This window comes from Streptomyces malaysiensis subsp. samsunensis, assembly GCF_024519315.1.
In the GTDB taxonomy this organism is placed as follows: domain Bacteria; phylum Actinomycetota; class Actinomycetes; order Streptomycetales; family Streptomycetaceae; genus Streptomyces; species Streptomyces malaysiensis.
Genome location: NZ_JANIIC010000062.1, coordinates 1 through 55,089 on the forward strand (window position 1 = coordinate 1; position 55,089 = coordinate 55,089).

The 55,089-nt window shown below is 71.0% G+C and carries 57 protein-coding genes and 2 riboswitches (2 of these 59 cut by a window edge); of the genes, 31 read left to right on the plus strand and 26 right to left on the minus strand.

Features of this window, described 5'->3' with window-relative positions:
* Nucleotides 1–148: 148 nt before the first annotated feature.
* The 10 genes from clsA (at nt 149) to NQU54_RS38120 (ending at nt 10,997) form a co-directional block, all read left to right on the plus strand.
* Entirely contained in the window at nt 149–757 is a 609-nt protein-coding gene (clsA, locus tag NQU54_RS38075; RefSeq protein ID WP_069873684.1) for a cardiolipin synthase ClsA, read from the plus strand.
* Between the two features lie 113 nt (nt 758–870).
* Complete coding sequence (locus tag NQU54_RS38080) at nt 871–3,366, plus strand: mannose-1-phosphate guanyltransferase (RefSeq protein WP_257634980.1); 2,496 nt, start codon at nt 871–873, stop codon at nt 3,364–3,366.
* Between the two features lie 116 nt (nt 3,367–3,482).
* Nucleotides 3,483–4,403: a DUF881 domain-containing protein gene (locus NQU54_RS38085; RefSeq protein WP_069873688.1), complete on the plus strand. Its 921-nt coding sequence runs from the start codon at nt 3,483–3,485 to the stop codon at nt 4,401–4,403.
* Complete coding sequence (locus NQU54_RS38090) at nt 4,400–4,732, plus strand: small basic family protein (RefSeq protein ID WP_069873690.1); 333 nt, start codon at nt 4,400–4,402, stop codon at nt 4,730–4,732. Before NQU54_RS38085 ends, NQU54_RS38090 begins: the two co-directional genes overlap by 4 nt.
* 419 nt (nt 4,733–5,151) lie before the next feature.
* Nucleotides 5,152–6,195, plus strand: coding sequence for a DUF881 domain-containing protein (locus NQU54_RS38095; RefSeq protein WP_257635022.1), 1,044 nt, complete (start codon nt 5,152–5,154; stop codon nt 6,193–6,195).
* Between the two features lie 130 nt (nt 6,196–6,325).
* Entirely contained in the window at nt 6,326–7,156 is an 831-nt protein-coding gene (locus NQU54_RS38100; RefSeq protein WP_180990574.1) for an FHA domain-containing protein, read from the plus strand.
* Nucleotides 7,157–7,174: 18 nt separating this feature from the next.
* Nucleotides 7,175–7,927, plus strand: a complete 753-nt coding sequence (gene ftsR, locus NQU54_RS38105) for a transcriptional regulator FtsR (protein ID WP_257634981.1) — start codon at nt 7,175–7,177, stop codon at nt 7,925–7,927.
* Nucleotides 7,928–7,979: 52 nt separating this feature from the next.
* A complete protein-coding gene (locus NQU54_RS38110; protein ID WP_014058684.1) occupies nt 7,980–8,453 on the plus strand; it encodes a bifunctional nuclease family protein in 474 nt (157 codons plus the stop codon).
* Between the two features lie 167 nt (nt 8,454–8,620).
* Entirely contained in the window at nt 8,621–9,247 is a 627-nt protein-coding gene (locus NQU54_RS38115; RefSeq protein WP_257634982.1) for a MerR family transcriptional regulator, read from the plus strand.
* Nucleotides 9,248–9,395: 148 nt separating this feature from the next.
* The gene (locus tag NQU54_RS38120) at nt 9,396–10,997 is read left to right on the plus strand and encodes a DNA polymerase IV (protein ID WP_257634983.1); all 1,602 of its coding nucleotides are present in this window, start codon (nt 9,396–9,398) and stop codon (nt 10,995–10,997) included.
* Here the strand turns inward: NQU54_RS38120 and NQU54_RS38125 are convergent.
* Nucleotides 10,973–11,290, minus strand: a complete 318-nt coding sequence (locus NQU54_RS38125; protein WP_069873699.1) for a PRC-barrel domain-containing protein — start codon at nt 11,288–11,290, stop codon at nt 10,973–10,975. The genes NQU54_RS38120 and NQU54_RS38125 overlap by 25 nt on opposite strands.
* A gap of 135 nt (nt 11,291–11,425) precedes the next feature.
* Nucleotides 11,426–11,523: riboswitch (glycine riboswitch) on the plus strand.
* Nucleotide 11,524: 1 nt separating this feature from the next.
* Nucleotides 11,525–11,649, plus strand: a riboswitch (glycine riboswitch).
* 65 nt (nt 11,650–11,714) lie between these two features.
* On the opposite strand from NQU54_RS38125, the gene gcvP reads away from it, so the two are divergent.
* Nucleotides 11,715–14,630, plus strand: coding sequence for an aminomethyl-transferring glycine dehydrogenase (gcvP, locus tag NQU54_RS38130; RefSeq protein ID WP_257634984.1), 2,916 nt, complete (start codon nt 11,715–11,717; stop codon nt 14,628–14,630).
* Nucleotides 14,631–14,919: 289 nt separating this feature from the next.
* On the opposite strand, the gene NQU54_RS38135 is transcribed toward gcvP, so the two are convergent.
* Complete coding sequence (locus NQU54_RS38135) at nt 14,920–15,126, minus strand: DUF5999 family protein (protein WP_030824078.1); 207 nt, start codon at nt 15,124–15,126, stop codon at nt 14,920–14,922.
* Between the two features lie 266 nt (nt 15,127–15,392).
* Entirely contained in the window at nt 15,393–15,980 is a 588-nt protein-coding gene (locus NQU54_RS38140; RefSeq protein WP_069873706.1) for a hypothetical protein, read from the minus strand.
* 448 nt (nt 15,981–16,428) lie between these two features.
* Here NQU54_RS38140 and NQU54_RS38145 point away from each other — a divergent pair, with 448 nt between their 5' ends.
* Both NQU54_RS38145 and NQU54_RS38150 read left to right on the plus strand, forming a co-directional pair.
* A complete protein-coding gene (locus NQU54_RS38145; protein ID WP_069873708.1) occupies nt 16,429–17,931 on the plus strand; it encodes a glutamate-cysteine ligase family protein in 1,503 nt (500 codons plus the stop codon).
* A 163-nt stretch (nt 17,932–18,094) separates the two neighbouring features.
* Complete coding sequence (locus NQU54_RS38150) at nt 18,095–18,835, plus strand: CPBP family intramembrane glutamic endopeptidase (protein ID WP_208973379.1); 741 nt, start codon at nt 18,095–18,097, stop codon at nt 18,833–18,835.
* A gap of 101 nt (nt 18,836–18,936) precedes the next feature.
* Here the strand turns inward: NQU54_RS38150 and NQU54_RS38155 are convergent, their stop codons facing one another.
* Entirely contained in the window at nt 18,937–19,761 is an 825-nt protein-coding gene (locus NQU54_RS38155; protein WP_257634985.1) for a PhzF family phenazine biosynthesis protein, read from the minus strand.
* Between the two features lie 165 nt (nt 19,762–19,926).
* Here NQU54_RS38155 and NQU54_RS38160 point away from each other — a divergent pair, with 165 nt between their 5' ends.
* The gene (locus tag NQU54_RS38160) at nt 19,927–20,610 is read left to right on the plus strand and encodes a PadR family transcriptional regulator (protein ID WP_257634986.1); all 684 of its coding nucleotides are present in this window, start codon (nt 19,927–19,929) and stop codon (nt 20,608–20,610) included.
* A 54-nt stretch (nt 20,611–20,664) separates the two neighbouring features.
* Here the strand turns inward: NQU54_RS38160 and NQU54_RS38165 are convergent, their stop codons facing one another.
* Nucleotides 20,665–21,093, minus strand: a complete 429-nt coding sequence (locus tag NQU54_RS38165; protein ID WP_069873716.1) for a type II toxin-antitoxin system Rv0910 family toxin — start codon at nt 21,091–21,093, stop codon at nt 20,665–20,667.
* A 226-nt stretch (nt 21,094–21,319) separates the two neighbouring features.
* Between NQU54_RS38165 and NQU54_RS38170 the strand changes: the two genes are divergently transcribed.
* The gene (locus NQU54_RS38170; protein WP_257634987.1) at nt 21,320–21,841 is read left to right on the plus strand and encodes a Clp protease N-terminal domain-containing protein; all 522 of its coding nucleotides are present in this window, start codon (nt 21,320–21,322) and stop codon (nt 21,839–21,841) included.
* Nucleotides 21,842–21,872: 31 nt separating this feature from the next.
* A complete protein-coding gene (locus NQU54_RS38175; protein WP_257634988.1) occupies nt 21,873–22,862 on the plus strand; it encodes an EamA family transporter in 990 nt (329 codons plus the stop codon).
* Between the two features lie 124 nt (nt 22,863–22,986).
* On the opposite strand, the gene NQU54_RS38180 is transcribed toward NQU54_RS38175, so the two are convergent.
* Complete coding sequence (locus NQU54_RS38180; RefSeq protein ID WP_257634989.1) at nt 22,987–23,688, minus strand: pyridoxamine 5'-phosphate oxidase family protein; 702 nt, start codon at nt 23,686–23,688, stop codon at nt 22,987–22,989.
* Nucleotides 23,689–23,724: 36 nt separating this feature from the next.
* On the opposite strand from NQU54_RS38180, the gene NQU54_RS38185 reads away from it, so the two are divergent.
* A complete protein-coding gene (locus NQU54_RS38185; RefSeq protein WP_257634990.1) occupies nt 23,725–25,053 on the plus strand; it encodes an aminotransferase class I/II-fold pyridoxal phosphate-dependent enzyme in 1,329 nt (442 codons plus the stop codon).
* Nucleotides 25,054–25,245: 192 nt separating this feature from the next.
* On the opposite strand, the gene NQU54_RS38190 is transcribed toward NQU54_RS38185, so the two are convergent.
* The gene (locus NQU54_RS38190; RefSeq protein ID WP_257634991.1) at nt 25,246–26,265 is read right to left on the minus strand and encodes a DMT family transporter; all 1,020 of its coding nucleotides are present in this window, start codon (nt 26,263–26,265) and stop codon (nt 25,246–25,248) included.
* A gap of 73 nt (nt 26,266–26,338) precedes the next feature.
* Here NQU54_RS38190 and NQU54_RS38195 point away from each other — a divergent pair, with 73 nt between their 5' ends.
* On the plus strand, nt 26,339–27,247 hold the full coding sequence (locus NQU54_RS38195; protein ID WP_257634992.1) for a LysR family transcriptional regulator: 909 nt from the start codon (nt 26,339–26,341) through the stop codon (nt 27,245–27,247).
* Nucleotides 27,248–27,295: 48 nt separating this feature from the next.
* Here NQU54_RS38195 and NQU54_RS38200 read toward each other — a convergent pair whose 3' ends face one another.
* Nucleotides 27,296–27,763, minus strand: coding sequence for a pyridoxamine 5'-phosphate oxidase family protein (locus NQU54_RS38200; protein WP_257634993.1), 468 nt, complete (start codon nt 27,761–27,763; stop codon nt 27,296–27,298).
* Between the two features lie 57 nt (nt 27,764–27,820).
* On the opposite strand from NQU54_RS38200, the gene NQU54_RS38205 reads away from it, so the two are divergent.
* The gene (locus tag NQU54_RS38205; RefSeq protein WP_257634994.1) at nt 27,821–28,525 is read left to right on the plus strand and encodes an isochorismatase family protein; all 705 of its coding nucleotides are present in this window, start codon (nt 27,821–27,823) and stop codon (nt 28,523–28,525) included.
* Here the strand turns inward: NQU54_RS38205 and NQU54_RS38210 are convergent.
* Nucleotides 28,491–28,991 carry a Rieske (2Fe-2S) protein gene (locus tag NQU54_RS38210; RefSeq protein ID WP_257634995.1) on the minus strand — a complete coding sequence of 167 codons (501 nt, stop codon included), beginning with the start codon at nt 28,989–28,991 and terminating at the stop codon, nt 28,491–28,493. The genes NQU54_RS38205 and NQU54_RS38210 overlap by 35 nt on opposite strands.
* Before the next feature lie 146 nt (nt 28,992–29,137).
* Between NQU54_RS38210 and NQU54_RS38215 the strand changes: the two genes are divergently transcribed.
* From NQU54_RS38215 to ung, 6 genes are all read left to right on the plus strand, one after another.
* Nucleotides 29,138–30,757, plus strand: a complete 1,620-nt coding sequence (locus NQU54_RS38215) for an ATP-binding cassette domain-containing protein (RefSeq protein WP_257634996.1) — start codon at nt 29,138–29,140, stop codon at nt 30,755–30,757.
* A 176-nt stretch (nt 30,758–30,933) separates the two neighbouring features.
* Nucleotides 30,934–31,758 (plus strand): HipA family kinase, encoded by an 825-nt coding sequence (locus tag NQU54_RS38220; protein WP_079256508.1) that lies wholly within the window; start codon nt 30,934–30,936, stop codon nt 31,756–31,758.
* Nucleotides 31,755–32,150: a DUF3037 domain-containing protein gene (locus NQU54_RS38225; protein ID WP_069873740.1), complete on the plus strand. Its 396-nt coding sequence runs from the start codon at nt 31,755–31,757 to the stop codon at nt 32,148–32,150. Before NQU54_RS38220 ends, NQU54_RS38225 begins: the two co-directional genes overlap by 4 nt.
* 179 nt (nt 32,151–32,329) lie before the next feature.
* A complete protein-coding gene (gene fabG / locus NQU54_RS38230) occupies nt 32,330–33,091 on the plus strand; it encodes a 3-oxoacyl-ACP reductase FabG (RefSeq protein WP_257634997.1) in 762 nt (253 codons plus the stop codon).
* Nucleotides 33,092–33,110: 19 nt separating this feature from the next.
* Nucleotides 33,111–33,872, plus strand: coding sequence for an SDR family oxidoreductase (locus tag NQU54_RS38235; protein WP_257634998.1), 762 nt, complete (start codon nt 33,111–33,113; stop codon nt 33,870–33,872).
* Nucleotides 33,873–34,004: 132 nt separating this feature from the next.
* Nucleotides 34,005–34,685 (plus strand): uracil-DNA glycosylase, encoded by a 681-nt coding sequence (gene ung, locus NQU54_RS38240; RefSeq protein ID WP_069873746.1) that lies wholly within the window; start codon nt 34,005–34,007, stop codon nt 34,683–34,685.
* Nucleotides 34,686–34,703: 18 nt separating this feature from the next.
* Here ung and NQU54_RS38245 read toward each other — a convergent pair whose 3' ends face one another.
* Entirely contained in the window at nt 34,704–35,108 is a 405-nt protein-coding gene (locus NQU54_RS38245) for a DUF3224 domain-containing protein (protein WP_257634999.1), read from the minus strand.
* 95 nt (nt 35,109–35,203) lie between these two features.
* Here NQU54_RS38245 and NQU54_RS38250 point away from each other — a divergent pair, with 95 nt between their 5' ends.
* Complete coding sequence (locus tag NQU54_RS38250) at nt 35,204–36,253, plus strand: helix-turn-helix transcriptional regulator (RefSeq protein WP_502362212.1); 1,050 nt, start codon at nt 35,204–35,206, stop codon at nt 36,251–36,253.
* Nucleotides 36,254–36,279: 26 nt separating this feature from the next.
* Nucleotides 36,280–36,744: a hypothetical protein gene (locus tag NQU54_RS38255; protein ID WP_069873752.1), complete on the plus strand. Its 465-nt coding sequence runs from the start codon at nt 36,280–36,282 to the stop codon at nt 36,742–36,744.
* Nucleotides 36,745–36,939: 195 nt separating this feature from the next.
* Here the strand turns inward: NQU54_RS38255 and NQU54_RS38260 are convergent, their stop codons facing one another.
* Nucleotides 36,940–37,692: an SDR family oxidoreductase gene (locus NQU54_RS38260; protein WP_257635001.1), complete on the minus strand. Its 753-nt coding sequence runs from the start codon at nt 37,690–37,692 to the stop codon at nt 36,940–36,942.
* 119 nt (nt 37,693–37,811) lie between these two features.
* Between NQU54_RS38260 and NQU54_RS38265 the strand changes: the two genes are divergently transcribed.
* Both NQU54_RS38265 and NQU54_RS38270 read left to right on the plus strand, forming a co-directional pair.
* Nucleotides 37,812–38,741, plus strand: a complete 930-nt coding sequence (locus NQU54_RS38265) for an AraC family transcriptional regulator (protein WP_257635002.1) — start codon at nt 37,812–37,814, stop codon at nt 38,739–38,741.
* 153 nt (nt 38,742–38,894) lie between these two features.
* Nucleotides 38,895–39,335, plus strand: a complete 441-nt coding sequence (locus NQU54_RS38270; RefSeq protein ID WP_257635003.1) for a VOC family protein — start codon at nt 38,895–38,897, stop codon at nt 39,333–39,335.
* Between the two features lie 53 nt (nt 39,336–39,388).
* Here the strand turns inward: NQU54_RS38270 and NQU54_RS38275 are convergent, their stop codons facing one another.
* From NQU54_RS38275 to NQU54_RS38340, 14 genes are all read right to left on the minus strand, one after another.
* Nucleotides 39,389–39,868, minus strand: coding sequence for a MarR family winged helix-turn-helix transcriptional regulator (locus NQU54_RS38275; protein WP_069873754.1), 480 nt, complete (start codon nt 39,866–39,868; stop codon nt 39,389–39,391).
* Nucleotides 39,869–39,949: 81 nt separating this feature from the next.
* Nucleotides 39,950–40,120: a hypothetical protein gene (locus tag NQU54_RS38280; RefSeq protein WP_257635004.1), complete on the minus strand. Its 171-nt coding sequence runs from the start codon at nt 40,118–40,120 to the stop codon at nt 39,950–39,952.
* Nucleotides 40,121–40,132: 12 nt separating this feature from the next.
* Entirely contained in the window at nt 40,133–40,930 is a 798-nt protein-coding gene (locus NQU54_RS38285; protein WP_306279481.1) for a maleate cis-trans isomerase family protein, read from the minus strand.
* Nucleotides 40,931–41,013: 83 nt separating this feature from the next.
* Entirely contained in the window at nt 41,014–41,904 is an 891-nt protein-coding gene (locus NQU54_RS38290; protein ID WP_257635005.1) for an alpha/beta fold hydrolase, read from the minus strand.
* The gene (locus NQU54_RS38295; RefSeq protein WP_257635006.1) at nt 41,901–42,608 is read right to left on the minus strand and encodes an isochorismatase family protein; all 708 of its coding nucleotides are present in this window, start codon (nt 42,606–42,608) and stop codon (nt 41,901–41,903) included. The genes NQU54_RS38290 and NQU54_RS38295 overlap by 4 nt, the downstream gene beginning before the upstream one ends.
* Nucleotides 42,605–43,246 carry an SRPBCC family protein gene (locus tag NQU54_RS38300; RefSeq protein ID WP_257635007.1) on the minus strand — a complete coding sequence of 214 codons (642 nt, stop codon included), beginning with the start codon at nt 43,244–43,246 and terminating at the stop codon, nt 42,605–42,607. The genes NQU54_RS38295 and NQU54_RS38300 overlap by 4 nt, the downstream gene beginning before the upstream one ends.
* The gene (locus NQU54_RS38305) at nt 43,237–43,776 is read right to left on the minus strand and encodes a (2Fe-2S)-binding protein (protein ID WP_257635008.1); all 540 of its coding nucleotides are present in this window, start codon (nt 43,774–43,776) and stop codon (nt 43,237–43,239) included. The genes NQU54_RS38300 and NQU54_RS38305 overlap by 10 nt, the downstream gene beginning before the upstream one ends.
* A complete protein-coding gene (locus NQU54_RS38310) occupies nt 43,773–46,145 on the minus strand; it encodes a xanthine dehydrogenase family protein molybdopterin-binding subunit (RefSeq protein WP_257635009.1) in 2,373 nt (790 codons plus the stop codon). The genes NQU54_RS38305 and NQU54_RS38310 overlap by 4 nt, the downstream gene beginning before the upstream one ends.
* The gene (locus NQU54_RS38315) at nt 46,142–46,990 is read right to left on the minus strand and encodes an FAD binding domain-containing protein (RefSeq protein WP_257635010.1); all 849 of its coding nucleotides are present in this window, start codon (nt 46,988–46,990) and stop codon (nt 46,142–46,144) included. Before NQU54_RS38315 ends, NQU54_RS38310 begins: the two co-directional genes overlap by 4 nt.
* 58 nt (nt 46,991–47,048) lie before the next feature.
* Nucleotides 47,049–48,452 carry an MFS transporter gene (locus NQU54_RS38320; RefSeq protein ID WP_257635011.1) on the minus strand — a complete coding sequence of 468 codons (1,404 nt, stop codon included), beginning with the start codon at nt 48,450–48,452 and terminating at the stop codon, nt 47,049–47,051.
* A gap of 137 nt (nt 48,453–48,589) precedes the next feature.
* Complete coding sequence (locus NQU54_RS38325) at nt 48,590–49,861, minus strand: FAD-dependent oxidoreductase (protein ID WP_257635012.1); 1,272 nt, start codon at nt 49,859–49,861, stop codon at nt 48,590–48,592.
* A gap of 31 nt (nt 49,862–49,892) precedes the next feature.
* Nucleotides 49,893–50,924, minus strand: coding sequence for a 2,5-dihydroxypyridine 5,6-dioxygenase NicX family protein (locus NQU54_RS38330; RefSeq protein ID WP_257635013.1), 1,032 nt, complete (start codon nt 50,922–50,924; stop codon nt 49,893–49,895).
* Nucleotides 50,925–51,525: 601 nt separating this feature from the next.
* Nucleotides 51,526–52,032, minus strand: coding sequence for a DinB family protein (locus NQU54_RS38335; RefSeq protein ID WP_257635014.1), 507 nt, complete (start codon nt 52,030–52,032; stop codon nt 51,526–51,528).
* 163 nt (nt 52,033–52,195) lie between these two features.
* Complete coding sequence (locus tag NQU54_RS38340; RefSeq protein ID WP_257635015.1) at nt 52,196–52,867, minus strand: TetR/AcrR family transcriptional regulator; 672 nt, start codon at nt 52,865–52,867, stop codon at nt 52,196–52,198.
* Nucleotides 52,868–52,952: 85 nt separating this feature from the next.
* Between NQU54_RS38340 and NQU54_RS38345 the strand changes: the two genes are divergently transcribed.
* Together NQU54_RS38345 and NQU54_RS38350 are read left to right on the plus strand one after the other, a co-directional pair.
* A complete protein-coding gene (locus NQU54_RS38345; RefSeq protein ID WP_257635016.1) occupies nt 52,953–54,152 on the plus strand; it encodes an FAD-dependent monooxygenase in 1,200 nt (399 codons plus the stop codon).
* A gap of 22 nt (nt 54,153–54,174) precedes the next feature.
* Nucleotides 54,175–55,089 carry the 5' portion of a Gfo/Idh/MocA family protein gene (locus NQU54_RS38350; protein WP_257635017.1) on the plus strand. 27 nt of this gene lie beyond the right edge of the window, so the window shows 915 of its 942 coding nt (coding positions 1–915); it begins with the start codon at nt 54,175–54,177; its stop codon lies off the right edge, out of view.
* On the minus strand, nt 55,052–55,089 hold the end of the coding sequence (gene lnt / locus NQU54_RS38355) for an apolipoprotein N-acyltransferase (RefSeq protein ID WP_257635024.1). The gene runs 1,462 nt beyond the window's last position; 38 of the gene's 1,500 nt are visible here — the last part of the coding sequence; the start codon falls outside the window, past its right edge; it ends in the stop codon at nt 55,052–55,054. The genes NQU54_RS38350 and lnt overlap by 65 nt on opposite strands.

Genomic DNA, 55,089 nt, shown 5'->3' on the forward strand with positions numbered 1-55,089 from the left:
ATTCTTCAAAAAGACCCTGATGGGAAGTGAACTTCCCATCAGGGTCTTTTTCATGCCCATGTCTGGTACGCCCCGGTGCCGGAGCTGTCCGGGCCTACCGGTAGAGTCATGGAGCATCATCGGCCTGTTTCTCACGGGAGGCTCCCGGGTGGAGGTACAGGAGACACGAGTTCAGACGGACCGTGTGCTCACCATCCCGAACATCCTCAGCGCTGCGCGCCTCGTCGGCGTGCCGCTTTTCCTGTGGCTGATCCTCCGGCCCGAGTTCGGCGGGCCCAAGAGCGACGGCTGGGCACTGCTGGTCCTGGCGCTCAGTGGCGTCAGTGACTATCTCGACGGGAAGCTGGCTCGTCGCTGGAACCAGATCAGCAGCCTTGGCCGGTTTCTCGATCCGGCGGCCGACCGTCTCTACATACTGTCTACACTTGTCGGTCTCACCTGGCGCGAGATCCTGCCCCTCTGGCTGACCGCGGTCCTTCTCGTGCGAGAGCTGGTCCTGCTTGTGATGGTGGGCGTCCTCCGGCGCCATGGCTATCCGCCGCCGCAGGTGAACTTCCTCGGCAAGGCGGCTACCTTCAACCTGATGTATGCTTTCCCGTTGCTCCTTCTGAGTGAGGGAAGTGGCTGGCTTCACACGACCGCCGCCATTTTCGGATGGGCGTTCGCCGGATGGGGTACAACACTCTATTGGTGGGCAGGAGTCCTCTACGTGGTTCAGGTCCGCCGACTTGTCAGGGCGGACACCGCGGCCGACTGAGCTCGCCGTAGCGGCGTCCATAGAGGCCGGGGCCCGTAGCGCGGTAGGTGTAAGGGCCATCGGGCGTGCACGGTCGGCATGACCGTCGTCTCTTCAAGGAGGACGCTTCCGACATGAAGGCCGTCGTGATGGCAGGGGGCGAGGGGACTCGTCTGCGCCCCATGACCTCGACCATGCCCAAACCGCTACTGCCCGTGGCCAACCGGCCGATCATGGAGCATGTGCTCCGGCTGCTCAAGCGGCATGGTCTCAGCGAGACCGTGGTGACAGTCCAGTTCCTCGCGTCCCTGGTCAAGAACTACTTCGGTGACGGCGAGGAGCTCGGCATGGAGCTCACGTACGCGAATGAGGAGAAGCCACTCGGCACCGCCGGTAGCGTCAAGAACGCGGAGGAAGCACTCAAGGACGACACCTTCCTGGTGATCTCCGGTGATGCCCTGACGGATTTCGACCTCACGGATCTGATCAATTTCCATAAGGAAAAGGGCGCCCTTGTCACTGTCTGTCTGACGCGCGTTCCCAACCCCCTCGAATTCGGTATCACCATCGTCGACGAGGCGGGAAAGGTCGAGCGCTTCCTGGAGAAGCCCACCTGGGGCCAGGTCTTCTCCGATACGGTCAACACCGGCATCTACGTCATGGAGCCGGAGGTCTTCGACTATGTCGAGCCCGATGTGCCGGTCGACTGGTCCGGAGATGTCTTCCCTCAGCTGATGAAGGAGGGCAAGCCCATCTTCGGCTATATCGCCGAGGGCTACTGGGAGGACGTCGGCACCCATGAGAGCTATGTGAAGGCCCAGGCCGACGTTCTCGAGGGCAAGGTCGACGTCGAGCTCGACGGATTCGAGATCTCCCCCGGCGTATGGGTCGCCGAAGGGGCGGATGTGCATCCGGAGGCCGTGCTCCGCGGTCCGCTCTACATCGGCGACTACGCCAAGGTGGAGGACGGTGCCGAGATCCGCGAGCACACCGTCGTCGGCTCCAATGTCGTGGTGAAGAGCGGCGCCTTTCTGCACAAGGCCGTGGTGCACGACAACGTGTACGTCGGCCAGCAGAGCAATCTGCGCGGCTGTGTCATCGGCAAGAACACCGACATCATGCGCGCGGCGCGTATCGAGGACGGGGCCGTCATCGGCGATGAGTGCCTGATCGGTGAGGAATCGATTGTCCAGGGCAATGTCCGGGTCTATCCGTTCAAGACCATCGAGGCGGGCGCGTTCGTCAACACCTCGGTGATCTGGGAGTCCCGGGGGCAGGCTCATCTGTTCGGCGCCCGGGGCGTCTCCGGCATCCTCAATGTGGAGATCACCCCGGAGCTCGCGGTGCGCCTCGCCGGGGCGTATGCGACGACCCTCAAGAAGGGCTCCACGGTCACCACGGCGCGTGACCACTCCAGGGGCGCGCGGGCGCTCAAACGGGCGATGATCTCCGCCCTCCAGACCAGCGCCATCGACGTACGGGACCTGGAGAACGTACCGCTGCCGGTGGCCCGGCAGCAGACCGCGCGCGGCAGCGCCGGCGGCTTTATGATCCGGACCTCTCCCGGGGTGCCCGACTCGGTCGACATCATGTTCTTCGACGAGCGGGGCGCCGATCTCTCGGCGGGCGGTCAGCGCAAGCTGGACCGGGTCTACGCCCGGCAGGAGTACCGCAGGGCCTTCCCGGGCGAGATCGGTGACCTCAGCTTCCCGTCGAGCGTCTTCGACTCGTACACGGGCTCGCTGCTGCGCGCCGTGGACATCAGCGGCATCGCCGAATCCGGTCTCAAGGTCGTCGTGGACGCCGCCAATGGAAGCGCCGGGCTGGTGCTCCCGAGCCTGCTGGGCCGGCTCGGGGTGGACGCGCTGACCATCAACCCCGGTCTGGACGAGTCGCGTCCGACGGAGACGGCCGATGGCCGCCGGTCGGGGCTGGCCCGGCTCGGCGAGATCGTCGCCTCGGCGCGGGCGGCGTTCGGGGTGCGGTTCGACCCGGTCGGTGAGCGGTTCTCGCTCGTCGACGAGCGGGGGCGGATCGTGGAGGACGACCGGACGCTGCTGGTGATGCTGGACCTGGTCGCCGCGGAGCGGCGCAGCGGGCGGGTGGCGCTTCCGGTGACCACGACCCGTATCGCCGAGCAGGTGGCGGCGTATCACGGCACACAGGTGGAGTGGACGACCACCGCGGCGGACGATCTGACCCGGGTGGCCCGGTCGGAGTCCACCATCTTCGGGGGCGATGGCCGCGGTGGCTTCATCATCCCCGAGTCCACCAGCGTCTTCGACGGTACGGCCGCGTTCGTCCGGCTGATCGGGCTGGTGGCGCGCACTCAGCTGACCCTGAGTCAGATCGATGCGAGGATTCCGCGGGCGCATGTCCAACGGCGTGATCTGGCCACCCCCTGGGCGGTCAAGGGCCTGGTCATGCGGCATGTCGTGGAGGCGGCGAGCGACCGTTCCGTGGACACCACGGACGGGGTGCGGGTCGTGGAGGCCGACGGGCGGTGGGTCATGGTGCTGCCCGACCCGGCCGAGGCGGTCACCCATCTGTGGGCGGAGGGTCCGGACGAGGCGTCCGCGCAGGCCCTGCTGGACGAGTGGTCGAGCGTCGTGGACAGCGCGGGGCGCTGACAGCGGGGCCGTTCGCCCACGTCTGAGCGCGTCGGGCCGCCGCCCCGAGGTCCCGGATCCGGCACGCCGGAGGGGCCATTCGGTGGCGGCGGCCCCCACGTGCGACGATGTGCGGCATGTCGCAGCAGCCCCCCGTTCGGAGCACAGCATCGTCGCGCCCACGCCTCGACGCGTCCATGTCGCTGCTGACCAATGTGATGGACCACAGCCTCGACGACGGTTACGCCGAGGCCGCGGCGCGGCGCGGGGAGACCGGTCGCTCGCGTCTACCGCGCACCGTGCGGGCCAAATTGGGGCTGGCTCTCGGTCTTGTCCTGGTCGCGGTCGTCATCACCGTGGGCGCCGCCGAGGCGCGGATATCCGCGCCGACGCTGGCCAAGGAGCGGGGAGAACTGATCGACCGCATCGAGACGGGGAACTCGAACGCGGACAAGCTCGCCAGGAACGTGGACAAGCTCCGTGGCGAGGTCGGGGAGAAGCAGCGGCAGGCGCTGGAGAAGGACGGCGGGGCCAAGGCCGATCTGGTGGCGCTGCTCGCGGGGGCCAACGAGGTGACGGGCCCCGGGGTGAAACTGGTGGTCGACGACGCCAAGGACGCGACCGGCAGCGGCGGGGGACCACGGGAGAGCGCCGACTTCTCCGATACCGGCCGGGTGCGCGACCACGATATGCAGCGGGTCGTCAACGGTCTGTGGGAGTCGGGGGCGGAGGCCGTCTCGATCAACGGACAGCGGCTGACGGCGCTCTCGGCGATCAGGGCCGCGGGAGACGCCATACTGGTCGACAACAAGCCGCTGGCGCCGCCGTATACGGTGCTCGCGGTGGGGGACGGGCAGCGGCTGAGCACCGCTTTCCAGAACAGCGCGGACGGTCAGTACCTGCATGTGCTTCAGCAGAACTATGACATCCGCACGAGCATCTCCGCCCAGGACTCGCTCCGGCTTCCGGCCGCGCCGAGCCTGATCGTACGTACCGCGGAACCGATAGCCGGTGGGCCCGGCAAGGGTGACGCCGACACAGGGAAGGGCACATCGTGATCGCCGTATTGGGGCTCATCGTGGGAGTCGTGGTGGGACTTGTGGTCCGACCCGTGGTGCCGACGATGGTCGAGCCCTATCTGCCGATCGCCGTCGTGGCGGCACTCGACGCGGTCTTCGGAGGCTTCCGGGCGATGCTGGACGGGATCTTCGACGACAAGGTCTTCGTCGTATCGTTCCTGTCCAATGTGGTGGTGGCCGCACTGATCGTCTTCCTCGGTGACAAGCTGGGCGTCGGTGCCCAGCTGTCGACGGGAGTCGTGGTCGTGCTCGGTATCCGGATCTTCTCCAACGCGGCCGCGATCCGCCGCCATGTGTTCCGGGCGTGAGGCCGATGACGACCGACGACACCCCTGAGAAGCCCGAGAAGCCACAGCCGGCCGAAAATCGTGGGCAGGCCGAAACGCCGCGACAGGTGGCCGAAACGCCGCGACTCGCCGAGCGGGACGCCAAGGCCGAGCGGCCCGTGAGGCCCGAGCACCCGCCGAAGGCTGAGCAGCCCCAGCCCGCGAAGACCGAGAAGGCCGCTGAGCGGCCGCCGCGGTCGCCCGAGCCGCCGCGACGGCCGGAGGCGCCCGAGAGGCCCGCGCGCTCCGGAGAGCCGCGCGAGCGGGCGGAGCCCCAGCGGCCGTCGGCGGCCGGACCGCCACGCCAGGGCGCTGCCTCCGAACCGCCACGGCAGGGCGCTGCCTCCGGGCCGCTGCGGCCGGGCGCCGCGCCGCCCGCCCGGAGGCCCGAGCGCCGTGACATGCCGCTCCGCCGTGACACGCCCGAGCGTCGCGACACGCCGGAGCGCCGTGACGCACCGAAGCGCCGTGACTCGCCGGAGCGGCCGGGCAGGCCCGCCGCGCCCGGGCCGGGCGGTTTCAAGGACCTCGCCCTCAGGAAGCCCCTGCCCAAGGCCGTGCTGCCCGAGGCCCTGCCGCCCCAGGCCCAGGGCCGTCCCGTCAGGCCGGGGGCGCCCACCGCGGGCGGCGGGGCCACCGGGCCCGCCGACGGGTCCCGGAGCGGCCCCGGAGAGCCTGTGGGGCCCGCTCCCGGCCCCGGAGCCGGTCAGGGGCCGGAGGAGGCCCTGAGCGGCCGCCAGCGACTGGTGAAGGGCGTATGGCCGCCGCGGCTGACCCGTGCGCAGCTGATCGTCGCCCTGCTGCTCTTCGGTCTCGGCCTGGGCCTGGCCATCCAGGTGCGTTCGACCAACGAGAACAGCGTGTTGCGCGGCGCCCGGCAGGAGGACCTGGTCCGGATCCTCGACGAGCTGGACTCCCGCACCCAGCGGCTCCAGGACGAGAAGCGCCGCCTGGAGAACCAGCGCACCGAGCTGGAGAACAGCTCGGACCAGGCCGAGGAGGCCCGCAAGCAGACGCTCCAGAAGGAGCAGCAGCTGGGCGTGCTCGCCGGTACGGTGGCAGCGCAGGGCCCCGGCATCACCATCACCATCGACGACTCCCGGGGCTCCGTGGAGTCGGACATGCTGCTCGACACGGTCCAGGAGCTGCGCGCGGCGGGCGCCGAGGCGATTCAGATCGGCACGGTGCGCGTGGTCGCCGGCACCTACTTCTCGGACAGCGGCGGCGCGATCCGGATCGATGGACGGAAAGTGACGCGACCGTATGTTGTGAAGGTGATCGGCAAGCCGGAAGATCTGGAGCCGGCGCTGAACATCCCGGGCGGCGTGGTGCAGAGCCTGGAGAAGGAGCAGGCCACTGTGTCCGTGCGGCGGGAGAAGAAGATCGTTGTGGATGCCTTGCGATCGGCGAAGCGGCCTGACTACGCTCGGTCGTCATCACGGTGAGGCGGTTCGAAATGGGGGTCTCTCGGGGAGACCATGTGGACGCGGGGGGTCGACGCACCGGAAGATCCGCGCGTGATGGAAACTGTCTGGTGGTCGCGGACGTTGTGAGGATGTCCGGACCGTCTGGTGTGTGCATCGAGGGTTTGTCCTGCCCCACGGGCGGGTCTGTTTCAGTCAAGGGGAATCGCCCGTGAAGTTGTTCGGGAAGTTGTTCGGCAAGAGTGCCCGCCAGGATGGCGGCAGCAGCACCGCTCGCCACCGCGCCTCACGAGGCGCGGAGGAGAGCGGAGGGGGCACCGGGGAGCGTCCGCTGTTCCGGGACCAGGTCGGCGGACAGGGCGCGTCTGTTGACCCCTCCGCGGCCGGGCCCATAGGTTCCGAGGAGCCATCGGCCGCTCGGAGTGGTGGAGGGTTCGGCTTGCCGGTCTGTCAGCGGTGTGGCCACCGGAACGCGGAGGCCAGCCGGTTCTGCTCCAACTGCGGTGCCCCGCTGCGTGGCGGTGCCGCGCCCTCCGAGCGTGCCTCGGAGACCACCTCCACCATTTCGATCTCGGGTCTCGAGGCGTACGACTCCGAGGTGACCGGGCAGACGCCGCTGCCGTCGCTCAGCCCGGAGGCGCAGGCCGCCGTCGAGGCGCTGCCGCTGGGATCGGCGCTGCTGGTGGTCCGCCGCGGGCCGAACTCGGGCAGCCGCTTCCTGCTGGACAGTGATGTCACCACGGCGGGCCGCCACCCGCAGAGCGACATCTTCCTGGACGATGTGACGGTCTCCCGCCGCCATGTGGAGTTCCAGCGCGGTCAGGACGGCAGCTTCACCGTCGCGGACGTCGGCAGCCTCAACGGGACGTACGTCAACCGGGAGCAGATCGACGCGCCGGTCGTCCTGGCCAGCGGCGACGAGGTGCAGATCGGTAAGTACCGGCTGGTCTTCTACCCGAGCCAGCGGGGCGTCGGCATCTGACCCGTCCAGGGGAGGTCCATGCTTCAGACACCGTCGGGCGGTGCCGATACCGGCACCGCCCCCGCGGACGGCCGCTCGATGAGCATCGGCACCGTGCTGAATCTGTTGCGGGACGAGTTCCCCGAGGTCACCATCTCCAAGATCCGCTTCTTGGAGTCGGAGGGGCTGGTGGAGCCGCGGCGCACACCGTCCGGCTATCGCAAATTCAGCCAGCGGGATGTGGTGCGGCTCGGCCATATCCTCCGGATGCAGCGTGACCACTACCTGCCGCTCAAGGTCATCCGGGAGCATCTGGACGCCCTGGAGCGCGGGGAACCGTTGCAGCTTCCTGCCGCTTCGCAGGGAGCCCGGCAGCCGGGGTCGCTCGACGGCGGCGCCGAGGCGGCTCCGGACGGCCCCACGGCCGCCCGGGTCGGCCGTGCAGAGCTGCTGGCAACGGCCGAGGTCAGCGAGGTGGAGCTGGCCGAATGGGAGTCGTACGGGCTGCTCGCGCCGAGCGCGGACGGCGGCTACGACATCGAGGCGGTGACCGTCGCCCGGCTCATCGCCGAACTCGGTCGTTTCGGCCTGGAACCACGTCATCTGCGAATCATGAAGGCTTCCGCCGAGCGCGAGGCCGGAATGGTCGAGCAGGTGGTCGCACCGCTGCGGCTGCATAGAAACCCGCAGACCAGAGCGCATGCGGAGGCCAGTGCGCGGGAGCTCGCCACGCTCTCCGTACAGCTGCACGCGGCCCTGGTGCGGTCGGCTCTGAGGGCCCAGGAGCGGTGACCGGCCGGGCCCCGACTATCCAAACCGGCCGGGCACGTCCTAGGGTTGCTGTGTGAACGAGCTCGACGTCGTGGGTGTCCGGGTGGAAATGCCCTCCAACCAACCGATCGTGCTCCTGCGTGAAGTGGGAGGCGACCGCTACCTCCCCATCTGGATCGGACCAGGTGAGGCGACCGCGATCGCCTTCGCTCAGCAGGGCATGGCTCCGGCGCGCCCGCTGACCCATGACCTTTTCAAAGACGTACTCGAAGCGGTCGGCCAGCAGCTCACGGAGGTCCGGATCACGGATCTGCGCGAGGGGGTCTTCTACGCGGAGCTGGTCTTCGCCAGCGGTGTGGAGGTCAGTGCCCGGCCGTCCGACGCCATAGCGCTCGCGCTGCGCACTGGAACGCCGATCTACGGCAGCGACGGCGTGCTGGACGACGCCGGTATCGCGATCCCGGACGAGCAGGAGGACGAGGTGGAGAAGTTCCGCGAGTTCCTCGACCAGATCTCGCCCGAGGACTTCGGAACCAGCAGCCAGTAGACGGTATGCCGGTCCTCGCTCGCGCATTCGAGTAGCCTTTCCCGGACGAGGGACACGGGAAACCACCCTTAGGGTGATTATCACTCGGCGTGCCGAGTGTGGCGATCGTTGACGCACCCCGGGTGACTGCCTACCTTCAAGATGGCAGGTCGAGGACGGAGGTCGGCGTGAGAAGCACCGGCGACGGCACGGCGGCCGGCGGTCCGTACACGCTCCAGGGGAGCGCACCGGCCGATCCGGCAGTGAAGGCTCGGGTCGCGGCACAGGCCGCACCGCCGCATGAGCCCGCCGCGGGGGGGACGGAGCGGGTCGGATACCGCGGACCCACCGCATGCGCGGCCGCGGGCATCACCTACCGCCAGCTGGACTACTGGGCCCGCACCGGGCTGGTGGAACCCAGCGTCCGGCCGGCCTACGGCTCGGGCAGCCAGCGGCTCTACAGCTTCCGGGACGTGGTCGTCCTCAAGATCGTGAAGCGGCTGCTGGACACCGGCGTGTCGCTCCAGAACATCCGGGCGGCGGTGGCGCATCTGCGCTCCAGGGAGCTCGACGACCTGGCCCAGATGACACTCATGAGCGACGGCGCGACCGTCTACGAGTGCACCTCGCCCGATGAGGTCGTGGACCTCCTCCAGGGCGGCCAGGGCGTCTTCGGGATCGCCGTGGGCGTCGTCTGGCGGGATGTGGAGAGCGCGCTCTCCCAGCTGCACGGCGAGCGGGTGGACACCGGGGAGACGCTGATCCGGCCCAACCCCACCGATGAGCTCGCGGCGCGCCGCAACAGGGCCGGTTGAGCAGTCCGTTCGGCCTTCCGCTTCGTCCCTTCGCCGTGCCCCTCGCGTTCTCGCCCAGCACCCCTAAGAGGCGCCGATCGGCGCTTCCGGGCCCCGTCCCCGGCCCTCGGGCCGCCCATTGTCGGTGGTGTGCGGCAGCATCGGAGATGTGAGGGGTGCGCCGACGATTCTCCATCTGGACATGGACGCCTTCTACGCTTCGGCGGAGCAGGCGGCCAAGCCCAGCCTGCGTGGTAAGCCGGTGATCGTGGGGGGCCTGGGGCCGCGTGGCGTGGTCGCCACGGCCTCCTACGAGGCCCGGGTGTTCGGGGTGCACTCGGCCATGGCGATGGCCCAGGCCCGCCGCCTGTGTCCGAACGCGGCGTTCCTCATCCCCCGCTTCGCCCTCTACCGCAAGGTGAGCGACTCGGTCATGCGCCTGCTGCACACGCTGTCGCCCCTGGTGGAGCCGCTGAGCCTGGACGAGGCGTTCGTCGATCTGGAGGCGGGCGGCACCGAGGCCACCGTGGAGGCGGCGCGCGCCGTGGGGGAGCGGCTGCGGGCCGACATCAGGGCGGTCACCGGGCTGACCGGATCCGTGGGGCTCGCCGGGTCCAAGATGCTCGCCAAGATCGGCTCGGAGCAGGCCAAGCCGGACGGTCTGGTGATCATCGAGCCCGGGACGGAGCGCGATCTGCTCGGCCCCATGTCGGTCCGTACGCTCCCGGGCGTGGGCCCCGCCACGGCGGAGACGCTGCGCCGGGCCGGGATCCACACCGTGGCCGAGACCCGGGAGGCGGGCGAGGCCGAGCTGGTGCGGCTGCTGGGCCGGGCCCACGGCACCTCGCTGTTCCTGATGGCCGAGGGCCGGGACGAGCGGCCCGTCGTCGCCGAGCGGGACGCCAAGTCCATCTCGGTCGAGGACACCTTCGACGTCGACGTCACCGACCGCACCCGGGTGCAGTTGGAGATCGCGCGGCTCGCCGACCGCTGTGTGCGGCGGCTGCGCGAGGCGGGCCGCTCGGGGCGGACGGTCGTGATCAAGGTGCGGCGGTACGACTTCTCCACGCTCACCCGTTCGGAGACCCTGCGCGGGCCGACCGACGATCCGGGGGTGGTGCGGGAGGCCGCGGCGCGGCTGATCGACAGCGTCGACACCACGGCGGGTGTGCGGCTGCTGGGCGTCGGCGTCAGCGGTCTGGCGGACTACACCCAGGAGGATCTCTTCGCCCAGGCAGCCCAGGCAGCCAAGGCAGCCAAGGCAGCCAAGGCAGCCAAGGCAGCCAAGGCAGCCAAGGCAGCCCAAGCCGCTCACGAGGCTCTGGAGGACGCGGGGCACCCGCCGGGCCCCGAGAGACCAGAACCCGTGGGAGAGCGCGCGGAAGAGGCGTCTGAGGGCGCTGGGAAGCCACGGCACTGGCTGCCGGGCACCGATGTGCGGCACACCGACTACGGGGCGGGCTGGGTGCAGGGCAGTGGGGTGGGCCGGGTGACCGTGCGCTTCGAGGAGCCGTGGTCGCGGCCGGGGCGGGTACGGACGTTCGCCGTGGACGACCCGGCGCTTGAACCGTCCGAACCGCTGCCGTTGCTGCGGCCGGACGCGGGGCCGGGCCCGGCGCCCCAGGGGGAGGCCGCGAGCTCGGACGGGACCACGGATCCGGCGGAAGGCATGGGCCGGGACCCGCGGGAGGCCGAAGGCCCTGACGGGTCGGCGGGTGCCGGTGGTGGGCCCGGTCAGGGGCAGGGTCAGCCGGTGACGTCCAGGCCGTAGTGGTGGTAGAGCTGGAGTTCCTGCTCGGGGGAGAGGTGGCGCCCGACCCCGAAGTCCGGGGCGTCCTTGATCAGCGCCCGTTCGTACGGCACCCGCAGGGTGTCGCCGACGACCTCGCTCGGTTCGAGCGGTACGAAGACGTCCCGGCTGAACAGCCCGGTGCGTACCGCCGCCCATTCGGGCTCGCCGGTCGCGTCGTCGAGATAGACCTCGTCCACGGTGCCGATCTTGGCGCCCTCGCGGTCGAATGCCTTGCGGCCGATCAGGGTCCGCGGGTCGATATCGGTCTGCACGGTCTCTCCCACAGGTGGCAAGCAGGTGGCAAGTGGCCATTGATACCTACAAAAAGCCACATCGCCGCGCTCGGCCACTCGAACACCGGCGGCCGTCCCCCGCGGCAGAACCGCTGATACGCTGACTGTGACTGTGAACCCCGTGCGGGAGAGTCCTCCGCCGACGCTGTCGGAGGCGCCGAAGGAGCAAACCCTCCCCGGAATCTCTCAGGCACACGTACCGTGCGGGTGAGGTCACTCTGGAAAGCAGGGTGGGCCACGGGCGAGCAGAGCTCCGGGACCCCTCCTCACCGACGGTGAAAACCGGTCAGGCGGTATGTGGGCCGGTGAAGCTCTCAGGTTGAGATGACAGAGGGGGAGGCCGTCCGGGCACCCGCGCCGTGGTGCCCCTCGTCGGTCGTTACAGACCAGGAGGCCCCCGCAGATGACCGCCCATCGCATCGCACTCTCCGACTTGGAACGCGGTACTCCGTTCGAGCAGCGCCATATCGGCCCGGACGGCGAGGCCCAGGCCAAGATGCTCGCCCAGGTCGGCTTCGGCTCGCTGGACGAGCTCACCGAGGCCGCCGTACCGGACGTCATCAAGAGCACCGAGGCGCTGAACGCCCTGCCTCCGGCCCGCAGCGAACCGGAGGTCCTCGCCGAGCTGCGCGGACTCGCCGACCGCAACCAGGTGCTGCCGTCGATGATCGGCCTCGGCTACTACGGCACCCACACCCCGCCGGTGATCCTGCGCAATGTGCTGGAGAACCCCGCCTGGTACACCGCTTACACGCCCTACCAGCCGGAGATCTCCCAGGGCCGGCTCGAGGCGCTGCTCAACTTCCAGACCGTCGTCGCCGATCTGACCGGGCTGCCCACGGCCGGTTCCTCGCTGCTGGACGAGGCCACCGCGGCCGCCGAGGCGATGGCGCTTTCGCGGCGTGTCGGCAAGGGCAAGGAGGGCGTCTTCCTGGTCGACGCCGACTGTCTGCCGCAGACCGTCGCGGTCATCAGGACCCGCGCCGAGCCGACCGGGGTCGAGGTCGTCGTCGCCGACCTGGCCGAGGGTATTCCGGAGGAGATCGCCGAGCGCGGGATCTTCGGTGTGCTGGTGCAGTACCCGGGCGCCTCCGGCGCGGTGCGCGATCCGCGCCCGGTCATCGAGCGCGCCCATGAGCTCGGCGCCGTCGTCACCGTCGCCGCCGATCTGCTCGCGCTCACCCTGCTCACCTCGCCCGGTGAGCTGGGCGCGGACATCGCGGTGGGCAGCAGCCAGCGGTTCGGCGTCCCGATGGGCTTCGGCGGACCGCACGCCGGCTTCATGTCGGTGCGCGACGCCTACGCGCGCAACCTGCCCGGCCGGCTGGTCGGGGTCTCCGTGGACGCCGACGGCGACAAGGCGTACCGGCTGGCGTTGCAGACCCGTGAGCAGCACATCCGCCGGGAGAAGGCCACCAGCAACATCTGCACCGCCCAGGTGCTGCTGGCCGTGATGGCCGGGATGTACGCCGTCTACCATGGCCCGGACGGGCTCGCGGCGATCGCCCGCCGCACCCACCGCTACGCCTCCGTGCTCGCCGAGGGGCTGCGGGCCGGCGGTGTCGAGGTGGTGCACGGCGCGTTCTTCGACACCCTCACCGCGCGGGTGCCGGGCCGGGCCGCCGAGGTCGTGGCCGCGGCCCGCGAGGCCGGGGTCAACCTTCGGCACACCGACGCCGATCATGTGGGCATCGCCTGCGACGAGACCACCGGCCGTGCGCAGCTGGCCGCCGTATGGTCCGCCTTCGGGGTGGACGGCGGGAACGGCGACGCGGCCGGGATCCCCGGCATCGACGAGCTGGACGCCTCGGCGCCGGACGCGCTGCCCGCGGACCTGCTGCGCCACGACGGCTATCTGGCCCACCCGGTCTTCCACCAGCACCGTTCCGAGACCGCGATGCTGCGCTATCTGCGCCGCCTGGCGGACCGGGACTACGCCCTGGACCGGGGCATGATCCCGCTCGGCTCCTGCACCATGAAGCTCAACGCGACCACCGAGATGGAGCCGGTCACCTGGCCGGAGTTCGGCGCGCTGCACCCCTTCGCACCGGCCGAGCAGGCCCAGGGCTATCTGACCCTGATCCGTGAGCTGGAGGAGCGGCTGGCCGAGGTCACCGGCTATGACAAGGTCTCGCTCCAGCCGAACGCCGGCTCCCAGGGCGAGCTCGCCGGTCTGCTGGCGGTGCGCGCCTACCACCGGGCCAACGGGGACACCCGGCGCACCGTCTGCCTGATCCCGTCCTCCGCGCACGGCACCAACGCCGCCAGCGCCGTGATGGCCGGGATGAAGGTCGTCGTGGTCAAGACCGGTGAGGACGGCGAGATCGACACCGGCGATCTCCGCGCCAAGATCGAGAAGCATGGTGCGGAACTGGCCGTGCTGATGGTCACCTACCCCTCCACCCACGGTGTGTTCGAGGAGCACATCACCGAGATCTGCGCGGCCGTGCACGACGCGGGCGGCCAGGTCTACGTGGATGGCGCCAACCTCAACGCGCTGGTCGGGCTCGCCGAACCGGGCCGGTTCGGCGGCGATGTCTCGCATCTGAACCTGCACAAGACCTTCTGCATCCCGCACGGCGGTGGCGGCCCCGGCGTCGGCCCGGTCGCGGTGCGCGAGCATCTGGCGCCCCACCTCCCCAACCATCCGCTCCAGCCCGCCGCAGGCCCGGCCACCGGCGTCGGGCCGGTCTCGGCCGCCCCCTGGGGTTCCGCGGGGATCCTGCCGATCTCCTGGGCGTACATCCGGCTGATGGGCGCCGAGGGGCTGCGCCGCGCGACCCAGGTCGCGGTGCTCGGCGCCAACTACATCGCCAAGCGACTCGAGCCGCACTACCCGGTGCTCTACACCGGCCCCGGCGGTCTGGTGGCCCATGAGTGCATCGTGGATCTGCGGCCGCTGACGAAGGCCACCGGGGTGAGCGTCGACGATGTGGCCAAGCGCCTGATCGACTACGGCTTCCACGCGCCGACGATGTCGTTCCCGGTCGCCGGGACGCTGATGATCGAGCCGACCGAGAGCGAGGACCTGGCGGAGCTGGACCGGTTCTGCCAGGCGATGATCGCCATCCGGGCCGAGATCGAGAAGGTCGGCTCGGGCGAGTGGGCCAAGGAGGACAATCCGCTCCGGCACGCCCCGCATACGGCGGCGTCGCTGACCGGGGAGTGGGACCACTCGTACTCCCGGGAGGAAGCGGTTTTCCCGGCCGGGGTCTCGGCGGCCGACAAGTACTGGCCGCCGGTGCGGCGGATCGACGGGGCCTACGGGGACCGCAACCTCGTCTGCTCCTGCCCGCCGCTGGAGTCCTACGAGGGCTGAGAGCCTGTGTCATATCCCCGGCCGGATCAGCGTGCGGCGTCTGGCACGCACGCTCGCCGCGTTGCCGAAACGCCCGAGTGGCTCCGCCACGAGGGCGCTCCGGCGCCTTGCGATCGCACGCACCAGACGCCGCACGCTGATCCGGCCGGGGATATGACACAGGCTCTGAGGCGTTCCGCCCGTTGACGCGTCAATGGGGCCGGTGCGGCGGATGCGCCGGGCCGGCCCCTGCGGTGTACATGCCGTCGATGGCGGTGTCGGACGGCGGGGTGACGATGTGCTCGCGGTGTCAGGCCGCGGTGACGATGTGCTCGGAACCCAGCGGTCGGCACGGTGCGATGACACGCCCGTCCGGCAGCAGCTCACCGGTGTCCTCGAAGAGCAGGACGCCGTTGCACAGCAGGCTCCAGCCCTGCTCGGGGTGGTGCGCCACCAGATGGGCGGCCTCCCGGTCGGCGGAGTCGGCTGATGGGCAAGGCGGTTGATGCTGGCACATGACAGGGTTCTTTCGCTGCGGAGTGGTGAAGGTCCTGCGGCTCGCTGCGGCGTTCATGGCCGCCCCCCCGTGGTTGAGTCGGTCGATTTCTCCAGTGTTGCCCTACGGCCTGGGATCCGCAGGGGTTTCGCGGTACCGGTCTCGCTAGATAATGACGCATCACCCGTCCGGACGGTTCATCGCCGCCGGACTGTTACGAGGATGCCGCGCGGAGCGCCCCGTGACCCGGCGGTCACAGGGCGCTCGCGGCCTGATGAAGGCCCAGGTCAGGCAGGTGAGCCAAGCAAGGGCGCCCGGGTCAGCCGGTGGGTCAGAACGGGCAGCAGATCGGTTGCCTGATGCGCCCGGTGGGCCGCGATACCGGGTGGTGCCGGGGCGAGCGGCACCAACAGGTCCCCCGCGCCCAGGCCGCCTTCGGCGCCGTCCGCCATCAGGTCGCCGTGCAGCCAGAGCGTGACCATGTAGAGCTCGGGGATGGACAGCAGCCGCGGCTGGTACGCCGAGGGCAGCGACTCGGCCTGGCTCAGGGCGAGTTCGGCCGAGCTGACGTAGGGGCCCTCGGAGAAGTGTGAGAAGGCCCAGCCGTCGGCGGTGAGCATCGCCTCGGCGGCGGCCACCGTACGGTCGCCGTCCCGGATCAGGAAGCGCCAGCCGGTGAGCCGGGTGCTCGGCGGGCCGTCGGGGGCGGTGATGTCGTCCAGGACATGGACGGGGAGCGGGAGTTCGGGTTCGAAGGGGCCGGTGAGCGTGGAGAGTGCCGGGGTGCGGGCCTCGCGGACGGCGGTGGGGGAGTCAAGGGCCGTGAGGACGCTGCGCAGGGCGGGCGCGGGGGCCTGGGGCACATGCAGCGGCATGGTGGATCGCCTCTCGCTTGGAGACACGGTGAAGCGATAGCGGGCCGGGTTTGGGCGGCGCTAGCGGTGGAACACGGGTCAGAGGGGAGCCGGAACAGACCGTTCGGGCGTTATCTCTCTGCCTCGTTAGCCGAGTTTATACGACAAGTGTTCCCGTTGTGTTTCGTCTAGCCGCTGCCGATAACCCCGACAAGAGGTTATCCAGACCCCGGGGGTGCGGGGATTTTCCCCGATTCAGTGCCAGATGAACGGATATGACCTGGCATTTTGCGGCCCGCGCGGTAGGCTGGAACTCGCTGGTTCATTCTCCCCGGCGCAATGCGCGGTTCCAGAGAGCCTACTGGCTGGGTGGGGAACGCGGGGCGTTATCGATCACATTGGTGGGCATCATCGAGCGTGGTGTGCAGACGGCCTGGCGCCGATGATCCACTGGAGGAGGGACGCTTCGATGGGGGAGAAGCTCATAGCCGGTGAGTTCGACCCGTCCGGCCGGCGACGGCAGCGCGCCCGGTTGCGGCAGTGCCTCGACGGGCTCGGCCGGCTTCTGGCCGACAAGCGATTCGACCGCCCGAAGAATCTGATGGGGCTTGAGATCGAGCTGAATCTCGCCGGGGCCGACGGACTGCCGAGGATGATGAACGCGGAGGTTCTGGAGCGCATCGGGAGCCATGATTTCCAGACCGAACTCGGGCAGTGCAATCTTGAAGTAAACATCGTGCCCCACCGTTTGCACGGACGCGTTCTCGATCAGCTCTCGGAAGAGCTCCGAACCGGTTTGTCATATGCCGATCGCAAGGCGCGGGAAGTGTCCTCGGAGATCGTGATGATCGGAATTCTTCCGACCCTCGCAGCGGACGATCTGGGATCCACGAACCTTTCCTATGACGACCGTTACAAACTTCTCAATGAGCAGATGCTGGCCGCCCGCGGCGAGGATTTCCTCATCGACATCGAGGGCCGGGAACGATTCACCTACGCCAGTTCCTGCATCGCCCCCGAGGCGGCCTGCACCTCCGTCCAGCTCCATCTCCAGGTCACCCCGGGGCGCTTCGCGGACGCGTGGAACGCGGCGCAGGCCGTGGCCGCCGTACAGATCGCGGTGGGCGCCAACTCCCCCTTCGTCTTCGGCCATGAGGCGTGGCGCGAATCCAGGCCGCCGCTGTTCCTCCAGGCCACCGATGTGCGCCCACCGGAAATCGCCGCCCAGGGGGCGCGCCCGCGCACCTGGTTCGGCGAGCGCTGGATCGATTCCGCGTACGAGTTGTTCGAGGAGAATCTGCGCTTCTTCCCGCCCCTGCTCTCCTCCGGCGATGACGAGGACCCGCTGCGGGTGCTGGACGAGGGCGGGGTGCCCGCGCTCCAGGAACTGGCGCTGCACAACGGCACCATCTACCGCTGGAACCGGCCCGTCTACGACGTCGTGGACGGCGTGCCGCATCTGCGCGTGGAGAACCGCGTGCTCCCGGCGGGGCCCACCGTCACCGATGTCATCGCCAACGCCGCCTTCTACTACGGACTGGTCAGGGCGCTGGCCGAGGAGCCCCGCCCGGTGTGGACCCGGCTGCCGTTCGCGGCCGCCGCGGCCAACTTCGACGCGGCCTGCCGGCACGGCATCGACGCGGTCCTCCAATGGCCCAAATCCGGCCGGTCGGCCTCCCTGAACCGCACCTCCGCCGTCCGGCTGGTCCGTGAGGAGTTGCTGCCGCTCGCCGCGTCCGGCCTCGACTCCTGGGGCGTGGAGCCCGCCGACCGCGACCGCTACCTCGGCGTGATCGAGGAGCGCTGCAAGCTGGGGGTCAACGGCGCGTCCTGGCAGGCGGCCACCTACCACCGGGCGCTGGGCGGCGGGCTGGACCGGGATGCCGCCCTCGCCGCCATGACCCGCCGCTACTGCGCCCTGATGCGCACCGACGCGCCGGTACACACCTGGCCCACCGATCTCTCCGGGTGATGTCCGCACAGCCGACCATGACACCGTATTGTCCGGTGAACGGGGCGGGCGCACCGATGAGCGGGTGCGCCGATGAGGCGGACAAGCGGAAGTGGGGACAGGAGTGCGGTCACAGGCGCGGGGCGCGGAGCCGCCCGTGGTCGAGGACGGGCTCTCGCGGGGGATGCTGCGCAATGAGACGCTGCTCGTGCTGGCGCTGTCCCTCGGCGCGAGCGCGCTCTCCGCGCTGATCAGCTTCATCGGCTCGGTGACCAAACCGGGCGGGCTGAAGGACCAGGCGGCCACGCTCAACTCCTCGGCGGCGCCGGGGCGGCCCTGGCTGGACCTCGCCTGGCAGCTGTTCGGCATCGCGACCGCGCTGGTGCCGGTCGCGCTCGTGGCCCATCTGCTGCTGCGCGAGGGCGCCGGGCTGCGGGTGATCGGCTTCGACCGCGACCGGCCGCGGTTCGACCTGGTGTGGGGCGCCGTGGTCGCGGCCGCGATCGGCGGGACCGGGCTGCTGCTGTACCTGGGGGCGCGGGCGGCCGGGGGCAATCTGACGGTGGTGCCGGAGTCGCTGCCCGATGTGTGGTGGAAGATCCCCGTACTGATCGCCTCCGCCGTGCAGAACGCGGTGCTGGAGGAGGTGGTCGTGGTCGGCTATCTGCTGCGCAGGCTCGGACAGCTGGGCTGGACCCCGATGGCCGCGCTGCTGGCCGGCTCGGTGCTGCGCGGCTCGTACCACCTCTACCAGGGGATCGGCGGCTTCTTCGGCAATATGGCGATGGGCGTGATCTTCGTGCTCCTCTACCGCCGCTGGGGGCGGGTCGGGCCGCTGGTCGCCGCCCATGCGCTGATCGACATCGTGGCCTTCGTCGGATACGCCCTGCTGGCGGGGCGGGTGGGCTGGCTGCCCACGGCCTGATGCGCTGATCCATCGTCTTCGGCGGGTTTCGGGTCAGCGGTTCGCCGCGGATCCCGGGCCCGCGGTTCGCCGCGGGTTTCAGGTCGGCGGTGCCTCGGGTCTCAGGCCAGCAGTTCGCCGTCGATGACCGTGACGGCGCCGCCCGTCAGCAGCGTACGGTCGCCGCGCAGCGCGGTGCGGACCAGGCCGGTGCGCGCGGACGCCTGGAGCCCGGTCAGCTCGTCCCGGCCGAACCGGGCCGACCAGTAGGGCGCGAGCGCGGTGTGGGCGCTGCCGGTGACCGGGTCCTCGTCGATGCCGACGGCCGGGGCGAACATCCGTGAGACGAAGTCGTAGCCGCGTGAGGGGTCCTCGGCGGCCGCGGTCACGATGATGCCCCGGTGGCTGATCCGCTTGAGCGCGGCGAGGTCGGGGGTCAGGGAGCGCACGGTCTTCTCGTCGGCCAGCTCGATCAGGAGATCGTCGATGTACGGGCCGGCGTGATGGGCGGACACGATCCCGGCGCCGAGCGCCGCGGCGACCTCGGCCGTGTTCCGGGGCACCTCCAGCTCGGTCAGCGAGGCCGTGGGGAAGTCCAGTGTGATCGTGCCGTCGTCGTCGGCCGTGGCCGACAGCACCCCGCTGAGGGTGGCGAAGCGGACCGTGCCGGTCGCCGTTCCCGTGGTCTTCAGGACATGGGTGGTGGCGAGCGTGGCATGGCCGCACATGGGCGCCTCGGTGGCCGGGGTGAACCAGCGCAGCGCCCAGTCGGCCGCCGCGGCCTCGGGGAGCGGGTGGGCGAAGGCGGTCTCGGCGAGATTGACCTCGGCGGCGACCCGCTGGAGCCAGCCGTCGTCGGGGAAGGCGTCGGTATCGAGGAGGACGACCCCGGCCGGGTTGCCGGCGAAGGGGCGCTGGGTGAACGCGTCGACGATTCGTATCCGCATGCCGCCGACCGTAGGCGGCTGGTGGCGGGGGAGCCATGGCCAATCGCCCGGCCGTGGCCCCCCGGCCCCCTTCGGGTGATGGGCGGGTGTGGGGGTTGGCATTCGATCGGTTCCGATATATCGTTGAAGTGTCGTGATGGATCGACGATAGAAAGGAGCATCACGATGCGTTCACATGGACATGGACGAGAGCACTGCGGACCCGGCCACCGCGGCCGGGGTGAAGGTGAGGGGCGGCGTGCGGCCTTCGGCCCGTTCGGCCCCGGTTTCGACGGTCCGCCCTTCGGCGGCCCCCCGTTCGGCGGCCGTGGCCGCGGCGGACCCGGTGGCCGGGTGCGTGGGCGGGCGCGGCGCGGCGATGTGCGCGCCTCGATCCTGGCCCTGCTGAAGGACCGCCCGATGCACGGCTACGAGATGATCCAGGAGATCACCGAGCGCAGCGGCGGAGCCTGGCGGCCCAGCCCCGGCTCGGTGTATCCGACGCTTCAGCTGCTCGAGGACGAGGGGCTGATCGGCAGCGAGAGCGAGGGCGGCAAGAAGCTGTTCGCGCTCACCGATGCCGGTCGCGCCGAGGCCGAGGCGGGGCCCGCGGCCCCGTGGGAGGAGGCCGGGCGCGGTATCGACTGGGAGGCAATGCAGGAGGTCCGCCAGGCGGGCTTCGGGCTGATGGAGGCGTTCGCCCAGGTCTGGCGCACCGGCAGCGCGGACCAGCGGCGGAAGGCCGTCTCCGTCATCAATGAGTCGCGCAAGCGGCTGTACCTCATCCTCGCCGAACAGGAGGACGGCGAGCAGGAGGAGAGCGAGCGGGAAGAGGGCAAGGGCGACGCCGAGCGGGGCGGCGAGAGCTGAGCCCCAGCGGACGGGGGCACGCCCGCACGGGGGCGGCGGGCCGGGGCGCGGGGCCTAGACGACCAGCGCGCCCAGCTTGCGCAGCGATTCATTGAGCGCGGTGGTCGCCGAGTCCTTGAGCTTCCCGGCCATCAGGGAGACCGCCGCCCCCGTGAAATCCCCGTCGATCCGCACCGTGGTGGCATCGCCGTCCGGTGTGAGCGAATAGCGCATGGCGAGGTTCACGCCCATCGGGCCCTTGCCCCGGGTGGCCAGCAGCCGGGCGGGTTCGCACTCCTCGACGGTCCAGGTCACCTCGGCCGGAAAGCCCATCAGCTTCATGTTCTCCTGATAGGTCGCCGCCACTTCCAAAGTGGCCGGGCCGCCCTGCGGGAAGCTGGTGTGGGTGGCGTTCCAGTCGCCGTACGAGGAGAAGTCCGTCAGCCGGGCCCAGACCTTCTCGGCCGGTGCCTCGATGCGTGTCTGCGCGCTGACCTCGGCCATGGGGGAGTCCCTTCGGCGCGTTGCTGCGGGGCGTGGTGCGGTGGTGGCGGGCAACGTAGCCCCGGGGCCCGGAACATTCAATACTGACGGGTCGTCAGTTATCTCCGGTCCGCGTTTCCCTCCTCCCCGGGGAGGAGATCCGGTCATCCGCGCACAACCACGGTGGGATGCGCACATGCTTCCCGGCGAGGATGCTCCGGCCGCAAGGGACTGATGGGGTGAGAGTGTGCGAAGTCGTACCCTTTCCGCCGGCCCGGACGACGCCCGATGCGAGGACGGAGTCAGTGACGTGGTGGCCGTCGTGATCGAGGGGGCCCGCCGGCGCGCCGTGCGCGATGGTGATGCGCAGATCGACACCGCCCATCTGCTGCACGGCCTCCTGGAGTCCGACCCGGAGGTGCGGGACGCGTTTCCCGGCGGCCCGCCCCAGGTGATCCGGCTGCTGGGGTATCTGGTGCAGCGCGCCATCGGCTACGGGCTCCGGTGGAGCGGCACCGTCGAGGACTCGGGGGCGGCGGCCGGGAGCGGGATGGCCGGCTGGTCGCCCGCCGCGGCGGCCGCCCTCGATGCGGCGGTCCGGCGTGCCGCCTCCCGTGGCGCATCCCGCGCCGTCGGCCTCGATCTCCTCGCCGCGCTCGTCCACGACCGGGAGTGTCGTGCCATGGAGGTGCTGCGGCGCGCCGGTGTCGCCGTCGAACCGCTGGTCACCGCGCTGGCGGGGGAGACCTGCCAGCAGTCATCGGGATGACGGTACTGACGCGAGCTGCCATGATGGCCCGGTGCGCATATCGGAAGGCCACTCACAGCGAAGGAAGGTCGGCCTGGGGCTCGCCCTGGTGTCGGCGTTCGCCTTCGGCGGGTCGGGCGTCGCCGCCAAACCGCTGATCGAGGCGGGGCTCGCACCGCTCGAGGTCACCTGGCTGCGGGTGACGGGAGCGGCGCTGGTCCTGCTGCCCCTGGCGTGGCGTCATCGCGGGCTGCTGACCTGCCGCCCCGGACTGCTGGTGGGGTTCGGCCTGCTGGGCGTCGCGGGAGTGCAGGCGTGCTACTTCGCGGCGCTCTCCCGGATCCCGGTCGGCGTCGCGATGCTCGTCGAATATTTCGCGCCCGCCCTGGTGCTGGGGTGGGTGCGGTTCGTCCAGCGCCGGCCCGTGAGCCGTGCCGCGGTGATCGGGGTCGTCCTGGCCGTCGGAGGGCTCGCGTGTGTGGTGGAGGTCTGGTCCGGGCTGGGCTTCAACCTCCTCGGACTGCTGCTCGCCTTGGGCGCGGCCTTCTGCCAGGTGGGCTATTTCGTCCTCGCCGACCACGGCAGCGACGGCCAGGACCCGGCGGATCCGTTCGGCGTCATCGCCTACGGACTGCTGATCGGGGCCGTGGTGCTGACCGTGATCGGCCGCCCCTGGGGCATGGACTGGACGGTCCTCACCGGCCGGGCCGATCTGGCGGGCACCCGCGTCCCCGCCCTGGCGCTGCTCGCCTGGATCGTGCTGGTGGCGACGGTGATCGCGTATCTCACCGGGGTGCTGTCGGTACGTCGGCTCTCACCGCAGGTGGCCGGGGTGGTCGCCTGTCTGGAGGCGGTCATCGCGACCGTTCTGGCATGGGTTCTGCTCGATGAGCACCTGGGCGTGGCGCAGGTCGTCGGCGGTGCGGTGGTGCTGAGCGGCGCCCTGATCGCCCAGACCTCCACCCCGAAGGCGGTCACCGCCGAGCCGGTGGCCGCCTCGGCGCCGGTGGAGGAGGAGCGGGAGTTCTCGGCGGGAGGATGACCGTACCGCCTTTCCCACCGCCGCGCACACAATGGCGCGGAGGGCGCGATGAACCCGGTGGGCGCGGCGGCCCGATGGGCGGCGGGGCGGCCGGTCAGAGCCGGGTGAGGTAGTCGGCGGCCGGTCAGAGCCGGGTGAGGTAGTCGGGCATCGGCGTGTCGGGCGCGAGGCCGTCGGCGGGCACCGGCGCGCCGTACACACGGGTCACGGGCACCACGCCGCTCCAGTGGGGGAGTCCCAGATCCTCGGCGTCGTCACCGGGCCCGCCGGTGCGCAGCTTGGCGGAGACCTCTTCGAGGTCGAGGCGGAGCACGGCGGTGGCGGCCAGCTCCTTGGTGTTCGCGGGCCGGGAGTCGGCGGCGCGGCCTGGCACCACATGGTCCACCAGGGCGTCCAGGGCCGCGGTGCGCTCGGCCCGATCGGTCACCGGACGGGCGGTGCCGTGCACCACCACCGAGCGGTAGTTGATGGAGTGGTGGAACGCCGAGCGCGCCAGGACCAGCCCGTCGACATGGGTGACGGTGAGACACACCGGCAGCCCCGGCTCCTCGGCGCCCGGCGCGCCCGCCATGCGCAGCGGGCGCGCCCCCGTCGAACCGTGGAGGTACAGCCGCTCCCCGACCCGGGCGTAGAGGGTCGGCAGGACGACGGGCGCGCCGTCGCGTATGAAGCCCAGATGGCAGACGTAGCCGTCGTCGAGGATCGCGTGCACCACCTCCCGGTCGTACGAGGCGCGCTCGCGGGAGCGGGTGGGCACGGTGCGGTCGGTCGGCGCGTAGGCGCTGTCGGGCGTGTGGGTCGCTGTGGTGGCATCCGGTGCGGGCATTTGCGTCCTCCATTGCACTAGTGCAAAATAGCGTTTGTGCTAGGAGAATATCCGATCGTGGGTCGTCGCGCAGCCGAGATCGCGGCCAGTGTGGAGCGCGCCATCGGCACCGGTGAGCTGCCGCCGGGGCAACTGCTGCCGCCCTTGCGGGAGTTGGCCGGGCGGCTGGGCGTGAATCCCAATACGGTCGCGGCCGCCTATCGCGTGCTGCGCGAACGGGGCGTGATCGAGACGGCGGGGCGCCGGGGGAGCCGGGTGCGCTCCCGCCCCTCCAGTACGCCCCGCGAGTGGATCGGTGTCGACGCCACCGGCGCGCGCGATCTGACGAGCGGCAACCCCGACCCCGCGCTGCTGCCCCCGCTCGGCGCGCCGCTCGCGGCGGCCGCGGCCCGCGCGGCGGAGCGCCCCACGCTGTACGGCGCGCCGGACGTCGTCCCCGAGATGGCCGAGCTGGCCCGGGCCGCCCTCGACGCGGACGGGGTGCCCGCCGGGCCGGTCGCCGTCACCTCCGGTTCGCTCGACGCGATCGAGCGGGTGCTGGCCGCGCATCTGCGCCCCGGTGACGCGGTGGCGGTCGAGGACCCCGGCTGGGGAAGCCTGCTCGATCTGATCCCGGCGCTCGGGCTGCGCGCCCTCCCGGTCGGGGTCGACGACGACGGACCGTTGCCCGAGCGGGTGGAGCAGGCGCTGGCCCAGGGCGCGCGGGCGCTGGTGGTCACCGACCGGGCGCAGAACCCGACGGGCGCGGTGGTGAGCGCGGCCCGCGCCCGTGAGCTGCGGACCGTGCTCGCCGCGCACCCCGCCGTGCTGCTGATCGAGGACGACCATGGGCACGGCATCGTGGACGTCCCGCTGCGCCCCCTGGCCGGCGGCACGGACCACTGGGCGCTGGTCCGCTCCACCGCCAAGGCGTACGGCCCCGATCTGCGGCTCGCCGTGCTCACCGGCGACCCCGTCACCCTGAACCGGGTGCGCGGCCGCCAGCGGCTGGGGCCGGGCTGGGTCAGCCATCTGCTCCAGGACGCGGTGGCCTGGCTGTGGCGGACGGACGCGGTCGACGCGGCGGCGGTGGCGGCGTCGTACGACACGCGGCGCGCGGCACTGGTGCGGGCGCTGCGGGAGCGCGGCATCGCCGCGTACGGGCGGAGCGGGATGAATGTGTGGGTGCCGGTCCCGGACGAGACCGGCGCGGTCGCCCGGCTGCTGGCGGCGGGCTGGGCCGTCGCCCCCGGGGCGCGCTTCCGGGTGGCCTCGTCGCCGGGGGTGCGGCTGACGGTCTCGCCGCTGGCCGCCGACGAGATCGCCCCGGTCGCCGACGCGGTGGCGGCGGCGACCGGGGCGACGGTCTCGGGACGGCTGGACTAGGGTCTGTCGTCAAAGGGGGCGCCCGGCCGCGAGCAGGGGGCACCTCCCAGCGGTAGCTGGGGGAGGCTGGTGCGGTCGATCGCAAGGCGGAGCGTCGCCCTCGTACTGGGCGTACTCGGGTGACGCGACAACGCGGCGAGCGGCCGTGCCAGGCGTCGAGAGCAGGGCGCCCCCTTTGACGACAGACCCTAGCTAGGACCCCGTCCGGTGAATCCTCACGATCCGCGACGCGGCCCGCGAACGTCCGCCGGACGGTGCCCGGGACGTGCCGGCGCGCCGCTGGGTCAGCGCCGCGCCGATGAGGACGATCACGGCGCCCACCGGTGTGTTCCAGGTGAGGTGTTCCCCGAGGATCGCCACGCCGGCGGTGGTGGCGATCACCGGGACGAAGTACGTGACCATCATCGCCGTCGTCGGGCCGACCTCGTCGACGAGGCCGTACTGCACCAGGAACGCCACGCCGGTGCCCAGCGCGCCCAGGGCGAGCACGGAGAGCAGGGGCAGCGCCGGGAAGGAGGTGGGCGTCGCCGCGAACACCGGTGCCACAAGGGCGAGTTGGACCGTGCCGAGCAGCAGTTGGCCGCCGGACATCGACAGATGGGAGTGGCCCATGTCGCTCAGCGTGCGCCGGACGTACTGCCAGCCGACCGCGTAGCTGGCCGAGGCGATCAGCGCCAGCGCGGTGCCCAGCGGGTCCTGGCCGGAGAAGCCCTGCCAGGCGCCCAGCACGATCAACACGCCGATGAAGCCGAGCCCGAGACCCGCGACACGCTGACGGGTCGGCCGGTCGTCGGAGACCACGACCACCGCGAGCAGCATCCCCCACAGCGGCGACGCGGCGTTGCAGATACCGGCCAGGGTGGAGGGGATGGTCAGCTCGGCGTAGGCGAACAGCGAGAACGGCAGCGCGTTCAGGAAGAACGCGGCCACCGCCAGATGACCCCAGACCCGCGCCCCGCGCGGCAGCCGCTCCCGCTTCACCGCCAGCGTCACCAGCAGTACGGCGGTGCCGAACAGCATCCGCCCGAATGTGACGTACAGGGGGGCGAACGCCTCATTGCCCACCTTGATGAAGAGAAAGCTGAAACCCCAGACCAGGGACAGCGCGCCGAAGCGGATGCGCCAGTCGAGGAGCGGTCGGCGAACGGGGGCGGAGGAGGGCTCGGCCGTGGTGGCGGCGGAAGGGGGTGCCGAGGCGGTCGCTGGGGTCATGCCCTTACGATGTCGGTTGCAACCTCTTAGAACAAGCGAGAATTCGTTCGCGATATCACGTAGTATCCCTTACATGTTGAACCTCGATCGCCTACGGACGCTGCACGCCGTGGCCCGTCACGGCTCCGTGAGCGGGGCCGCCGAGGGGCTGCATGTCACCACTTCCGCCGTCTCCCAGCAACTCGCCAAACTGGAGCGGGAGACCGGTCAGCAGCTGCTCGCCAAGAACGGGCGCGGGATCCGCCTCACCGACGCCGGGCGGCTGCTCGCCGACCACGCGGCGCGCATCCTCTCCCAGGTGGAGCTGGCCCAGGCGGATCTGGAGGCGCAGCGCGGCCACGCCGTCGGCGAGCTGCTGCTGGGCGCGTTCCCGACCGCCGTCCGCGGTCTCTTCCCGGACGCGCTGAGCCGGCTGCGCACCGAGCATCCGCAGCTGAACGTGCGGCTCCAGGAGATGGAGCCCGACGAGTCGGTCCCCTCGGTGGTGCGCGGCGACATCGATCTGGCCGTGGTCCTGGACTGGTACAACAAACCGCTGCCGATGCCCGGCGGGCTGGTGAAGGCCGCCCTGCTGGACGACCCGGTGGATGTGGCGATGCCCGCCGACCACCCCCTCGCCGACCGGCACGCGGTCGAGCCGGAGGACTTCGTGGACGACGAGTGGATCTCCTGGCCCAAGGGCGGGTTCTGCTACGACTGGCTGATGGTGACCCTGCGCGGCAAGAGCATCGAGCCGAGGATCCGGCACACCGCGCATGAGCACCACACCCAGCTCTCGCTGATCGCCGCCGGGCTGGGCATCGCCGTGGTGCCCCGGCTGGGCCGCGGGCCGGTGCCCGAGGGGGTGCGGATGGTGCCCGTCAGCCAGCCCACGATGCGGCGGCACATCTACGCGATCTGGCGCGCGGACGCCGACCGCAGGCCCTCGATCCGGGCGGCGGTCGAGGTGCTGCGGTCGGTCGGCGAGAAGATCGTCGACTGACGCGCGGCCGAACCGCGAGCCCGGTCCCGGCTCCGGTCCCGGGGGGCCTCAGCCCTGGGGCAGCTTGCGGAAGTCCCAGGATCGGATGGCCTCGGGGGTCAGCCGCAGCCAGGCGTGACGGCCGTCGTGCGGCATGGCGTCCAGACCGAAATACTTCGCCGCGAACATCCGCTCCGGCGTGTCGAGTTCGGGGCACGACACGCCGGTGCGCGGCTCCTCGCCGATGAGGACCGCCTCGCCGGAGAGCTCCACCCCGCGCAGCTCGCCGTAGTCGTGCCCGTCGTCGACCACCACCGCGATCCGCGGATCGCGGCGCAGCTCGGCCCAGCGGCGGCTGCGGGTCAGGGAGTACAGCCACAGGGCGGTGCCGTCCCAGCAGAACCACAGCGGGCTGATATGCGGCCGCCCGTCCGCGGCCACGGTGGCCACCCGGCAGGTGCGCTGCTCGGCGAGGAAGGCGTTCAACTCGTCCTGGCTCATCATGATGCGGCGCCCGCGCCGCTGGGTGACGGTCATCCGGCCCTGTACCTCCCGGTAACTGGATACGCGGCACAGGATGATTGCTCTTCCTTGATGACGCAAGGGACGCTACGCTCCCGCGCCGTGACCCCGCGTCCCCGGGAAGACCTCGTGGAACTGCTCCGGCCGGAAGGCTGCGCCCTGCTCACCGTCGAATGCCAGCGCGGTGTGGTGGGGCCCGACAGCGCGCTGCCCGAACTGGCCGCCGTGGCCCATGAGTCCGGTGCTCTCGGGCGTGTCGCCCAGCTGGTGGCGGCCGCCCACGACACGGGCGTCCAGGTGCTGCACGCGGTGGCCGAACGGCGCGCCGACGGACGTGGCGCGAACCGCAACGCACCGCTGTTCCGGGCCGTCGAGCGGCTGCCGGTCCGGCAGCTCACCGGAAGCGCGGCGGTGCGGATCGCCGAACCGGTTCCGGTGGCGGCCGAGGACCTGGTCGTACGGCGGCTGCACGGCCTCTCGCCGATCGCCGGGACCGATGTGGACGCGCTGCTGCGCAATCTGGGCTGCCGCACGCTGGTCATCACCGGCGTGTCGGCCAATGTGGCGATCCCCGGCGCCGTCTTCGACGCCGTCAACCTCGGCTATACCGCCGTGGTGCCGGAAGACGCGATCGCCGGGGTGCCCGCCTCGTACACCCCGGCGATGGTCCGTCACACCCTCTCCCTCGTGGCCGCCGTCACCACGGCCGAGGAAGTGGCCGACTGCTGGCGGAGGGCGGCCGTCACGCCATCCAGATCGAGCTTCCCTGCACCTTGATCTGCGCGCCGGGCAGCGGCTTCTGCGCCGGTCCGCCCTTCACGCTGCCGTCGGTGATGTCGAACTTGCTCCGGTGGCACGGACAGTTGATGGTGCCGCCGGTCACATCGCCGACCGAGCAGCCCTGGTGGGTGCAGATCGAGGAGAACGCCTTGAACTCCCCCGCCGTGGGCTGGGTCACCACGACCTTGTGGTCCTTGAAGACCATGCCGCCGCCCTCGGGGATCTGGGAGGTCTTGGCCAGTTCCATACCGTCCCCGCCGGCCGACTGGCCGCCGCCCTCCGCGCTCTGCGACGGCTGCGAGCCCCCGGCGTCCTGGGCGCTGCCCGCGTTGTCGCTGTCCGAACCGCCGCTGTTGTCGTCCTTGCCGCATGCGGCAAGCGTGGCGGCCAGTCCGGCCGCTCCGGCGGCGGTGACGACGGCACGGCGGGTGGTGCCCTGCCCGGTGAACGCCGACTGCGTCATGGTGGTGCCTCCTGCTCAGGGGGACGTTTCACCCTTCCATACGGAGCGCGGGGCCGCCGCGTTCAGCCGCGTGCGGGCGTCCTCGGGCCGGGGCCGGAAAAAATCTCTTTGCCGACCACCCGGCCGTGCCATGAGAATGCCTGGCCATGGGACATCTGGAGGCCGCGCACCTCGCCTACTTCCTGCCCGACGGCCGGCTGCTGCTCGGCGATGTGTCGTTCCGCGTCGCGGAGGGCACGGTGGCCGCCCTGGTCGGGCCCAACGGGGCGGGCAAGACCACGCTGCTGCGGCTGGTCTCCGGTGAGGTGGAGCCGCACGGCGGCACGGTCACCGTCAGTGGCTCGCTGGGGGTGATGCCGCAGTTCATCGGCTCGGTGCGCGATGAGCGGACGGTGCGCGACCTGCTGGTGTCGGTGGCCCAGCCCCGGGTCCGCGACGCCGCCCGCGCGGTCGACGAGGCCGAACTGGCGATCATGGAGCGGGATGACGAGGCCGCCCAGATGGCCTACGCCCAGAGCCTGAGCGACTGGGCCGAGGCGCGTGGCTACGAGGCCGAGACGGTGTGGGACATGTGCACCACGGCGGCGCTCGGAGTGCCCTACGAACGGGCGCAGTGGCGCCAGGTGCGCACCCTCAGCGGCGGCGAGCAGAAGCGGCTGGTGCTGGAGGCGCTGCTGCGCGGGCCCGACGAGGTGCTGCTGCTCGACGAGCCCGACAACTACCTGGACGTACCGGGCAAGCAGTGGCTGGAGGAGCGGCTGCGTGAGACCCGTAAGACCGTGCTGTTCATCAGCCACGACCGGGAGCTGCTGGCCCGCGCGGCCGACCGGATCGTCAGCGTCGAGCCGAGCCCGGCGGGCAGCGACGTATGGGTGCACGGCGGAGGCTTCGCCACCTACCACGAGGCCCGCGAGGAGCGGTTCGAGCGCTTCGAGGAGCTCCGGCGGCGCTGGGACGAGAAACACGCCCAGCTCAAACGGCTGGTGCTGGACATGCAGCGGTACGCGGCCCGCAGCGATGAGATGGCCTCCCGCTACCAGGCCGCCAAAACCCGGCTGCGGAAGTTCGAGGAGGCCGGGCCGCCCCCGGAGCCCCCGCGCAAACAGGACATCACCATGCGGCTCGCGGGCGGCCGCACCGGGGTGCGGGCGCTCACCTGCCGGGCGCTGGGTCTCGAGGGGCTGATGCGCCCCTTCGACCTCGAGGTCTTCTACGGCGAGCGGGTGGCCGTGCTGGGCTCCAACGGCTCGGGCAAGTCCCACTTCCTGCGGTTGCTGGCCGGTCAGAGCGTGGCCCACCAGGGGGAGTGGAAGCTGGGCGCGCGGGTCGTGCCCGGCCACTTCGCCCAGACCCACGCCCATCCTGAGCTCTTCGGGCGCACGCTGGTCGACATCCTGTGGACCGAGCACGCCCGGGACCGGGGGCGCGCGATGAGCGCCCTGCGCCGCTATGAGCTGGACCGCCAGGGCGACCAGACCTTCGACCGGCTCTCGGGCGGTCAGCAGGCCCGGTTCCAGATCCTGCTGCTCGAACTGGCCGGGACGACGGCGCTGCTGCTGGACGAGCCCACGGACAACCTGGACCTGGAGTCGGCCGAGGCGCTACAGGACGGGCTCGCGGCTTATGAGGGCACGGTGCTGGCGGTCACCCACGACCGCTGGTTCGCGCGGTCCTTCGACCGCTTCCTGGTCTTCGGCTCGGACGGTGTCGTCCGCGAGACGGCGGAGCCGGTCTGGGACGAGCGCCGCGTGGACCGGGTCCGCTGAGCGCTCCGCCGGGAATGCCCCGGCTGCCCGGCACCGCTCTCCTCGTCGCCGAGCCGGACATGCTCCCGCCGCCGTAGGAGACACACCGGCACCGTACCGACCGCGCGTCGATACGGTGCCGGTGCCACCGGCCGGATGCGGTCCACCGGGCCGGTCGGCACCGATAACCTGGGCAAATGCTGTCTGAAGTCACCGCGATCCGCTATGTCACGCCCTTGCGTGAGGGCGGATCGCTGCCGGGCATCGTCGAGGCCGACGATCTGGGCACCTATGTCATGAAGTTCACCGGCGCCGGACAGGGCCGCAAGACCCTCGTCGCCGAGGTCGTCTGCGGTCAGCTGGGCCGCCGTCTGGGGCTGCGGGTCCCGGACCTGGTGCGGATCCAGCTGGACCCGGTGATCGGCCTGAGCGAACCGGACCAGGAGGTGCAGCAGCTGCTCAAGGCCAGTGGCGGGCTCAACCTCGGCATGGACTACCTCCCCGGCTCGCTCGGCTTCGACCCGCTCGCCTTCGAGGTGGGCCCGGAGGAGGCCGGCCGGATCGTGTGGTTCGACGCGCTCATCGGCAATGTGGACCGCTCCTGGCGCAACCCCAACATGCTGGTCTGGCACGGGCGGCTGTGGCTCATCGACCACGGCGCCACGATGATCTGGCACCACGGCTGGCGCGGGCTGGACAAGGCCGCCGCCAAGCCGTACGACGCCACCGACCACGTCCTCGCGCCGTTCGCACCGGACGTCGCCGCCGCGGGCGCGGCCCTGGCGCCGCTGATCACCGAGGAGCTGCTCACCGAGGTGGTGGCGGACGTCCCCGGCGAATGGCTGGCCGACGAGCCGGGCTTCGACGGCCCCGACGCGGTGCGCCGCGCCTATGTCGAGGTGCTGCTGGAGCGGGCGGCCACGGTCGGGACGAGGATCACGCTCGGCGAGCGCACCGATGAGGGCCCGTCGAAGGCCCCCCGGTGGCTGCGGGTGTGGGTCGATGGAAAGGCGTCGAAGTGAGCGGGTTCCACAACGGCCGGGATGTCTTCGAATACGCCGTGCTGCGGGTGGTTCCCCGGGTCGAGCGCGGTGAGCTGATCAACGCGGGCGTCCTCGTCTACTGCCGCGCCACCTCCTTCGTGGCGGCCCGGGTCCATCTGGACGAGGACCGGCTGCGCGCCCTGGACCCCTCGGCCGACGTGGCGGCGGTACGGGCCGCGTTGCACGCGGTGGAGTGCGTCTGCTGCGGGGGGGAGCGGGCCGGTCAGGCGGCGGAGGAGGACGCGGGGCGGCGCTTCCGCTGGCTCGTCGCCCCGCGCTCCACGGTCGTCCAGCCGGGGCCGGTGCACACCGGTCTGACGGCGGACGCGGAGGCGGAGGTCGAGCGGCTGCTCGATCTGCTGGTGCGGTGAGACCCCGGGCGGGCGAGCCGAAAGGCGGGTGAAAGCGACCCGAGGTGAGCGAGTGCATAAGAGCGGTCGTTGACAGGCGGTGGCGGGCCTCATAGCGTCACGTGCGCAGGAGAGACTAAGCGGTTGCTCACTCCCGGGACCGGGACGGTGAGCCGCCATCGATGCGAGGGAGAACCCGCATGTCCACCACCGAGCAGCGCGTTGCCATCGTGACGGGCGCGGCCCGCGGCATCGGCGCGGCGACCGCCGTGCGCCTGGCCGAGGAGGGTCGCGTCGTCGCCGTGCTCGACCTCGACGAGGGGTCCTGCGCGGGCACCGTGGAGAAGATCATCGAGGCGGGCGGCAAGGCCATCGCCGTGGGCTGCGATGTGTCGGACGCCGAGCAGGTCGAGGCCGCCGTCGCGCGGGTCGCCGAGGAGCTCGGCGCGCCGACCATCCTGGTCAACAACGCGGGTGTGCTCCGCGACAATCTGCTCTTCAAGATGAGCGAGTCCGACTGGGACACCGTGCTGAACGTGCATCTGCGGGGCGCGTTCCTGATGTCGCGCGCCTGCCAGAAGCACATGGTGGATGCCGGGTTCGGCCGGATCGTCAACCTCTCCAGCAGCTCGGCGCTGGGCAACCGCGGCCAGGTCAACTACGCCGCGGCCAAGGCCGGAATGCAGGGCTTCACCAAGACCCTCGCCATCGAACTCGGCAAGTTCGGCGTCACCGCCAACGCCGTGGCGCCCGGTTTCATCGCCACCGACATGACCGCCGCGACCGCCGAGCGCGTCGGCAGGGGCTTCGAGGACTTCCAGAAGGCGGCCGCGAGCCAGATCCCGGTGCAGCGGGTCGGCGAGCCCGGCGACATCGCCAACGCGATCGCCTTCTTCACCGGCGAGGCGGCCGGTTTCGTCTCCGGCCAGGTCCTGTACGTGGCCGGCGGCCCGCTCAACTGATCAGGAGTCACAGACCAGCATGACCGAGCAGATACAGGACAGCGGCAAGGTCGCGCTCATCACCGGGGCGAGCCGGGGGATCGGCTACGCCATCGCCGAGGCGATGGTGGCCCGCGGCGACAAGGTGTGCATCACCGGGCGCAACGAGGACGCGCTCAAGGAGGCCGTGGAGCGGCTCGGGGCCGACCGTGCGATCCATGTCGCCGGGAAGGCCCATGACCAGGCGCACCAGGCGGCCGCCGTCGAGCGGACGATGGAGGCGTTCGGCCGGGTCGACCACCTGGTGAACAACGCCGGCACCAACCCGGTCTACTCGCCCATCGCCGACCTCGACCTCGATGTCATCCGTAAGGTCTTCGAGACCAATGTGGTCTCGGCACTGGGCTTCGCCCAGCGGACCTGGAAGGCGTGGCAGCGGGAGAACGGCGGCTCGATCGTCAACATCTCCTCGCTCGCCGGGATGGCGCCGTCGCCGTTCATCGCGGCCTACGGCGTCAGCAAGGCCGCCATGATCAACCTCACGGTGCAGCTCGCCCAGGAGTTCGCCCCGCGGGTACGGGTCAACGCCATCGCGCCCGCGGTGGTGAAGACCAAGTTCGCCACCGCCCTGTACGAGGGGCGGGAGGAGGAGACCGCCGCGGCCTATCCGCTCAAACGGCTCGGCGTGCCGGAGGACATAGGGGGCGCGGCCGCCTTCCTCACCTCCGACCAGGCGGCGTGGGTCACCGGTCAGACGCTCGTGGTGGACGGCGGCATCCTCCTGCGCGCCGGACTCGGCTGACCGGCGCCCGGTCCGGCCCCGCGCCCAGGGCACAGGGCCCCGCGCCGGCGCCCGGTCCGTGTGGGGCGTTGTCGGTGGCCGCCGGTAGGTTCTGTGTCCGTAAGACGGAAACACCGACCGGAGGTTGAAGACGTGCCCTATGTGCTGCCCGAGTCCTGGCGCGGGGTCCTCGGCGAGGAGCTGGAGAAGCCCTATTTCAAGGAGCTCACCGAGTTCGTCGAGGAGGAGCGGGCCAAGGGGCCGGTGTACCCGCCGCGCGAGGAGGTGTTCGCCGCCCTGGAGGCCACGCCGTTCGACCAGGTGAAGGTGCTCGTCCTCGGGCAGGACCCGTACCACGGCGAGGGTCAGGGCCACGGTCTGTGCTTCTCGGTGCGGCCCGGGGTCAAGACCCCGCCCTCGCTGCGGAACATCTTCAAGGAGATGGGCGAGGAGCTCGGCCACCCGGTGCCCGACAACGGCTATCTGATGCCGTGGGCCGAGCAGGGCGTGCTGCTGCTCAACGCGGTGCTGACGGTCCGGGGCGGCGAGGCCAACTCCCACAAGAGCAAGGGGTGGGAGAAGTTCACCGACGCGGTGATCCGCGCGGTGGCCTCGCGCCCCGACCCGGCCGTCTTCGTGCTCTGGGGGAACTACGCCCAGAAGAAGCTGCCGCTGATCGACGCCTCGCGGCATGCGGTGGTGAAGGGGGCGCACCCGTCCCCGCTGTCGGCGAAGAAGTTCTTCGGCTCGCGCCCCTTCACCCAGATCGACGAGGCGGTCAAGGCCCAGGGGCACACCCCGATCGACTGGCGGATCCCGGACCTCGGCGCCTGACGGGGGCCTGGAGCCGGCCTAGAGCGCGTAGGCGAAGCTGTAGGGGATCTCGGTGATCCCCTGGCCGGCGGTGAAGGTGCCCGATCCGGTGAGTCCGGTCAGCTCGCCGGTGCCGGATCCGGGTACCACCTCGAAGGCGCAGTGGACGGCGGCGTCCTCGCCCCAGCTGCCGTGCTGCACCACCACGAAGCTGCCCGCGCGCCCGTCGAGGGTGCCGGTCAGCAGCTCGTAGCCGCAGCAGACGCCGGTCTTGTCGGACCGATAGGTGATCGCGTACTGACAGCTGGTCCGCGGTGCCTCGATGCCGCCCGAGAAGGCGTTCGTCACCACGGCCCGGGCCAGCTTCGCACCGCCCTCGGCCTCATCGAGGGCCGTCTCCTGCCAGTCGGCGTAGGTGAAGTGGCCGGTGGTGTGCGTGGTCATGGTGGATTCCTTTCGGGGGCCGGATCGGCTGCGGGAGCCACTCTGGCCGCCGTACCTGACATCTCCTGTCAGGTACGGCGCCCACAATGGACCGCATGCGCGCCGACCGCCTTCTCTCGCTGCTCCTGCTGCTCCAGAACCGGGGCCGGATGACCGCGCCCGAGCTCGCAACCGAGCTCGAGGTCTCGGTGCGCACCGTCTACCGCGATGTGGAGGCGCTGAGCGCGTCCGGGGTGCCGGTGTACGCCGACCGGGGCCCCGCCGGGGGCTTTCGGCTGCTCGACGGTTACCGCACCCGGCTGACCGGGCTCACCGGCGACGAGGCCGACTCGCTCTTCCTCGCCGGGATGCCCGGCCCGGCCGCCGAGCTGGGCCTGGCCGCCGACCTCACCACGGCCCAGCTCAAGCTGCGGGCCGCGCTCCCGGCCGAGCTGGGCGAGCGCTCCCGCCGCATCCAGGAGCGCTTCCACCTCGACGCGCCGGGCTGGTTCCGGGACGCCGAGCCGGTGCCCCATCTGGCGGCCGCCGCCGAGGCCGTATGGGAGCGGCGGGTGCTGCGGGTGCACTACCGCCGCTGGCGCGGTGAGGTGCGGCGGGAGCTGTGCCCGCTGGGCCTCGTCCTCAAGGGCGGCATCTGGTACCTGGTGGCCAGGGTCGAGGACAGCGTGCGCAGCTACCGGGTGTCGCGGATCCTCGGCGCCGAGCTGCTGGCGGAGGTCTTCGAACGGCCCGCCGGGTTCGACCTCGCCGCCCACTGGGAGGAGTCGTCCCGCCGGCTGGAGTCCGCGCGCTTCCAGGGCGAGGCCGAACTCCTGCTCTCCCAGCGCGGGGTGAAGCTGCTCCCGATGCAGTTCGGCGCGGTGGGTGAGGAGGCGGCGGCCGCGGCGGGCCCGCCCGACGACCGGGGGCGGCGGCGTGTCGTACTCCCCGTGGAGTCGCTGCCGGTCGCGGTTCACGACATGCTGCGGCTGGGCACCGACGCCGAGGTGCTGGGGCCGCCCGAGCTGCGCTCCGCCGTCGCCCGCGCCGTCGCCGAGCTGGCCCACCGCTACGGCGCGCCGAACGGCACTCCCGGGGCCCCGCCGGGCCACGACACGCCGGGCGGGGCGTGGCGGACGGTGCATGAGCCGCGGGACACCCCGTAGCTTCTCTCGAAGGACGGGAGGCCGCGATGACGGAAGCGCAGCGGGAGGCGCCGGAGGGCGATGCCGTACTGACCCGGATCGGGCAGGCGGTCATGCTGCACCGGGGCGGTGACCGGGAGGAGGCGCGCAATCGCCTCGCCGCGCTGTGGCGGGAGATCGAACGGGACGGCGCCCCCTTCCACCGCTGCGCCCTCGCCCACTATCTGGCCGACACCCAGGACGACCCTCTGGACGAGCTGATCTGGAACCTGCGGGCGCTCGCCGCGGCGGACGGGCTCACCGGTGCCCTGGCGCCACGGGCGTTCTTCCCCTCCCTCCACCTCAACGTGGCCTCGGGCTATCTGAAGCTGGGCCAGGAGGAGGCGGCCCGGGACCAGCTGGCGCTGGCGCGGGCGGCCGCCGGTGCGCTCGGCGAGGATCCGTACGGCGACGGGGTACGGGCGGCCATCCGGCGGCTGACGCTGGTCCTGGAGGGGAGCGCCGGGGACTGAGGAGCCGGGGCCTACCGGCACTGGCGCGGCGCAAGGTGGGCGTCAAGCCGCCGGCTGCCGCGCGAGGTGGACGGCAAGCTCGTGCCGCGGCCTTCGTGGATGGTGATGGTCACCGTGCCTTTCTGTCACGGATGAGGGCGTTCGGGGGCTCCGGTCCGCGCGCCAGGCGCCCCCGGGTGGTCGGTGGCGTGCTTCTCAGATCTGGTTCTGTCCGCCGTCGACGTAGATGTTGGCGCCGACGATGTAGCTGCTCTGATCGGAGGCGAGGAACGCCACGGTCGCGGCGACCTCCTCGGGACGGCCTATACGCCCCTTCGCCACGGTCGCGGCGACGTGGTCCTTGACGGCGGCCAGCGCTTCTCCGCCACCGACGATGTCGGTGAGCCCGGGAGTTTCGACCCCGCCCGGCGAGACCGCGTTGACCCGGATGCCACGGCCCTTGAGTTCGTTGGACCACGTTCGCGCGAATGACCGGATGGCGGCCTTGGAGGCTGCGTACGTGCCGAATGCCTCCTGGCCGTTGTCCGCGGCGGTGGAGGCGGTCAGGATGACCGAGGCACCGTCGTTGAGCAGCGGAAGCGCCTTCTGCACGGTGAACAGCGTGCCCCGGACGTTGACTCCGAAGACCTGGTCGAAGTGCTCTTCGGTGATCTGCTCCAACGGCACGAACGCACCGGCCGCCGCATTGGCGAAGAGCACGTCAAGACCCCTGCCCCGGGACCGGACCGCGTCGTAGAGCCGGTCCAGGTCGGCCATGTCGGTGATGTCGCCGGGCACCGCACTGGCCCTGGTCGCGCCGATGGTTTCGACGGCGGCGTCCAGCTCCGTCTTGCGTCGACCGGTGATGAAAACGTGCGCGCCCTCAGCCGCCAGCCGCACGGCGGTGGCCAGGCCGATTCCGGTGCCGCCGCCGGTGACGACAGCCGTCTTGCCCTCGAGCTGCCCCATGGGAGTACCTCCATAGATTCCTGCGCTGATCTGTCTCGACAGCAATACTGCGGGAGGGGGCAGTACGATGCATCACGTAACGTCCACAATTCTTTACGCATCATCCAGAGGAGCGGTCAGTGCTCGACTCCAGCGATCTGATCGCCGACGCCATCGGCCTTCTGCGTCCCCGCACCGTGGTTGAACCCGGCCTCCATGCCTCAGGCGCATGGGCCCTGCGCTTCGACCAGTTCCCACACGTGAAGCTCGGCGTCGTCGCGCGCGGCGAATGCTGGCTGGTCCTCGGAGGGCATGCACCCGTACTGCTGGAAGAGGGCGACTTCTACCTGCTGGGCAACCCCCCGCCCTACATCCTGGCCAGCGAGCTCAGCGCGATACCGCGTCATGCGAAGTCGGTGTGGGAGAGCGCTACGGACGGCGCCGTCCGCATCGGATCCGAGGCCGAGGAAGACACCTACCTCTGCGGTGGGCACTTCTCGTTCGAGGGTACGAACGCGCATGGCCTCACCGATGTTCTGCCGCTGCTGGTGCACGTACGGGCCGCGGACCCTCGCGGGAAGCTCCTGGCACATCTGAGTGAACTCATGGTCGCCGAGGTCGAAGCAGTTGCCGTCGGTAGCTCTCTGGTCCTGGAGCATCTCGCGCAGATTCTGTTCGTCCACATGCTGCGCGCCCACGCCGACCAGGCCGAGCGACCCACCGGCTGGCTGGGAGCACTCAGCGACGACGGTATCGGTGCCGCGCTGCGTGCCATGCACGCGGATGTGGCGCGCTCCTGGACACTCAAAGAGCTTGCCGATATCAGCTGTATGTCACGTTCCTCGTTCGCCTCCTCTTTCAAGAAGCAGGTCGGAACCGCGCCACTGGACTATTTGATCCAGTGGCGTATCAGCCTCGCCCGTGATGCCCTGAGCCGCGGAACACGATCGATTTCCGAGCTCGCATTCGCGATCGGCTACAAATCTGAGAGCGCGTTCAGCACCGCGTTTCGTCGTGTGACCGGCTTCTCACCCAGACAGTTTCGTCAGGCGTCGAACCCTGCGGAGTGACACCGAGCCCCTTCTCCGGACCGAAGACCGAAGACCGAAGACCGAAGACCGAGGTCACCAGAGCGCCCGCGGATGTCGAGAACGTGTCACCGGCTCCGTCCCAGGGACATCAGCGGCCCCCACCGGCCGCACGAGGACGAAGGAGAAACCAGCATGGCGATTCAGCGGATGGACAACGTCGGCATCGTCGTCGAGGACATGGACGCAGCCATCGCGTTCTTCGTGGAACTCGGTATGGAGCTGGAGGGCAGGGCGGAGGTCGAGGGCCTCTTCGCCGACCAGTGCACCGGACTCGACGGCGTCCGCTGTGACATCGCTATGGTCCGGACCCCGGACGGCCTCAGCCGGCTCGAGCTGGCGAAATACCGCAGCCCCGCGGCGATCGGCGCCGGGCCGCGCAACCGGCCGCACAACATTCTGGGCACGCACCGCGTGATGTTCGCCGTCGACGACATCGAGGACACCGTGGCCCGCCTGCGCCCTCACGGCGCCGAACTCGTCGGCGAGATCGCCCGGTTCGAGGACAGCTATCTGCTCTGCTACCTCCGCGGCCCGGAGGGCATCATCGTCGGACTGGCCGAGCAACTGCGCTGAGCGGCAGGAACCGAACGAAGGGGGTGGGCTGAGCACCCAGGTGCGGTGGCCCGCTATGCCGCTTCCACCAGCCCCTCCCAGCGGTCGGCGAGCGCCTTCAGCTTGACGACGAACCGTTCGCGTTCCGCCTCGTCGAAGGACTCCAGCAGGATCTTGTCGAGCCTGCGCGCCCGGTCGTTCGCCTCCGTAAGGGCCTCTTGGCCCGCGTCGGTCAGGTAGAGCAGTTTGCGGCGGCCGTCGGCGGCCGCGGTTCGCCGGGCGAGCAGACCACGGTTCTCCAGCCGGCGCGCCACATCCGCCATGGTGGAGGTGTCCAGGGCGACCGCGGCGGCCATGGACCGCTGGTCCTGGCCGGGATGGGCTTCCACCGCCTGGAGCACCGCGAACTGCGGGCCGGTGAGGACCGGGTCCACCTCCCGTGCCCACACGGCGAGATACGCCTGGTAGAGACGGCGGACCTGATAGCCGGGCGCGGCCGTCAAGGCGGTGGGAGCCTTTGGACCGGTCTCGGCGGGCGGGGTGGGATCAGTCATGGAACCTACTTAAGCACGCACGGTTGACGCCGAGGGACAGTGGGGCGGGCGCCGGCGCACCCTTCGGCCCCGGCCACGGGCTCACCGGCCGGTACCGAGGTGGATCGGTCCCGCCCGGTGCGCCGGCCCAAGGCCATCGATGGACGCGCCCGGCCGGTGTGGCGCCGAGTGGTGGGCGGCCACCACGGTGGCCGGGGCGGACGCCTTGCCCTCGGCCCACCGGGAGCCCGGCGGCTCCAGCACATCGCGCACGGACGCCTCCTGTCAGCTCCTACCGGCCATCGTTCCGGCGCCGCTCCCGGCGGGGCTGGAGACCTGGCCGCCGAGCAGACTCCCGGCGCCGGGCACGACGGGCGGCAGCCCGAGCTCCGTCAGGATGCGGAACGCGGTGGAGGTGGCCGCCGACAGCACCGGCAGCCCCGCCTCGTCCTCGACGGGCTGGATCGACGCCAGCGACGGCATCTGCACACAGGCCGACAGCACCAGCGCGTCGGCCCTGCCCAGGTTCAGGCGGCGCCAGTGCTCGCGCAGATCGGCGGGGTCCAGGCGGGCCACCGCCAGGTTGTCCGGAACTTCGAGGCTGAGCGCGTCGACCACCTCGATCCCCGCGTCCTCGATGTAGTCGACCACCTTGGCGGTGAGTTCCTTCATATACGGCGTGATGATCGCGACCCGGCGGGCGCCGAGCGCCTCGACACCGCTGAGCAGGGCGCCGGCGCTGGAGACCACGGGGGCCCGGGCGCCCTCGGCCCGCAGCGCGGAGGTGATGTCGGCCTCGGCAACACAGTGGTGACCCGGCCCCTGCGCCATGATGGCGACCAGGCAGGCGGTGGCGACGACATCGGGCCGCGCGTCGGCCAGTTCGAGGGCGGCCCGTTCGGTCTGCGCGTTCATATTGCGCAGCTCGTCCGGGGTGACGTGCTTCATCCGCATCCGGCTGGTGTGGAAGACGAAGCGGTCGTCGGGCGCGATGGACTCCCGTGCGTTGAGCATCCGGGGAAGCTCGGTCTCCATGGTCAGGTTGGAGCTGGGCACGATCAGCCCGATGTGATGGTCGGTCATGGGGTTGGTCCTCCGAATCGGGGCGGCGGGCACCGGTCAGGCGGCCGGGAATCGCGGGTGGCCCGGAAAAACCTGATGCCTCATCAGGAACCGCCACCCCCGTGAACGTGCTGTTCAGGGCTGGTGCCGGGCGGGGAGAGGATGGTCTTCAGCGCGCCGCGGAGCGTCTCGGTGGCGATTGCCGGGGCGTCCCAGAAGATCATGTGGCCGGCGCCTGGGATCTTGTGCAGTGGCGCCGGTGGATTGCTCTGTGCGGCCTCCCGCACCCCTTCCGACGTCACGACGGGACTGCCCGCCCCGTAGAGCATGTGGGCCGGTCCGGGCACCCGGGGCCACCAGTCGAAGAAGTCCTCGTGCTCGAAGCCGTGGTGCGTGGCCACGATGGCCTCCTCGGCACAACTGGACAGCCAGCGGGCCCGCAGTTCTTGTTCACGCCGCGGCCACGTGGGCCAGGAGGCGGCCACCTCGTCGGCGTCCGTTCCGCGCCGGGCTTCGGCGAGTTGCCGCAGGAACACTTCCCGGGTGGTGGGGTAGGGGCCGCGGCCCGGGCCGCTCATCGGCGGATCGGCCAGCACGGTGCCGCGCAGGGGCACCTTGGCACGCACCGCGACGGCCGCCGCGATCCGCGCGCCCATGGAGTGGCCGAGGAGCAGCGGACGGTCCAGGCCGAGGTGGGTGATGAGGGCTTCGGTGTCCTCGGCGTACTCCTCCAGCCCGTATCCGTCGCCCTCGTCCGAAAGACCCCGGCCGCGTACGTCCAGCACCACCGGCCTGACCAGGTCGGTCAGTTCGCGGGCCACGAAGTGCATGGTGACCGCGGGACTGGTGATACCGGGCAGGACGACCAGCGCCGGAAGATCGCCGCCGTAGTCGAGGGCGTGCAGCCGTACCTCTCCGGAGCGCGCCCACCGGCTCGTGGCCGGGACCTCGGCAAGATCGGCGAGTGCGCTCTGAAGGACCGAACGCCGTGTCATGTGCTGTCTCCTCGTCGGTGGGAACGCCGGGCCGCTCGAGGAGCCGCCGGGGCGGGAACGGAGCCGATGTAGCCGACGGCGTCATCGAGGGTGACGACGTCGCCGTACTTGGCCTGGATGTCGAAGAGCGCCGCGTCCGCGGGCCCCTCGGCCCGGTCGCCCACGCAGGCACGGGGCACCAGCACCGGGAAGCCCGACTGGACCGCGTCGACCACGGTGGCCCGTACACAGCCGCTCGTGGTGGCGCCGCACACCACGACGGTGTCGCGGCCCAGACCGGTCAGGGTGGCGGCGAGGCCGGTGCCGAAGAAGGCCGAGGCCCCCTTCTTCACCACCAGGTGATCGTGTCCCGGCCGCATGGGCAGCCGCGGGTCGACGGCCACGGCCTCACTGCCCTCGACCAAGGCGCGCATGCCGGGAGCCTTGCGCAGCCAGGCGACCGCGTCACCGGACGCCTCGGCCTCGGTGTAGGCGATCGCGGTGAAGATCACCGGCACCTCCGCGGGCCGGGCCGCCTCGATCAGGCGCGTGGTGGCGGCCACGACCTCGGTGAGGTCGGCGCCCGAGGGGTACGAGTCCTCGGTGAAACCCCGGGTCAGGTCCACCACGACGATCGCCGGACGGCTGCCGCGCCGCACCGCGGCACCGAAGCCGGCCCGCCGGTAGGTGCGGTTGGTGGCGACTCCGTACAGTCCGCCGCTCATCGGCGCCTCCCCAGTAGCCAGCCCGGAGCGAACCCGAGCAGGAACGCGGCCGCGATCGGGCCGTACTTCTTCAGCAGCGGGCCCGCGATCAGCACCATCCCGTTGAGTTCACCGGGCGCCTCGGCGGGGGCGACGGCCGCGGGAGTGGACGCGGCGGGCGCCGCGCCGGTGGTGGGGAGCGCTTCCGCGCCGTTCTGCTGAAGGAGCAGGTTGCCGAGGTTCTGGGCGAACTGCTGGAGGATCTTGTCGGACACCGCCCCGATGGCTCCCTTGCCGAACTGGGCGATCTTGCCCCGGATCACCAGGTCGGTGGAGAGGTTCAGCTGGGCGCCGTCCTGGGCCGGGACGACCTCCAGGGAAACCTCGGCCTCGGCGTCGCCGCTGCCGTGCGTATCGGCGCCACTGGCGTGGACACGCAGCCTCCGCTTTTCCTCGTCGATCTCCAGGAAGCGCACGGTACCGGCGTAGGCGGCCGAGATCGGGCCCACCTTGATCTTGACCGCGCCACGCCAGGCATCGCCGTCACGGCCTTCAAGAGCGGCGCCGGGCATACAGGACGCCACTCTTTGGACGTCGCCGAGCAGCGCGAACACCGCGTCGGGCTCGGCTTGGACGGAAACGGTATTGATCAGTTGCATGATTCCTCCTCGGCGCCCATGGCCCGCTGGGAGCGCCGGGCGGTCGCGCAGGCGTCGATCGCCTCGACGATGGTCTGGTAGCCGGTGCACCGGCACAGGTTCGCGGCGACGACCTCCCGGATGTCCTCCTTGGTCGCCTCCGGCCGCTCCGCGAGGAAGCCCTGGGCCAACATCAGAAAGCCGGGGGTGCAGAAGCCGCACTGCAAGCCGTGGTGTTCGGTGAAGGCCCGCTGGAGATCGCTGAGTTCGCCGGTGCCGGAGTCGGCGAGGGATTCGACGGTGGTGATCCGCGCCCCCTCCGCCTGGGCGGCGAACATCAGACAGGCCCGGACCGGGAGCCCGTCGACGAGCACGGTGCAGGCTCCGCAGATCCCGTGCTCGCAGCCGACATGGGTGCCGGTCAGCCGCAGATCGTGGCGGAGCACATCCACCAGGGTGCGGCGCGGCGCCGAGATCACCTCGTATGACGTGCCGTTGACGTCGAGCGTGATGAGCTGGACGTCGTCGCCCAGGCCGGTGGTGTCGTTCATGGTGTCTGCTCCGGGGTGCGGGGGGTCAGGGCACGGTGGACCGTCTCCGGTGTGATGGGTGTGTTGTCCAGTTCGACGCCGGTGGGCCGCAATGCGTCGTTGACGGCGTTGAGCACGGCGGCGGGGGCGCCGATGGTGCCGCCCTCACCGGCGCCCTTCGCGCCTGTCTCGGTGAAGGCGCAGGGGGTCTCCAGATGGTGGATCACCACCTCCGGGATCTCATGTGCGGTGGGCACCTTGTAGTCCATGAAGCTGGTGGCCGACGGCTCGCCCTGGGCGTCGTAGGTGATCTGCTCGAAGAGCGCCCCCGAGATGCCCTGTGCGATGCCGCCCCGGCACTGCCCCTCCACCACCTGCGGATTGACGGCGACACCGCAGTCCTCGACGCAGAAGTAGGCGAGGATCTCCACCTGCCCGGTGCCCTCGTGCAGTTCCACCACCACTCCGTGGGTGGCATTGGAGAAGGTGCCGTCGTTGTGGACGTCGAAGACGGCGGTGGCGGTGAGGCCCGGGTCGATGTCCTTGGGCAGCAGATGCGACTTGAGGTAGGCGGTGTCGGCCAGGTGCTCGTAGCTGAGTGCGGCATCCGGGTCGTCGCGTCGGCGGACCCGGCCCCGGTCCAGCTCGGTCTCCTCCGGGGGGATGCCCCACTCGGCGGCGGCGATGGCGCGGAGTTTGTCGCCGAGTCTGCCCGCCGCCAGACGTACGGCGCTGCCGCCGATCGCGATCGAGCGGCTGGCGAAGGTGCCCCAGCCGTAGGTGATGCGGTCGGTGTCGCCCTGGTGGAGTTTGACCTTGGTGAAGTCGAGGCCGAGGGTATCGGCGACAATCTGCGCCATGGTCGTCTCATGGCTCTGCCCGTGGCTGATGGTGCCGGTGGTGACGGTGACCGCGCCGCTGGTGTCCATGCGCACCTCGGCGAGGTCGAACCCGGGCACGACCTCCATCTTGCGCTGGGCGAAGGCGGCGGAGCCGTAGCCGGTGCGCTCGCTGAAGCAGCTGAAGCCGATCCCGATGTGCCGCCCCTCGGCCCTGGCCGCGGCCTGCCGGTCGTACCAGCCCGCCTCGCGCAGCGCCCGCTCGCACAGGTCGAGGGATTCCAGATATGAGCCGGGGTCGTAGGTGATGTTGTTGACGCCGGTGTACGGGAAGTCGGTGATGACGTTGCGGCGCCGGATCTCCACCGGGTCCAGGCGCAGTTCACGGGCAGCGCGTTCCATGAGCCGCTCCATGGCCATGACGTACTGCGGGCGGCTCACGCCCCGGTAGGGCGCGGTGGGCGCCTTGTTGGTGGCGATGGCCCGGCCGCGCACCCGGTAGGCGGGGACCTTGTAGACGCCGGGCATCTCGGCGGAGGCCATCAGCGGCTCGATGCCGGCGGTGAACGGATAGCAGGAGTAGGCGCCCATGTCGCACACCACCTCCGTGTCGAGGCCGAGGATCCGGCCGTCGGCGTCGAAGGCGGCGCGTGCGGTGTAGTGCTGTTCCCGGGCGAGGAACGAGGCGGACAGGGCGTCCTTACGGTCCTCGATCCACTTGACGGGCCGCCCGAGCCGCAGCGCGGCCGCCGCGGCGGCGATCTCCTCGCGGCCGACCACGCACTTGAGGCCGAAGCCGCCGCCCATGTCCGGGACGATCACCCGCACCGCCCGCTCGTCCAGCCGCAGACAGCGCGCGGCCACGGTCCGCACCTGATGCGGGGTCTGGGTGCAGGTGTGCAGGACGAGCTGTTCCTCCCGGGCGTCCCACTGCGCCACCGCGCCCCGTGTCTCCAGCGGCAGGGCGTTCTGCCGGCCGGTTCGCACATCGACGTGGACCACGCAGGGAGCCTGGTCGAAGATCTCGTCGATGCCCTCGGTGGCGAACAGGCTGACATCGACCAGGGTGTTCTCGGCGGCCTCCGCGTGCACCCGCGGAGCGTCGGGGGCGAGGGCCTGTTCCTCGCAGGTGATGGGCGGGAGGGGCGCGTACGTCACCCTGGCGGCCTCCAGGCCGTCCTCGGCGAGGTAGGGGTCGCGGGCGATCACCACGGCGACGGGTTCGCCGACGTAGCGGACCCGGTCGCGGGCGAGGACCGGCATGGCGGTCGGCACGAACTCCGAGAGCGGGCGGCCGAGTCGGGCGGTGATATCACCCAGCGCCAGGTCGGCGGCGGTGAACGCGGCGACGACACCCGGGACCTGACGCACCCCCGTCAGATCGATCTCGGTGATCGTCCCATGAGCGACCGTGCTGCGGACGAACTGCGCGTGCAGCATGCCGGGCAGCTCGATGTCGTCGACGAAACGGCCGCGCCCGGACAGCAGCCGGGGATCCTCGCGGCGCGCCACCGACCTGCCGACCAGCCGGTCGGCCCTGGCGGACGTCATCGTGACATCGCCTCCTCACAGGCTCGCTCGATCAGATTGCGGATGAGGTGCTTGCGGTAGTCGCCGCTGCCGCCTGCGTCGCTCGGCGGATCCACGGCGGAGGCCGCCGCCTCCGCGCAGTCCCGGAACGAGCCGCCGGCCGCGAGCACGGCCTCCGCCTCGGGCACGCGTACCGGCATCGCGGCCACACCGCCCAGAGCCACCCGGCCGCCGAGGACGTCCTGGCCGTCGGTCGCCAGATCGACCGCCGCGGAGACGATGGCGAAGTCTCCGCGACGCTCGGCGAACTCGGTGAGCGCCGCGTGCGGCGCGGGGCGGGGGAAGACGATCTCCACGAGGATCTCGTCGGGGTCCAGGGCGGTGGTGTAGTAGCCGAAGAAGAACTCACCGGCCGGGATGCGCCGCCGCCCGCGCGGGCTGTGGGCCACGAACTCGGCGTCGAGCAGCACGGCAAGCAGGCACCACTCGGCGGTCGAGTCGGCGTGCGCGATACTGCCGCCCACGGTGCCGCGGGTCCGGATCGGCAGATGGCCGATCCACCGCATGGCATCGCGGATGACCCCGAAACCCGCCCCGAGCCGGTCCGCGGGCGCGGTCTCCACCGTGTGATGGGTGGTGAGGGCGCCGATGTGCAGTCCGCCGTCGGACTCGACTCCGAGGTGGTCGAGTTCGCGCAGACCGGCGATGTCGACCAGGTGCCCCGGCCGGGCCAGCCGGAAGTTCATCATCGCGACCAGACTCTGACCGCCGGCGATGACCTTGGCTTCGTCGGCCAGTTCGGCCAGGAGTGCCGTGGCGCCCTCGACGTCGCGCGCTCGGTGGTACCGGAAGGGAGCGGGCTTCATGTTTCTCCTGTCGTTTCGAAGGCCGACCCGGGCGGCCCGGTCGGGGCGGGCTAACCCTTCAGCGCACCGTCTGACCGACGGCCGGCTCCGGGGACACATGGGCGGGCACAGCGGTCGGGTCGTCCTCGTCGAGATCGCGTCCCTTGGTCTCGGGCGCCGCGAACGCCGTCCAGACGACGGCCGCCAGGACGGCCACGGCCAGTACCCCGAACGTCAGCGGCAGTCCCAGCAGCGGCCACATCACCGAGCCGAACAGCATTGGGGCGAAACCGGTCAGTGCCCGGCTGAACGAGGACGCCCAGCCGAAACCGCTGGCCCGCAGCGTGGTCGGGTACAGCTCGGAGACGTAGGCGTACATGGCGGGGATGGTCAGCTGCATCAGGAAGCCGAAGACGGCGATGGCCACGATGGAACCCGTCGGCATCCGCATCACCAGCGCGAACACCACCAGCGCGAGCGAGGCGATCGGGGCCGAGATCCCGATGAGCCACTTCCGGCCGACCGCGTCCACCAGCACCGTGGAGGTCAGGACGCCGACGATGCCGACCGCGCTCATCAGCGTGGTGCTCATGAAGGCGGCCGTGTCGCCGAGGCCCTCCTCCTTGAGGATGGACGGCAGCCAGCTCAGCGCCGCGTAGTACACCAGCATGACGGTGGCGAACAGCAGCCAGGCGGCGGAGGTGATGTGCGGGCTGAACTTCCAGACCGCACGCAGCTGTTCGAGCGCGGCGCGGGGGCCGTTCCCCCGGGCCTCGTGCACCGGGGCGGGAATGGCGTACGGCTCGACGGGCGCTCCGGTGCGGGCGACCAGATCGTCGATGACGGCCCGTGCCTCGGCCTCCCTGCCCTTCTTGCTGAGGTAGACGGGCGACTCGGGCACACCCCTGCGCACCCAGAACAGCAGCAGCGCCGGGATGCTCATCACGCTGAGCATCCACCGCCAGTTGCCTTCGATGGACAGCATGGCCGTCGAGACCAGACCGCACAGGGTCACGCCGATCGGCCACCAGGCGTCCAGTGCGGTCAGCACACGGCCGCGGTACTTCGTCGGGGAGAACTCCGCCACCAGGGCGTAGTCGACGGGAACACAACCGCCCAGTCCGACACCCGCGATGAAGCGCAGGGCAAGGAAGATCGCGTAGTTCGGGGCCAGGGCACCGGCCACCGAGAACACCGCGAAGATCAGCAAGGTGACGCTGAAGGACTTCTTGCGTCCGATGCGGTCGGCTATCGCGCCCCAGGTCACCGCGCCCACGGCCATGCCCACCAGATTGGCGGTGGCCACCAGGCCCCGCTCGGAGAGGGAGAGGTGGAAGTGGTCGCCCAACAGCGGCATCAGGAAGCCATTGAGGGCGATGTCATAGGCATCGAAGAGGTAGCCGAGGCCGCCGATGATGAAGATCCTGCCCTGGACCCCCCATCTCCATGGGAGGTCCTGGACGATCTGGTCGCCTGTTTTCACTGTCGCTCCACGGGGTGTTCGAGGGATGTGCCCGCGCGGGGCGACACCGAGGTGGATGAGCCGGAAGTGGCCCCGGAGGGGGCGAGTGACAAGTGGGGGAGGGGTTGGGGAGGGGGATGGGGGATGGGAGGGTCTATTCAGCGGGCGAAGCGGTAGTCGAAGGCGCCCAGGTCCGGGTCGTCGAGCGGGCTGCCGCTCCACAACCAGTGGTAGGAGACGTCGGATTCGCCGTCGAAGCCGCGCCGCAGCAGGGCGTCCCTGGCCTCCTGCTGCGGGCCGTCGGGGTAGTGGTAGAAGGTCTTGTTCTGAAGCGAGGCGTCCTGGACCATGCCGGCGTGCTTGGCCCGCCGGTCCACGTAGCGACGCAGCGCGCCCTCGACGCCGTCGGCGTTGATACGGCCCAGTTCTTCGGCCAGTACGGCGGCGTCCTCCATGGCCTGGGAGGCCCCCTGGGCCTGGTAGGGCAGCATGGCGTGGCAGGCGTCGCCCAGGAGGGCCACCCGGCCGTCCATCCAGACCGGGTCGCGCCGGCGGTGGTAGAGGGCGAAGGAGAGCACGTCCTCCTTGGCCTTGGACAGCATCGCCGCCGCCCGGTCGTCCCAGCCCTCGTAGGCGTTCACCAGGTCTTCCGCGGTGGCCGAGCCGGTCCACTTCTCGGCGACGTCGTCCGTGCACGGGACGCAGCCGACGACGTTGAGGTACTCGCCGCCGCGGATCATGTAGTGGACCAGATGCCGGTCGGGGCCGTACCAGATGGTGCTCTGGAAGCGGTCCATCAAGAAGCGCGTGGCCGGGTCGGCGGCGATGAGGTCGCCGGGGATGAGGGCCCGGAAGGCCATCTCGCCGGAGAACAGCAGGGTGTCCGGGAGGCCCATGAGGTCGCGGACCCGGGACCGGATGCCGTCGGCGCCGATCAGCACATCGGCCTCGAAGCGCCGGCCGTCCTCGGTCACGGCCGCGGGGCGGCGGGGGTTGCCGCGGTCCAGTTCGCCGACCCGGCTCGAGGTGTGCAGTTCGACCACCGGGCCGGGGCCGGTCGGCTCGACGCAGGCATCGGTGAGGACACCGTGCAGATCGGCCCGGTGGTAGTGCCAGTACGGCGCGTTGTACTGCCGCTTGCAGTAGTCGCCGAGCTGGGTCAGTCCGATGATGCTGCCGTCCTTCCACCGGCGCCGCACCTGGTCCTGGGGCTCGGTGTGGATGGCCTCCAGTTGCCTGCGCAGCCCCAGCCCGAGCAGGACTCGGCTCGCGTTGGGGGCTGTCTGGATGCCCGCGCCGATCTCGCCGAACCGCGGTGCCTGCTCCAGCACGGTCACGTGATGGCCGCGCTGCCGCAGCGACAGCGCGGCGGTCATTCCGCCGAGCCCGCCGCCGACGATGACGACGTCGAGGGATTGGGTGGATGCCATGTTCTCTCCAGATGCGGGTGCGGCGGCGGGATCAGAAGTCGACGAGCCGGCCCGCGGTGACGACCTCCTGGTCGTCGACGGAGACGGTGCAGCCGCGCATGGCGATGTCGACGTGTGCGTACGATTCGCGCTCGAGTACGGGGTGGGGTCCGGTGGACCACAGGAAGTTCCCGGCGAACGCCCGCGCGTCCATGCCCATCAGCTCTTCCTTGCCGTACAGGGCGGTGGCGAACCAGTCGGCGGTGCGCATCAGGCCCCAGCCCATATGCGACAGGCTGCGTCCCCATTCGTCGTCCGCGTCGTCGAAGAAGGTGTTCAGCAGGTGGGCCTCGGCGCCACCGGACACCTTCTCGATGTTCCCGCCCGCGATCTCCAGAGTGACCGGCTGACGTACGTACTCCTTGAACGGCAGCAGGATGTCGCCCTCGGAGAGCACGATCCGGCCCTCGGAGAACCGCGGCCAGCACAGGACCATGGTGCTCGGCCAGTGGTCCCAGCGGCCCGGGTCGTCGGCGAAGCCCACCTGGAACTCCGGCTTGGAGCCCGGCAGTTCGACGGTCAGGTCGGTGCCGGACTCCGAGGTCACCCGCATGACGGACGCGCTCCTCAGCAGGTTCACGCCCTTGAGTACCTCCGCCTTGTCCTCCGGCCCCGGGAGATTGCGGATGAGTACGTCGGGGGCGTCGCACACGAAGAGGATGCGGGTGCCCGTCCGCATGATCTCCTGCTGGAGCGGGGCGTGGATGAAGCCCTCTCGTGTGAGGTCCACGACGAGGTCGGCGGCCTTGAGCAGATCCTGCGCGGCGGTGTCGCCGAGCACCGCGCTCAGACCGGGTCCGGCACCGGTGCGGGTGCTGTCCGAGGGCGACGGATTGCCACCGGGGACCGTGGCGGCGATGACATGCGCGCCGCAGGCTTTGGCCGCGCCGAAGGCGGCCGCCACGTAGTCGCCGCGGCTGGTGGGCTCGGACAGGACGACGACGTGCTCATCGGGCTTGAGCTTGCACAGCTTCAGCTCCTGGGTGAACGCGTCGAGCAGATCAACGGAGGTGAGGTCGAGCATGTCTCGCTCCTGGGGAGGGGGAAGGTGGCAGACGGCGATCGCACGGTCCGGGTAGCCATAGAGGTATAGATCCAGCCATGCGGCCAGGTGTCTTCATGCGGAGACGTGGGTCTCACGGGCGCCGCCGATGCAATTAATCCGAACGCGTACGATCTGGTTCTGGCAAGGGGTACGGCTGAACTTTTTTGTGATCAGCCCGCCCGCCGGAGTGGTCACCGCAGCTGGGACACCCTTGCTGACCTCGTATTTTCCCCAGGTGTCGGCCGTCTTTCCCGACTTCACGCAGATGAACGAAAGATGATCGCGGCGGGCGTGAGGTCTTGCGCCGAGAGTTCGTACGTGCTCGGATTGTTTCTGTCCGCGTCCGGACCGCGTGCCCTGAACTGCCTCGCGATGGCTGGTTCTCGGCGGCGCGCCGCCTCCAAGGAGGGCTCCGATGGTCATCCCCGCTTCCCGCGGCGCACCGTCTGTCGCGGTGCGCGCGGCCCTGCCCTCATGGGCGCCGATACGGCGCCGCGTTACCGCGTCCGCCCGGTGTCCTCGCGGGCATACGTAAAGGCCGCGGGGCGCCTGCCCCGCGGCCTCGTCCGACACGGCACCACTAGTCGCCGATGACGCCGTCGATCCGTTCGCGTATGAGGTCGGCGTGGCCGTTGTGGCGGGCGTACTCCTCGATCATGTGCAGATAGATCCAGCGCAGGTTGTAGTCGCCGCGGCCGGGGCGGGTGATGACATCGTCCAGTGAGCGGCCCGCGGCGGCCTCCTTGGCCTTGGCGATCTCTTCCCGCCAGATGGCGAAGGCGCCCTCGGCGGTGTCCCCGTCGGTGAAGTGGAAATCCCCGTCCGGGTCCTCCTCGCCGTACCAGATCGGCGGCGTGTCCTCCTGGGCCAGCGCCCGCCGGAACCAGCCCCGCTCGACCTCCGCCATATGCCGTACGAGCCCGAGCAGGGTCAGCTCGGACGGCGGTGCCGACGCCTCGCGCAGCTGTCTGTCGTCCAGCCCCTCGCATTTGAGGGCGAGGGTCGCGCGGTGGAAGTCCAGCCACCCCTCCAGGCTGGTGCGTTCATCGGCGGTGCGGGGTGCGTCGGTGCGTTCTGTGCTCGTCATGGCGGTCATGATGACGGTCCGGTCTCCCGGCCCGCCACGTGTTATCCGTCCACCCTGCCCGCGGTGCGGGGTTCGGCTCCCTGTCCTCCGGCTCCCGGTCCGCGGCGTGTCGTCCGGCTCCCGGCCCGCCGCGCGCCATCCGCCCACCCGGCCCGGCCGCGCGTCATCCGTCCAGCATTCCGCGCAGCAGTTCCTCGAAGCCGGTGCGCAGTGCCGCGCGGTCGGGTACGGCGTCGTGGTCGGCGCCCGCGACGCAGCTGAACATCAGCCCCTCGCACCAGGCGACCAGCGACCGCGCGTGCCGCCGGGGCTCGGTGGAGCCCAGCGCCGTCATCATCGCCTCCAGTGGCTCCCGGAAGCCACGCCCTGTCGCGTCGTAGAACTCGCGCAGCTCGGGGCGGCGGGTCGCCTCCAGTGCGAGCTCGTAGCGGGCGATCAGCAGATCGCGCTGGGCGGTGAGCGAGCGGTGCAGGGCGAGCGAGAGCGCGTCGGCCGCCCCCGCGACCGGATCGGCCTCGTCCGGTGGCGCGCCGGCCGGGCGCGGCATCTCGTCGGGCGCCAGCACCTCCGCCTCCCGCTGGGCCAGCCGCCGGACCGCCGCCTTGAGCAGGGCGGCGCGGGTCCGGGCGTGGTTGGAGGTCGAGCCGAGCGGCAGCCCGGCCGCCTCGTCCACCGCGCGGTGCGTGAGCCCCCGCATCCCGCGCTCGGCCAGCAGCGCCAGGGCGGTGTCGGCGATCAGCTCGGCGCGGGAGGCGGAGGCCGCCGAGGGCGCGGAGGACGCGGACACGGAGCCGGGTGCGGCGGACGCGGAGGCGGCGGTTCGATCATCGCTCATGGGGCCAACCTAAGCCCATCCGCCACCCGCACTACAGATGTAGTAATATCATGAGTACTACACCTGTAGTTGGCTTGGAGGAGTCATGCAGCAGCCTCATGCCGTCGTCATCGGTGCCGGAGTCGGCGGGCTCACCGCAGCCGCGGCCCTGCACCGCCGCGGCTGGTCCATCACCGTCCTGGAGCGGGCCGCCCGCCTCGAGCCCGTGGGCGCCGGAATCTCCCTCGCCCCCAACTCCCAGCGCGCCCTGGACGCCATCGACCTCGGCGACGACGTCCGCGCGCTCGCCGCCTGGCAGGGCGGCGGCGGGCTGCGCACCCCCGGCGGCCGCTGGCTCTCCCGGCTGGACAGCGCCGCGACGGCCGAGCGGTTCGGCGGCCCGCTGGTCCTCCTCCACCGGGCCACCCTCGTCGACCTGCTCGTCTCCCGGCTGCCCGAGGGCGTGGTCCGCACCGGGACCGCCGCCCGGCTGGCCGACCCCGGCGCCGCCGGCCGCCCGGCCCGGGTCACCACCGAGGACGGCGTGTACGAGGCGGACCTCGTCATCGGCGCCGACGGCATCGACTCGGCCGTCCGCCGCACGCTCTTCCCGGACCACCCAGGGCCCCGCTACGCCGGATTCACCACCTGGCGTGTCGTCATCCCCGCCCCCGACCGGCCGTTCGAGCCCCATGAGACCTGGGGGAGGGGCCGGATCTGGGGCACCCAGCCGCTCAAGGACGGCCGGGTCTACGCCTACGCGGCGGCCGTCGCCCCGCCCGGCGGCCGGGCCCCCGACGACGAGAGGTCCGAACTGCTGCGGCTCTACGGCGACTGGCACCGGCCCGTCCCCGACATCCTCGCCGCCGTCGCGCCCCAGGACGTGCTGCGCCATGACATCCGGTACATGGCCGAGCCCCTGCCCGCCTATCACCGGGGCCGGGTCGCCCTCCTGGGCGACGCCGCCCATGCGATGGCCCCGACGATGGGGCAGGGCGGCAACCAGGCCATCGAGGACGCCGTCGTCCTCGCCCACCATCTGGTCCCCGGCACGGCCGACCCCTCCGCCGCCCTGGCCGCCTACACCCGCGACCGGCTGCCCCGGACGATGGACGTGGTGCGGCGCTCGGCGCGCACCGCCCGCATGATCACCCTCACCGGCGCCCCCGCCGTCGCCCTCCGCGACGCCGCGATGGCCGCCGTCGGCCGCCTCGTCCCCGGTCTGGCCCTGCGCGCCTTCGACGGCATAGCGGACTGGCGCCCGCCCACCCGCACGTATCCTTCGGGGGCACAGCGGAAGGCATGACCGAGGGAACCGGGGAGAACACATGAGGGTCGGCTGCGTCGGGCTCGGCGACATCGCGCAGAAGGCGTATCTGCCCGTGCTCATGGCCCGCGCCGGCCTGGAGCCGCATCTGCACACCCGCACCCCCGCCACCCTCCAGCGGGTCGCCGACACCCATCGCGTCCCGGACGCGCAGCGCCACGCCGACCTCGACTCGCTGCTCGCGGCCGGGCTCGACGCGGCCTTCGTACACGCCCCGACCGAGGTCCACGCCGACCTCGTCACCCGGCTGATCGAGGCCGGGGTGCCCACCTTCGTCGACAAGCCGCTCGCGTACCACCTCGCCGACAGCGAACGGGTCGTACGGCTCGCCGAGGAGCGCGGGGTGAGCCTGATGGTCGGCTTCAACCGGCGTTACGCGCCCGGCTACGCGCAGTGCCTGGACCATCCGCGCGATCTGATCCTGCTTCAGAAGAACCGCGTCGGCCTCCCGGAGGACCCGCGCACCATGGTCCTGGACGACTTCATCCACGTGGTCGACACGCTGCGCTTCCTCGCGCCCGGCCCGGTGGACCACATCGGTGTGCGGGCCAGGATCCGCGGCGGACTGATACACCATGTGGTGCTGGAGCTGTCCGGGGACGGGTTCACCGCGCTCGGCGTGATGAACCGGATGAGCGGCTCCACCGAGGAGGTCCTGGAGGTCTCCGGTCAGGACACCAAGCGGCAGGTGCTCAACCTCGCCGAGGTGGTCGACCACAAGGGCCAGCCGAGCGTGCGCCGCCGGGGCGACTGGGTACCGGTGGCGCGGCAGCGCGGGATCGAGCAGATGACCGACGCCTTCCTGGACGCGGTGCGCTCCGGGCGGCGGATCGGCGCCGAGGACGCGCTGCGCACCCATGAGCTGTGCGAACGGATCGTCAGGGACGCCCTGGAGTCCGCTGGTCAGGCGACCGGT

What these genes read in the sequence shown, in the direction of transcription:
- NQU54_RS38080 (WP_257634980.1), top strand. Translation starts at nt 871, where the DNA reads ATGAAGGCCGTCGTGATGGCAGGGGGCGAGGGGACTCGTCTGCGCCCC.
- NQU54_RS38085 (WP_069873688.1), top strand. Translation starts at nt 3,483, where the DNA reads ATGTCGCAGCAGCCCCCCGTTCGGAGCACAGCATCGTCGCGCCCACGC.
- NQU54_RS38095 (WP_257635022.1), top strand. Translation starts at nt 5,152, where the DNA reads ATGCCGCTCCGCCGTGACACGCCCGAGCGTCGCGACACGCCGGAGCGC.
- ftsR (WP_257634981.1), top strand. Translation starts at nt 7,175, where the DNA reads ATGCTTCAGACACCGTCGGGCGGTGCCGATACCGGCACCGCCCCCGCG.
- gcvP (WP_257634984.1), top strand. Translation starts at nt 11,715, where the DNA reads ATGACCGCCCATCGCATCGCACTCTCCGACTTGGAACGCGGTACTCCG.
- NQU54_RS38135 (WP_030824078.1), bottom strand. Translation starts at nt 15,126, where the DNA reads ATGTGCCAGCATCAACCGCCTTGCCCATCAGCCGACTCCGCCGACCGG.
- NQU54_RS38140 (WP_069873706.1), bottom strand. Translation starts at nt 15,980, where the DNA reads ATGCCGCTGCATGTGCCCCAGGCCCCCGCGCCCGCCCTGCGCAGCGTC.
- NQU54_RS38145 (WP_069873708.1), top strand. Translation starts at nt 16,429, where the DNA reads ATGGGGGAGAAGCTCATAGCCGGTGAGTTCGACCCGTCCGGCCGGCGA.
- NQU54_RS38150 (WP_208973379.1), top strand. Translation starts at nt 18,095, where the DNA reads ATGCTGCGCAATGAGACGCTGCTCGTGCTGGCGCTGTCCCTCGGCGCG.
- NQU54_RS38155 (WP_257634985.1), bottom strand. Translation starts at nt 19,761, where the DNA reads ATGCGGATACGAATCGTCGACGCGTTCACCCAGCGCCCCTTCGCCGGC.
- NQU54_RS38160 (WP_257634986.1), top strand. Translation starts at nt 19,927, where the DNA reads ATGCGTTCACATGGACATGGACGAGAGCACTGCGGACCCGGCCACCGC.
- NQU54_RS38165 (WP_069873716.1), bottom strand. Translation starts at nt 21,093, where the DNA reads ATGGCCGAGGTCAGCGCGCAGACACGCATCGAGGCACCGGCCGAGAAG.
- NQU54_RS38180 (WP_257634989.1), bottom strand. Translation starts at nt 23,688, where the DNA reads ATGCCCGCACCGGATGCCACCACAGCGACCCACACGCCCGACAGCGCC.
- NQU54_RS38190 (WP_257634991.1), bottom strand. Translation starts at nt 26,265, where the DNA reads ATGACCCCAGCGACCGCCTCGGCACCCCCTTCCGCCGCCACCACGGCC.
- NQU54_RS38195 (WP_257634992.1), top strand. Translation starts at nt 26,339, where the DNA reads ATGTTGAACCTCGATCGCCTACGGACGCTGCACGCCGTGGCCCGTCAC.
- NQU54_RS38200 (WP_257634993.1), bottom strand. Translation starts at nt 27,763, where the DNA reads ATGACCGTCACCCAGCGGCGCGGGCGCCGCATCATGATGAGCCAGGAC.
- NQU54_RS38205 (WP_257634994.1), top strand. Translation starts at nt 27,821, where the DNA reads ATGACGCAAGGGACGCTACGCTCCCGCGCCGTGACCCCGCGTCCCCGG.
- NQU54_RS38210 (WP_257634995.1), bottom strand. Translation starts at nt 28,991, where the DNA reads ATGACGCAGTCGGCGTTCACCGGGCAGGGCACCACCCGCCGTGCCGTC.
- NQU54_RS38215 (WP_257634996.1), top strand. Translation starts at nt 29,138, where the DNA reads ATGGGACATCTGGAGGCCGCGCACCTCGCCTACTTCCTGCCCGACGGC.
- NQU54_RS38220 (WP_079256508.1), top strand. Translation starts at nt 30,934, where the DNA reads ATGCTGTCTGAAGTCACCGCGATCCGCTATGTCACGCCCTTGCGTGAG.
- fabG (WP_257634997.1), top strand. Translation starts at nt 32,330, where the DNA reads ATGTCCACCACCGAGCAGCGCGTTGCCATCGTGACGGGCGCGGCCCGC.
- NQU54_RS38235 (WP_257634998.1), top strand. Translation starts at nt 33,111, where the DNA reads ATGACCGAGCAGATACAGGACAGCGGCAAGGTCGCGCTCATCACCGGG.
- NQU54_RS38245 (WP_257634999.1), bottom strand. Translation starts at nt 35,108, where the DNA reads ATGACCACGCACACCACCGGCCACTTCACCTACGCCGACTGGCAGGAG.
- NQU54_RS38250 (WP_502362212.1), top strand. Translation starts at nt 35,204, where the DNA reads ATGCGCGCCGACCGCCTTCTCTCGCTGCTCCTGCTGCTCCAGAACCGG.
- NQU54_RS38255 (WP_069873752.1), top strand. Translation starts at nt 36,280, where the DNA reads ATGACGGAAGCGCAGCGGGAGGCGCCGGAGGGCGATGCCGTACTGACC.
- NQU54_RS38260 (WP_257635001.1), bottom strand. Translation starts at nt 37,692, where the DNA reads ATGGGGCAGCTCGAGGGCAAGACGGCTGTCGTCACCGGCGGCGGCACC.
- NQU54_RS38270 (WP_257635003.1), top strand. Translation starts at nt 38,895, where the DNA reads ATGGCGATTCAGCGGATGGACAACGTCGGCATCGTCGTCGAGGACATG.
- NQU54_RS38275 (WP_069873754.1), bottom strand. Translation starts at nt 39,868, where the DNA reads ATGACTGATCCCACCCCGCCCGCCGAGACCGGTCCAAAGGCTCCCACC.
- NQU54_RS38285 (WP_306279481.1), bottom strand. Translation starts at nt 40,930, where the DNA reads ATGACCGACCATCACATCGGGCTGATCGTGCCCAGCTCCAACCTGACC.
- NQU54_RS38290 (WP_257635005.1), bottom strand. Translation starts at nt 41,904, where the DNA reads ATGACACGGCGTTCGGTCCTTCAGAGCGCACTCGCCGATCTTGCCGAG.
- NQU54_RS38295 (WP_257635006.1), bottom strand. Translation starts at nt 42,608, where the DNA reads ATGAGCGGCGGACTGTACGGAGTCGCCACCAACCGCACCTACCGGCGG.
- NQU54_RS38300 (WP_257635007.1), bottom strand. Translation starts at nt 43,246, where the DNA reads ATGCAACTGATCAATACCGTTTCCGTCCAAGCCGAGCCCGACGCGGTG.
- NQU54_RS38305 (WP_257635008.1), bottom strand. Translation starts at nt 43,776, where the DNA reads ATGAACGACACCACCGGCCTGGGCGACGACGTCCAGCTCATCACGCTC.
- NQU54_RS38310 (WP_257635009.1), bottom strand. Translation starts at nt 46,145, where the DNA reads ATGACGTCCGCCAGGGCCGACCGGCTGGTCGGCAGGTCGGTGGCGCGC.
- NQU54_RS38315 (WP_257635010.1), bottom strand. Translation starts at nt 46,990, where the DNA reads ATGAAGCCCGCTCCCTTCCGGTACCACCGAGCGCGCGACGTCGAGGGC.
- NQU54_RS38325 (WP_257635012.1), bottom strand. Translation starts at nt 49,861, where the DNA reads ATGGCATCCACCCAATCCCTCGACGTCGTCATCGTCGGCGGCGGGCTC.
- NQU54_RS38330 (WP_257635013.1), bottom strand. Translation starts at nt 50,924, where the DNA reads ATGCTCGACCTCACCTCCGTTGATCTGCTCGACGCGTTCACCCAGGAG.
- NQU54_RS38335 (WP_257635014.1), bottom strand. Translation starts at nt 52,032, where the DNA reads ATGACGAGCACAGAACGCACCGACGCACCCCGCACCGCCGATGAACGC.
- NQU54_RS38340 (WP_257635015.1), bottom strand. Translation starts at nt 52,867, where the DNA reads ATGAGCGATGATCGAACCGCCGCCTCCGCGTCCGCCGCACCCGGCTCC.
- NQU54_RS38345 (WP_257635016.1), top strand. Translation starts at nt 52,953, where the DNA reads ATGCAGCAGCCTCATGCCGTCGTCATCGGTGCCGGAGTCGGCGGGCTC.